Source organism: Rathayibacter sp. VKM Ac-2803, assembly GCF_009807175.1.
Classification (GTDB): domain Bacteria; phylum Actinomycetota; class Actinomycetes; order Actinomycetales; family Microbacteriaceae; genus Rathayibacter.
This window is the reverse complement of the sequence record NZ_WUCD01000001.1, coordinates 2,487,592-2,542,764: the sequence shown is the minus strand read 5'-3', so window position 1 is coordinate 2,542,764 and position 55,173 is coordinate 2,487,592. Positions and strand designations below refer to the sequence as shown.

The following is a 55,173-nucleotide window of genomic DNA, read 5'->3' as shown; positions in this document are numbered from 1 at the left end:
GCGCCTCGGTGTACCGCGCCGCGGCCGGTCCGTCGTCGAGCGAGCCGAAGTTGCCGTGACCGTCGACGAGAGGCACCCGGAGGGTGAACGGCTGCGCCAGGCGCACCAGGGAGTCGTAGATCGAGGCGTCGCCGTGCGGGTGCAGCTTGCCCATCACCTCGCCGACGACGCGGGCCGACTTGACGTGCCCGTGATCGGGACGCAGGCCCATCTCGCTCATCATGTAGAGGATCCGGCGCTGCACGGGCTTGAGTCCGTCGCGGGCGTCAGGCAGGGCGCGGGAGTAGATGACGGAGTAGGCGTACTCGAGGAACGAGCCCTCCATCTCGGAGGAGACGTCGACGTCCTCGATGCGCTCGGTCAGGGAGGACCCGGAGGAGGGGGCTGCTGCGTTCATGACTCACTTCGGTGGCGGGCGCGGGGCGACGGAGTCTCAGGACGCGCGGTGCCGCGGGGCTCGGGACGGGCTGCGCCGTAGCGGAGGACGGACCGCGCCACCGACACGGGCTGTCTGCGCGGCGTCGGATCCGGCGTCCGCCTCCGCGAGGCGTGACCCGCGAACGGGGACGCCGTGCGAAACTGGGCGCGATGACCCACATGCTACCGGTCGCCCCCGCCGGGCGGCGGAGCCTCGCCGACGTCCTCCCCGCCGCTCTCGACGCCGTCCTCGGCGGTCCAGGACTCTTCGGGGCCGCCCGCGTCGAGAGGATCGTCGTCGTCCTCGTCGACGGGCTCGGAGCCTCCAGCCTGCGCCAGCGCGCCGGCCACGCCCGCACGCTCGCACCCGCGCTGACGAAGGCGAGCACCCTCGCCTCCGGATTCCCGACGACGACGGCCGCCGCTCTCGCCAGCCTCACGACCGGGCTCCGACCCGGGGAGCACGGGATGGTGGGCTACCGCGTGCTCGACCGCGCCTCCGACCGCCTCGTCAATCAGCTCTCGGGCTGGGACGACCGCATGGTCCCCGAGCAGTGGCAGCCGCAGCCGACGGTGTTCGAGCGAGCCGGCGACGAAGGGGTCCGCGCGACCGTCGTCGGTCCCTCGCGCTACGCGCACTCCGGCCTGACCCGCGCCATCCTCCGCGGCGCCGACTACCGCCCGGCGCAGGGAGTGGCGGAGCGCTTCGCGGCCGCCCGCGACCTGCTCGACGAGGGCGGCCGGCAGCTCGTCTACCTCTACGTTCCCGAGCTCGACATGACGGCGCACGCCCGCGGCTGGGAGTCGCCGGAGTGGACGGCCGCGCTCGAGCAGCTCGACGGCGAGTTCGCCGGATTCGCCCGCCGGCTCTCGGGGCGCGAGGGGGCGCTGGTCACGGCGGACCACGGCGTGCTCGACGTCCCGGCCTCCTCGCACGTGCTGATCCCTCGCGGGCCGCTCCTCGACGGGGTCCGCCACCTCGCGGGGGAGCCCCGCTGCCTGCAGCTGCACCTCGAGCCCGGTGCCGACGTCGACGAGGTCGCCGCCCGCTGGATCGAGGCGGAGGGTTCCCGCGCGTGGATCGCCACCCGGGCCGAGGTCGCCGAGAGCGGCTGGTTCGGAGCCGTGGGAGACGCCGCTGCCGAGCGGATGGGCGACGTCTTCGTCGCCGCCCGCAAGGCCATCGCGTACTACGACGCGGAGGACTCGTCCGGACGCTCGATGATAGGCCAGCACGGCTCGCTCACCCCGGAGGAGATCCAGGTCCCGCTGCTCGGCTTCGGAGCCCTCTCGGGCATCTGAGCGGCGCCGAGCGGCGGAAGCCGAGGGGCATGTCCCCGGTGGGCGACAAGCCGGCCCCGTCCCTCTTTGCTGGTCGAGTAGCCCCGCAGGGGCGTATCGAGACCCACCCGCTTCAGCAGATCAAGCTTCTGCCCCGGTCGTCTGACGAACGCGGATCTCGATACGCCCGCTGCGCGGGCTACTCGATCAGCATGAACGGGTCGTCGGGCAGGGGGTCACTCCTCCTGAAGGATCTACCAGCGGCAGCAGCTCGGCGCTCCGACGCAGGTGGGTCTGCTGCGAAGAGTCCCCGGAAGCCTGCTGATCAGCGAGAGGCGGGACCGCGGAGGGAAGTCGGGTGACTTCTGCTCGGCGGCCACCGCCGGGATCAGTCGTCGCTGCGGGCGCCGAAGACGATCTCGTCCCAGCTCGGCATGGCGGCGCGGCCCTTGCGGAGGGAGGTGCGCATCCCGGCGGCGGGGTGGTCGTTCGAGGGCGCCGCGGGGCGCTCGGGCTCCGGTGCCTTCTCGGCGGTCGGCGCTTCCGGCTCCTCCCGGACCCGGATCGAGGAGGCGTGATCGCGCTCACCGCGTCGGCGGCGGAGCGCATCGAGCAGATCGGCGGTGTCGTTCACGTTGCGCTCGCGCTGCTCGGTGGTGCTCGAGACCGGTCGCGGCAGGGTCGAGACGGGTCGCGGCGTCTCGGAGAGCGCCGGCTGCGGCTCCGTGTCGGACGGGCGCGAGGCGGCAGGGCGCGCGTGCTGGCGGACGGCAGTCGGCCGCGACGGCTGCTCGGCGCGTGCTGATGGCCCGTCGGACGAGGGCTTCGCGAAGGAGTCCGTGTCGAACCGGGTCGCCAGCTCGTCGACCGCGGCGGGGATGACCGCCCGCAGCCTCGGGATCAGGGTGGGCCGGATCTCGCCCTGCTGCGAGAGCGTCGTGGCCTCGGGCGTGATCGGCGAGAGGACGGCCTTCTTCGGGTCGAAGCGCCAGCGGGCGTCGTGATCGATCTCGTCGGAGCGGAAGAGGAGCTTGACGACCCAGCCCTCCTCCTCCTTCCAGCTCGACCACTGCTCGCCGTCGGCGCCGAGCGCGGCGAGGCGCTCGCGGATGACGTCTCCGAAGGGCGTGCCCTCCTCGAGCGGATCGGGGTCGGCGCTCGTGTAGACGCGGACCGACAGGGCCGACGCGACGATGTGCTCGCGCTCTGCGGTGACGGGGCCCTCGAAGCGCTCGACGTAGTCGAGGGAGGCACCCGTCAGCTCGGCGACCTCGTCGGCCGAGAGGCCGGCACGGATGTGCGCCTGGATCTCGCGCGGCGAGACGCGCTTCTCCCGCGGGGGGAGGGAGTGGACGCGAGGCCGGAGCTGGCTCTGCAGCGTCTCGTCGATGCGCACCGAGAATCGTTCGCCGCCGTCGGAGACGAGGACGAGCGATCCGCTCTCGACGCCGATCACCTTCAGTTCCATCATCGTGCGGGACCTCCTTCTGGACGCGATCGCGGCAAGGATGACACGCTCGGCGCCTTCTGCCCGGGAATACCCCGGGCGGGTCGGAAGTTGGGGCGGAAGGACGGCACCGCGGACCCCTTCGGGGCAGGCGCGCCGGACCTCGCCGAGGAGGGTGTCGGGAGGCCTGCGAAGGCGACTCCGAGGTGCCTGTCAAGAGCGGTTCGATGCGGTTTGCGAATCGAAACGTCTTGATGCACACTGACCCCGCCGATTTATTGAACAGCTGAATAAGAAGTGGAATGGGAATGGCTACGGACTACGACGCCCCCCGCAAGACCGATGACGACTCCGAGTCGATCGAGGCCCTGAAGGAGCGAGTCCCCGACAAGATGTCCGGAAGCGTCGACGTCGATGACGCCGACAACCCGGGTGGATTCGAACTGCCCGGCGCCGATCTCTCCGACCTCGACCTGGACGTCGTCGTGCTCCCGCCTCAGGCGGACGAGTTCACGTGCGTGAGCTGCTTCCTGGTGAAGCACCGCTCGCAGATCGACCACGAGGAGAAGCTCGGGCCCATCTGCCTGGAGTGCGCCGCCTAGGCGTCTCCTCGCTCGTCGGAACGACCGCTCCGTCGCCGTGATCCCTGGATCGCGGCGACGACGTCGTTGGGGCGTCGACTCGACAGCAGCCAGTACGGAGTCGGATCCGCCGGATCCTCGATCGGCACCCGCACCACGTCCTTGACCCAGCCTCGGATGACGAGGAACGCCCGCGCGTCGAGCTTCGGGCCTCGCTGGGCGAACGCGCGATCGCCGGTGTGGGCCGATGGCTCGCCGACCAGCTCGAGCGGGATGTGCGCTCGCCCCGCCCGCAGCTCGCCGTCGACGACCTCGATGGTCGGCGACAGAGTCAGCAGCGACACCACGCATCCGCCGTACAGGACGACCGCCACGAGCACTCCGACGACGAAGTCGATCGGCGCGAACACCAGGATGCTGGCGGGGATGACGAGGGCTGTGGAGACGAAGAGCCAGGGCGCGGGCCACAGCCTCTCCCGGTACGGCGATTGCATGTCCCTATTGCATCAGACAACTGGTCTACCCTCGTCACGTGAATCAATCCGTCGACGTCCCGATCCGCGCGGACCAGCTCCCGTCGTACGCGCATCCGGGTGACGCCGGCGCCGATCTGCGCTCGACGGACGACGTCGTCCTCGCTCCCGGCGAGCGCGCGAGCGTCGGCACCGGAGTCGCCATCGCCCTGCCCGACGGACACGTCGGCTTCGTCGTCCCGCGCAGCGGCCTCGCCTTCAAGCACGGCCTCACCATCGTCAACGCGCCCGGCACGATCGACGCCGGCTACCGCGGCGAGATCCGAGTCGCCCTGCTGAACACCGATGCCCGCGAGAGCTACAGCATCGCGGCGGGCGACCGGATCGCCCAGCTCGTGGTCGTCCCCGTCGTCCGCGCCCGCTTCGTCCCCGTCGACGAGCTCCCCGACTCCGTGCGGGGCACCGGCGGGTTCGGCTCGACCGGGTACGCCGTCGATCCCGAGACGGCCCGAACCTCCAAGGAGAACGCATGAGCGACATCCAGCCCGTCGACGCGGCGGCCGAGCTCGTCGAGCAGGACTTCGAGAAGTCCGCGCCCGCGGACCGCGCCGAGGCCGGCCCCCTCGACGAGCGCGAGGCGAACCCGGTCCGCCCCTACATCGACCTCGGCGGAGTGAAGGTGCTCCCGCGCGAGGGCATGCACATCCGCCTCGAGGTCGAGGAGGGGACCAAGCGCGTCATCGCCGTCGGCCTCGACTACGCCGGGTCCACCCTCCAGGTGCAGCCCTTCGCCGCGCCGCGCTCCTCGGGTCTCTGGCACGAGATCCGCGGCCAGATCGCCGACCAGATCGCCAAGCAGGGCGGCACCACCACCGAGCGCGACGGCACCTTCGGCCCGGAGCTCGTGGCGGAGCTGCCGATCGCCGGCGGCCAGACCCGCGTGGCGCGCTTCGTCGGCGTCGACGGGCCGCGCTGGTTCCTCCGCGGAGTGATCGCCGGAGCGGGAGCCGTCGACGAGCAGGCCGCCGCCTCGGTCGAGGAGCTCTTCCGCAGCGTCGTGGTCGTCCGCGGCACGGGGCCGATGCCCCCACGCGATCTCATCCCGCTCAAGGTCCCGACCGGCGGCCAGACCCAGCAGAGCGCGAGCTGACCGGCATGGAGCCGCCCCGTCCCGAGGAATCGCGCCCCGAGGAGTCGGACCCGGCGCGCCCGGAGGTGTCGGACGCGATCGCCCAGGCCGCGAAGCGCTCCGGTCTCGGGGTTCTCGCCGACGGAGAGCCCTTCGACGGTCGCGCACTGCTGCGCACGATGGGCGGCGTCCGCGGGATCCTCGAGGCCGTGGTGCCCGGGGTCGCCTTCGTCCTGCTCTTCACGATCACGGGGGAGCTGGTGCTCTCGCTCGTCGCCTCCGTTGGACTGGCCGTGCTCTTCACCGTCGCGCGGATCCTCGGGCGCACCCCGGTCGTCCAGGCGGTCGGTGGCCTGCTCGGCGTCGTGGTCTCGGCCGTGCTGGCGCTGGTGACGGGCCGCGCGGTCGACAACTTCGTGCCGGGGCTCATCACCAACCTCGCCTACGGAGTCGTGTTCCTCGTCTCGGTTCTCGTGCGCTGGCCTCTCATCGGCGTGGCAGCGGGCTACCTGATGGGCGACGGGACCGGGTGGCGCACAGACCGTCGCAAGCGCCGTCTCTTCTCGGCGCTCACCCTCGCCTGGGCGGGTCTCTTCCTGCTCCGCCTCGCGGTGCAGTACCCGCTGTTCCTCGCGGAGGACACCACGGCGCTCGGCACCTGGAAGCTCGTGCTCGGCCTTCCCCTCTACGCGCCGCTCCTGGTGCTCACCGTGCTGGCCGTCCGCGCCGAGTACCGGACCGCCGCAGAGGGTCCGGATGCCGGAGTCGACGCCGAACGTGCGTAGAATTGTCTCGACGTCGAGATAAATAGCGTTCGTCCGCTCCGGCTGTGCAGGCGCGGATCCGCCGGTGCGACGACGTCCCGAGTGTTAGGTCCTCCTTGGTGGCAGGCCGCCGTGCGCGGTCGCCAAGATGGACACGGATAGGTGGCTCCGCCCGTGGGCGGGACCACGTCAGCGAAGGAGAGGGCGACGTGTCCGCGGTAGACAGCTTTGGATCCAAGGACACCTTGACGGTCGGTTCGACCGAGTACGAGGTGTTCCGCATCGACCGGGTCCCCGGTCACGAGAAGCTCCCGTTCAGCCTCAAGGTGCTGCTCGAGAATCTCCTCCGCACGGAGGACGGCGCGAACATCACCGCCGATCACATCCGCGCCCTCGGCGAGTGGGTCCCCGAGTCGGAGCCCGACACCGAGATCCAGTTCACGCCCGCGCGCGTCGTGATGCAGGACTTCACCGGTGTCCCCTGCATCGTCGACCTCGCCACCATGCGCGAGGCCGTGGCGGCCCTCGGCGGCGATGCGAACAGGATCAACCCGCTCGCTCCGGCCGAGATGGTCATCGACCACTCCGTCATCGCCGACCTGTTCGGCACCGCGGACGCCCTCGAGCGCAACGTCGAGCTCGAGTACGAGCGCAACGGCGAGCGCTACCAGTTCCTCCGCTGGGGCCAGACGGCGTTCGACGACTTCAAGGTCGTGCCGCCCGGAACGGGCATCGTCCACCAGGTCAACATCGAGTACCTCGCCCGCGTCACGATGACGCGCGAGGTCGGCGGCGCCCTGCGCGCCTACCCCGACACCTGCGTCGGCACCGACTCGCACACCACGATGGTCAACGGCCTCGGCGTGCTGGGCTGGGGCGTCGGCGGCATCGAGGCCGAGGCGGCCATGCTCGGCCAGCCCGTGTCGATGCTCATCCCGAAGGTCGTCGGCTTCAAGCTCTCCGGAGCGATCCCGACCGGCGTCACCGCGACCGACGTCGTCCTGACCATCACCGAGATGCTGCGCAAGCACGGAGTCGTCGGCAAGTTCGTCGAGTTCTACGGAGCCGGCGTCGCCGAGGTCCCGCTCGCGAACCGCGCCACCATCGGCAACATGAGCCCCGAGTTCGGCTCCACCGCGGCGATGTTCCCCATCGACGACGTCACGCTCGACTACCTGCGCCTCACCGGTCGCAGCGACGAGCAGATCGCGCTCGTCGAGCAGTACTCCAAGCTGCAGAAGCTCTGGCACGACGCCGACGTCGAGCCGGTCTTCAGCGAGTACCTCGAGCTCGACCTCAGCACCGTCGTCCCGTCGATCGCCGGCCCGAAGCGTCCCCAGGACCGTATCGAGCTGACCTCCGCCAAGACGCAGTTCGAGGCCGACCTCAACAACTACGCCGACGTCTCGCACGACATCGTCGACCTGACGATCTCGGAGTCGTTCCCTGCCTCCGACCCGGGCGAGCTCCAGCCGCAGGACGCGCACAGCTCGCACGAGCACATCCACCGCTCGCACGCCCCCTCGACGGTCTCGAAGCCGACGACGGTCGAGCTCGGCGAGAAGGGCGAGACCTTCACGATCGACCACGGAGCCGTCGCCATCGCGGCGATCACCTCGTGCACGAACACATCGAACCCGTCCGTCATGCTGGCGGCCGGTCTGCTCGCCCGCAACGCGGCGCAGAAGGGCCTCAAGGCCAAGCCGTGGGTCAAGACCACCCTCGCGCCCGGCTCGAAGGTCGTCACCGACTACTACGAGAAGGCGGGACTCACCGAGTCGCTCGAGGCGCTCGGCTTCTACACGGTCGGCTACGGCTGCACGACCTGCATCGGCAACTCCGGCCCGCTGCTCGACGAGATCTCGGCCGCGGTGCAGGACAACGACCTCGCCGTCACCGCCGTGCTCTCGGGCAACCGCAACTTCGAGGGTCGCATCAACCCCGACGTGAAGATGAACTACCTGGCGAGCCCGCCGCTGGTCATCGCCTACGCGCTCGCCGGCTCGATGAACTTCGACTTCGAGGTCGACGCGCTCGGGACCGACGGCGACGGTAACGACGTGTTCCTCAAGGACATCTGGCCCGACGCCGCCGAGGTGCAGGCCACGATCGACTCGTCGATCGACAAGTCGATGTTCGACACCCAGTACGCCGGCGTGTTCGACGGCGACGAGCGCTGGCGCGCACTGCAGACCCCCGAGGGCTCGATCTTCGAGTGGGACCCGAAGTCGACGTACGTGCGCAAGCCCCCGTACTTCGACGGTATGACGATGGAGACGACTCCGGTCACCGACATCTCGGACGCCCGGGTGCTCGCCAAGCTGGGCGACTCGGTCACGACCGACCACATCAGCCCCGCGGGCTCGATCAAGGGCGACAGCCCGGCCGGCCAGTACCTCGCCGAGCACGGCGTCGACCGCAAGGACTACAACTCCTACGGCTCGCGTCGCGGCAATCACGAGGTGATGATCCGCGGCACGTTCGCGAACATCCGCCTGAAGAACCAGCTGCTCGACGGAGTGGAGGGCGGCTACACCCGCGACTTCACGCAGGCCGACGCCCCGCAGTCGTTCATCTACGACGCGTCGCAGAACTACCAGGCCTCGGGCACTCCGCTCGTCATCCTCGGCGGAAAGGAGTACGGCTCCGGCTCGTCGCGCGACTGGGCGGCCAAGGGCACGAGCCTCCTCGGCGTCAAGGCCGTCATCGTCGAGAGCTTCGAGCGGATCCACCGCTCGAACCTCATCGGCATGGGTGTCGTCCCGCTGCAGTTCCCCGCCGGCGAGACCTGGACGTCGCTCGGACTCGACGGTACCGAGTCGATCAGCATCTCGGGCATCGAGGCGCTGAACGAGGGAGTCACGCCGAAGACGGTCCACGTCGTCGCCGTGCCGACCGAGCACTCGGCCGAGGGCCGGCAGCCGATCGAGTTCGACGCCGTGGTGCGCATCGACACGCCCGGTGAGGCCGACTACTACCGCAACGGCGGCATCCTGCAGTACGTCCTCCGCTCGCTCGTCTGATCGAGACCGAGCAAGGTGTGCGCCTTCCCGCAAGGGGGAGGCGCACACCTGTTCCCGGGGGCCTCCGTGCGTAGACTCGCAAGACCTCCACTCCCCATCACTCGACCCGGAAGGCGGCGCGAATGGCTGTTCTCGAGACCATCGGCGGACCGCGCGACCTCGATCGCCTGACCACGGCCGAGCTCGAGACGCTGGCGCAGGAGATCCGCGACTTCCTCGTGCGCGAGGTCTCGAAGACCGGCGGTCACCTCGGACCGAATCTCGGCGTCGTCGAGACGACGATCGCCATCCACCGCGTCTTCGACTCGCCGCGCGACTCGATCATCTTCGACACCGGTCATCAGTCGTACGTGCACAAGCTGCTGACCGGTCGGCAGGACTTCTCGAAGCTGCGCCAGCGCGGCGGCCTCGCCGGCTACCCGCAGCGCTCCGAGTCGCCCCACGACATCGTCGAGAGCTCGCACGCGTCCAGCTCGCTCTCGTGGGCCGACGGCATCTCGCGGGCCTTCACGATGACCGGTCAGACCGATCGGCACGTGGTGGCGATGGTGGGCGACGGCGCCCTCACCGGCGGGATGACCTGGGAGGCGCTGAACAACATCAGCGACGACAACTCCCGCCGCCTGATCATCGTCGTGAACGACAACGGGCGCTCCTACGCCCCTACGATCGGCGGGATGGCGCGATTCCTCAACGGAGTGCGCACCCGCCGCTCGTACCGCACGCTGCACCGCGGCTCCCGCGCCGTCTCGGAGCGACTCGGCGGGCCCGCCGCGGCCGTCTACCGCGGTGTCCGCGGCGGGATGCACGGATTCCTCAGCCGCTTCATCAACAACGAAGCGCTGTACTCCAACCTCGACATCAAGTACCTGGGTCCGATCGACGGGCACGACCTCACGGCGATGGAGGAGACGCTCCAGCAGGCCAAGGACTACGGCTCGCCGGTGATCGTCCACGCGATCACCCAGAAGGGGAAGGGCTTCGGTCCGGCCGTCCAGGACCTCGCCGACCAGTTCCACGCGGTCGGGCAGATCGACCCCGAGACGGGCGAGCCGCTGAGCGCGAGCGGTGCGAGCTCGTGGACCTCGGTCTTCTCGGAGGAGATCGTCACGCTCGCTGACGAGGATCCGACGATCGTCGGCATCACCGCCGCGATGCTCCGCCCGGTCGGGCTCGACCGCCTCGCGGAGAAGTACCCCGATCGCGTCTTCGACGTCGGCATCGCCGAGCAGCACGCCGTGACCTCCGCCGCGGGCCTCGCCTTCGGTGGCCTGCACCCGGTCGTCGCGCTGTACGCGACCTTCGTCAACCGCGCCTTCGACCAGATCCTGATGGACGTGGCGCTGCACCGCGCCGGCGTCACCTTCGTCCTCGACCGGGCCGGTGTCACGGGACCGGACGGGCCGAGTCACCACGGCATGTGGGATCTCGCGATCCTGCAGGTGGTGCCGAACATCCGCCTCGCAGCGCCGCGCGACTCCGTGCGCCTGCGCGAGGAGCTGCGCGAGGCCGTCGGTGTCACCGACGCCCCCACCGTCGTGCGCTTCTCGAAGGGCGACGTCGGAGACGAGATCGATGCGATCGAGCGCCTCGACGACGGGGTCGACGTGCTGTCGCGCGCCGAGCGCCAGGACGTGCTGATCGTCACGGTCGGACCGATGGCGACCATGGGTCTCGACGTCGCCCGGCGCCTCGCGGCGCAGGGGATCGGCGCGACCGTCGTCGATCCCCGCTGGGTCGTGCCGGTGCCGAAGAGCATCATCGAGCTCGCCCGCGATCACCGGATCCTCGTGTCGATCGAGGACGGCGTGCGCGTCGGCGGCATCGGGACGCGGATCCGTCAGGATCTGCGCGAGGCCGGTGTCGACACCGCGGTGACCGAGCTCGGCCTGCCCGACCAGTTCCTCGACCACGCGAAGCGCGAGGAGATCCTCGAGGACGTCGGGCTGACTCCGCAGCACATCGCCCGCGACGTCGTCGCACAGGTGCTCGGCAGCAAGATCCCCGTCGCCCGCCCGCTGCCCGAAGAGGTCGAGGCCCACGACGACGCACGGAGCGACTGAGCCCGCTCAGAAGCGGTAGACCAGCTCGACCGCACCACCGGCGAACGGTTTCGTGCCGGTGAGCTCGAGCGGAATCGTGCGGCGGAACGGGAGGAGCGGTCGACCGCTCCCGAGGAGCACCGGCATCACGGTGACGCGGAGCTCGTCGAGGACCGAAGCCTCGGCGAACTGCGCCGCGACGACGCCGCCGCCGACCACCCAGACGTCGCCGGTGCCGGCGCTCTCGCGGATCGCCGGCAGGAGCTCGGTCACTCCTCCGTCGGCGAAGCGGACATCGGCGCCGGGTGAGGACTCGCGCGGCGCCGACGTCAGCACCCAGGCGGGGATCGAGTACGGCCACGGCTCCTCGCGCCGAACGGACTCGTAGGTCGTGGAGCCCATGACGACGGCTCCTACTCCGGCGAGGAAGCGGTCGTAGTGCTCCTGGAAGGCGTCGAAGCCGAACTGGAGGAGCCAGTCGAGGCCGTCGTCGTCATCGGCGATGAAGCCGTCGAGGGAGGAGGCGACGTAGTACACGGTGCGAGTCATGACCGCAGGGTAGGACCCACCACCGACGCGGTCGGTACCGCTGGATCGGGTGCGGTCTGCAGGACAGGGTGCGACCTGCAGGACAGGGTGCGACCTGCAGGAGTTCTGAGCGCGAGAGCGCTTCCCTCCGTGTGGATCGGGCGATGCGAGGCGGATGCCCTGCGAGCCGCACCGGCGCCTGCAGATCGCACCGGCGCCTGCAGACCGGACGGCTGCCTCCAGATCGCACCGCGGCACGCAGACGGCCCGGCCACCGCGACTCGCGCAGGCGCCGGGCCGGGTGCCGTCAGGCGACGCCGCGGATCACCGGGTGGTGGAACGTGTCGCCGAACGCGCGCTCGCTCGCCCCGACACGGTCGAGGTAGGGCGTGAGGCCACCCATCTGGAACGGGTAGCCGGCGCCGAGGATGAGGCACAGGTCGATGTCCTCCGCGGCGTGCACCACGTCGTCGTCGAGCATCCGCTTCACCTCGTCGGCGAGACCCGTCTCGACGCGGAGCCGGAGCTCCTCGGCCGTCATCGGCTCGGTGCCGCCCGCGACGATCGCGACCGCCCGCTTGTCGACGCCCTTCACCCGCCCCTTCGTGTCGCGCTCGAAGACGTGCCCGAGCTCGGCGAGGCGGTGCAGGTTCGCACTGTCGAAGAAGCGGTCGGGGAATGCGGCGTGGTGGGTGTCGAGCACGTGCGCGCCGACCTTGAGGCCGACCAGTTCGAGCAGCTCGAACGGGGTCATCGGGAGTCCGAAGGGCGCCAGCGACTGCTCGACGGTCTCGAAGGGCGTGCCCGTGTCGACGGCGTGCATCGCCTCGCCGAGGACCTTGGCCAGGAGCCGGTTGACGACGAAGCCGGGGGTGTCGCGGGTGATCACGGCGTTCTTCTTCAGCTTCGCCGCCGTCACCATCGCGGTCGAGAGGGTCTTGTCGTCGGTGTGCGGGGTGCGCACGACCTCGATCAGCGGCATGACCGCGACCGGGTTGAAGAAGTGGAACCCGACGAGGCGCTCCGGGTGCGCGAGCCGCTCGCCGATCCGCTCGACGGAGAGCGACGACGTGTTCGTCGCCAGCACCGCGGTGGGGGAGACGTAGCGCTCGATGTCGGCGAAGACCTCCTGCTTGACCGACAGCTCCTCGAAGACGGCCTCGATGACCCAGTCGGCATCGGCGAAGTCGGCGCGGTCGGTGGTGCCGGTGATCAGACCGCGGAGGCGGTTCGACTCGTCGGGGGAGATCCTGCCCTTCGACAGCAGCGTGTCGATCTCGCGGACGATGGTGGCGACGCCCTTGTCGACGCGCTCCTGATCGAGATCGGTGATGACCACGGGCACCTGCAGTCGGCGCAGGAAGAGGAGGGCGAACTGGGTGGCCATGAGGCCCGCTCCGACGACTCCGACCTTCGAGACCGGCTTCGCCAGGGACTTGTCCGGCGCCCCGGCCGGGCGCTTGGCGCGCTTCTGCACGAGGTCGAACGCATAGATGCTCGCGCGGAACTGATCGCCCGAGACGAGGTCGGCCAGCGCCTCGTCCTCGGCGGCGAAGCCCTCCTCCTTGGTCGTGTTCTTCGCGGCCTTCAGGAGATCCAGAGCGCGGTACGGCGAGGCCGCCACCGTGCCGATCTTCGACTCGAGCTGCTTGCGCGCGATCGAGATCGCGACGTCCCACTTCACGAGGCGCTCGAGCCTCCCGGGGGCGTTCGGCCGGTCGACCTTCACCGTGCCGCCGAGCACTCCGTCGGCCCAGCGGAGGGAGTCCTCGAGGAACGCCGAGGGCGGGAAGATCGCGTCCGCGATACCGAGGTCGAAGACCTCCTGGCCCTTGAGAGTCCGGTTGTTCTTGAGCGGGTTCTCGACCACGACCTTGAGGGCGTTCTCGATGCCGATGAGGTTCGGCAGCAGCCACGCGCCGCCCCAGCCGGGGATGATGCCGAGGAAGACCTCGGGCAGGCCGAGGGCGGCGATGGACGAGTCGACCGTGCGGTAGTCGGCGTTCAGGGCGATCTCGGTGCCGCCGCCGAGCGCGAGCCCGTTGATGAAAGTGAACGAGGGGACGCCGAGGTCGCTGAGCATCCCTAGGGTGCGGTGGCCGAGACGGGCGAGCTGGCGCCCGAGCTCGCGGCTCGGGATGCTGCCGACCTTGCTCAGGTCGGCGCCCGCGGCGAGGATGAACGGCTTCCCGGTGACGGCGACGCCCTGGATCTCAGCTGCCGCGGCCCTCGCCTTCTGCGCGATCAGCACGTCGGCCAGCTCGAACAGGCCCGCGGGCCCGAAGGTGCTCGGACGGGTGTGGTCGCGGTCGTTGTCGAGCGTGATGAGCGCGATGACCCGTCCGCTGGCGAGGGGGACGTCGCGCACGTAGGAGTGCGTGACGACCTCGCCCTCGGCGACGTCGACGAGATCCTCGAATCCTTCGAGCATGGGTCAGCGTCCCTTCCGCTTGGCGCGCTTGCCGTCGAAGTGCGGGTTCTCCCAGACGACGGTGCCGCCCTGGCCGAGCCCCACGCACATGGCCGTCAGTCCGTACTGCACCTCGGGGTGCGCCTCGAACTGGCGGGCGAGCTGGATCATCAGGCGGACCCCCGAGGAGGCGAGCGGGTGGCCGACCGCGATCGCGCCTCCGTACTCGTTGACCCGCTCGTCGTCGTCGTCGATGCCGAAGTGGTCGAGGAACGAGAGGACCTGCACGGCGAACGCCTCGTTGAGCTCGAACAGACCGATGTCCTCGATGCCGAGTCCGGCCTTCTTCAGAGCCTTCTCGGTGGAGGGGACCGGGCCGATGCCCATGATCTCGGGCTCGACTCCGGCGAACGCGAAGCTCACCAGCCGCATCTTCGTCGGCAGCCCGAGCTCCTTCGCGGCGTCGGCGCTCGCGAGCAGTGAGACGGCGGCGCCGTCGTTGAGTCCGGAGGAGTTGCCCGCCGTCACGCGTCCGTGCGGACGGAACGGGGTGCGAAGACCCGCGAGACCCTCGAGCGTCGTCTCGGGCCGCGGCGCCTCGTCGGCGGTGGCGAGGCCCCAGCCGGAGGCGCTGCGCGTAGCGACGGGCACCAGGTCGGGCTGCACGTGGCCTGCGGCGTAGGCGGCCGCGAGCTTCTGCTGGCTCCGCAGCGCGTAGCGGTCGGAGCGCTCCTTGGTGAGCTGGGGGAAGCGGTCGTGGATGCGCTCCGCCGTCTTGCCCATGTTCAGAGCGTCCTCGCTGACGAGCCGCTCGGAGAGGAAGCGCGGATTCGGATCGGCGTTGAAGCCCATCGGGTGGCGGCCCATGTGCTCGACACCGCCGGCGATGACGACGTCGTACGCGCCGAACGCGATGCCGCCCGCCGTCGTCGTGACGGAGGTCATCGCTCCGGCGCACATCCGGTCGATCGCGTAGCCGGGGACGGAGCGGGGCAGCCCCGCGAGGAGAGCGCTCGTGCGCCCCAGGGTCAGGCCCTGGTCGCCCTGCTGCGTGGTCGCGGCGATGGCGACCTCGTCGACCCTCTCCTTCGGGAGCGAGGCGTTGCGCTCCAGCAGACCGATCATCGCCTTGACGACGAGGTCGTCGGCACGGGTCTGCCAGTACATGCCCTTCTCACCGGCTCGCCCGAACGGAGTACGGACTCCATCGACGAAAACGACTTCGGATCTCTCGGCCACAATGCCTCCCAGGAACTCACGGTCGTCGTCGATCGTAGGAAGGGCGCGAACCGCGCCGGAATCCTTTGCCGCTTCCTACGAAGCGTTTTCCGTGCTCTCCGGCGGGGCTTGGGCCGCTTCGACAAACGCTGTGGCGAGGGACGCCGCTGTGGCGTCGATCTGCCAGGGCCGGGCGCCGGCGCGCTCGAGCTCGGCGGCGATGGACGCCGTGTCGAGCGGCTCCGGCGGGCTCCAGGCGAGCCGGCGGAGCAGGTCGGGAGTGAGCAGATTCTCGACCGGGAGGGACAGCAGCTCCGCGATCTCGATGACCACGGCGCGTCCGGCCTTCAGGCGCGCGTCGGCGGCGGGATTGCGATCGCCCCAGGCGCGAGGCGGCGGCAGGGTGTCGGCCGCCGGGCGGACCGCGCTCGGCAGGTCCTCCGTGGTGGTGCCGCGCTCGATCGCCGACCACCAGCGCTCGACCTCGCCGCGGCTCGCGCGACCGGTGAAGTCCCGCCGGCCCGAGAGCTGGCTGACGCTGGTGGGGATGTTGCGAGCGACGGCGATGATCGAGGCGTCGGGGATCAGGCGCCCCGGCGCGATGTCGCGCTCGCGGGCGAAGGCGTCGCGGGCCAGCCAGAGCTCGCGGGCCACGGCGAGGGGACGGAGCCCGCGGAGGGAGTGCACACCGGAGAGACGGCGCCACGGGTCGGGCGGCGCGACCTTCGGCTGCCGGCGGAGGGTCGCCTCGAACTCCTCGCGGGCGATGCGCGTCTTGCGCGCCTCGATGAGCATCTCCTCCATCCGGTCGCGCAGATCGACGAGGAGCTCGACGTCCTTCGCCGCGTAGACCAGCCAGCTCTGCGGGAGCGGCCGGGTCGACCAGTCGGCGGCCGAGTGCTCCTTGGCGAGATGGATGCCGAGGAGGTCCTCGACGACGGCGCCGAGCCCCACCCTGGGCAACCCGAGGAGCCGGGCGGCGAGCTCGGTGTCGAAGATCCGCGTCGGATCGAGGCCGACCTCGCGCAGGCACGCGAGATCCTGGCTCGCCGCGTGCAGCACCCACTCCTCGTCGCCGATGACAGCCTGCAGGGCGTCCATGCGGCCGATGGCGGGCGGGTCGAAGAGGAACGCGCCGGCGCCCCTCCGGTACACCTGGATCAGGTACGCGCGCTGCGAGTAGGTGAAGCCGGAGGCCCGCTCGGCGTCGACGGCGACGGGTCCGTGACCCGCCGCGAGGGCGTCGACCGCGGCGCGGAATTCGTCGGGGGTGGAGAGGACGCGGTAGTCAGTCACGATTGTTCCGTCGGAAGGCGAGTGAGGTCACGCCGTCGCCCGAGACCGGTGGGAGGCCCGCCAGCATGCACAACAGCTCGCCCCAGCCTTCCACGTGCGCGGCGAGCTGTGCATCATCGGGGCTCCACGAGGCGCGGATCTCGATCTGCGCACCGTCGCCCTGGGCGGCGAGCTCGCCGAATCCGGTCGAGAGGACCTTCGTCGCCGTGCCGGACGCGGCGGTGTAGGTCGCACCGCGGACGTCGAGCGCGTCGATCAGCCACGACCAGGCGACCTCGGCGAGGAACGGATCCGTGCCGATCTCGATCTCGAGCGGAGCCTGCGCGAAGCAGACGACGCGGAAGGGACCGCCCCACTGCTCGGGCTCGTCGGGGTCGTAGAGCAGGATGAACCGCCCTGTGCCCAGCTCGGAGTCGCGGCCGTGCGCTCTCGGCGAGACGTCACCCGAGAGCGCGAGCGCCCAGGGGGCGAGGCCGGTCGGCGAGGTGATCTCGGAGACGGTCAGTTCGGACCGCGGCGAGACCGCGCGGATCGACTCCGCCGCGACCCGGAACTCGTCCGGGAGCTGAGACGGCGCTGAGAATTCGGGCACCTTCGCAGACTAGAGTTCCCGCATGCCCGAAGCCCGCAGGCACGCCGCGGAGGGCGGGCGTCGAGCCGGCCTCCTGCTCCTCGGGATCCTCGCGATCCCCTCCCTCGTCGCGACGGGCGCGGTCGGCGCCTCGGCGCTCGTCGCCGCCTTCGTCCGCGGGGTCGTCATCCCGCCGTCCCGCCGCTCCCAGGACGCCCGCGTCCTCGCCGTCCGTCCCGACGCGGGTGAGATCGAGCTGGCGGCCGACGCCGACTCGGCGGTGCGCGGCGGGTTCAGCCTCTGGTTCGACCGGGGTCGCGGGCACGCCCGCGTCGGACGGCTCCTCGAGACCCGGAACGGCCGCGTCGTCCGCGAGCTCGAGCGCGTCGACCGGGGGAGCCTCCGGGCGGGAGCCCGCGCCCGGATCAACGGCTGGCTCCTGCTCGGCCCCCGCGAGACGGGACTTCCGTTCACCACGGAGGAGGTGCCGACGCAGTTCGGCGTCGCGCCCGCCTGGCTCTTCCCCGGCCCCGACGGCCTCGGCGACGTGTGGGCCGTGCACGTGCACGGCCGGGCGACCACGCGGGAGGAGACCCTCCGCGGTGTCGACGTCCTCCACCGGTCGGGCCTCACCTCGCTCGTCGTCTCCTACCGCAACGACGGCGACGCTCCGGCGAGTCCTGACCGGCGCTACGGACTGGGCGACACCGAGTGGCGCGACGTCGACGCCGCGATCCGCTTCGCCGAGCAGCGCGGAGCCCGCTCGGTCGTCCTCGTCGGCTGGTCGATGGGCGGCGCCATCGCCCTGCAGACCGTCCTGCGCTCCTCGCGCCGGGCACTCGTCGCCGGCCTCGTGCTTGACTCCCCGGTGATCGACTGGCGGGAGACGCTGCGCGGTCAGGCGCGCCTGCGCGGCATCCCGCCCGTCATCGCAGCGCTCGCCATCACGGTGATGCAGCGGCCGTGGTCGACGGCACTGACCGGTCAGAGCTCCGCGATCCCGCTGGCGGGTCTCGACCTCGTCACGCGGGCCGCCGAGCTGACGACTCCGATCCTCCTGATGCACAGCGTCGACGACGACTTCGTCCCCAGCGGGCCGTCGGAGGCTCTCGCCGCAGTCCGCCCGGACCTGGTCGAGCCGGTGCTCTTCCACGGTGCGCGTCACACGCGGCTGTGGAACGACGATCCGGAGCTGTGGGAGTCGTCGGTCGAGGGCTGGCTGGCACGTCTGGGCCTCAGTCGGCTCGGCCCCAGCGCGCGTAGCTGAAGCCGGAGTCGTCGACCGCCAGCAGCGTCAGGGCGTAGCGATCGTCGACCACGGCGCCCGTCGCGGCGACCGGAAGCCCGGGCAGTACGATGCGCGGGGCAGTGGTCAGGCAGATCTCGTCGACCCGGCCGGACGCGAGGAACTGGCCCGAGAGCGTCGCTCCGCCCTCGCAGACGACCCGGTGCAGTCCGAGGTCGGCGAGCGCGTCGAGCATCGCATCGACGCTGAGACGGCCGCCGTCACCGGGGACCTCGACGACCTCGACTCCGCGGGGGAGATCGTGGACAGGACGGCGCGACTCCGGCACCAGCAGGAGCACGCGCGCGCCCTCCTGCAGCTCGAGGCGGTGACCCGCCAGATCTCCGGACACCGACGCGATCGCCAGCGGCACGCGCTTCGGGACGCGGTAGCCCTCGGCGCGCACGCTCGCCGCACCGACCAGCACGACATCGGCCTGCGCGCGGATGACGCCCAGGATCGTCCGGTCGACGCGGTTCGTCAGCGTCTCGCTGGTGCCGTCGGAGCCGATGCTCGAGCCGTTGACGCTCGCGATCATGTTGAGGCGCACGCGGAGCGCGTCCGGCGGGCGGTACGCCTCCTCGAGGGCCCTGCGCGCCCCCTCCTCGCCGAGACGCACCGGCTCGCCGGCGGGCAGGAGGGGCCGGAGGATCATGCGGCCAGGTGCGCGCGGATCTGCCGCTTGGTGCGGCCGAGCAGGGCGCTCATCCCGCGCAGGCGCAGCGGTGACACCGCCTCCGACAGGCCGATGGTCTGCGGGAAGTCGTCGGGGACGGCGAGCACCTGCTCGGCGGTGAGGCCGTCGAGGCCCTGCGCCAGGATCGACGCGAAGCCGCGGGTGGTCGGCGCCTCGCGCGGAGCGGTCGCGTGCAGGTGGATCAGCTCGCCGTCGAACTCGACGACGATGAAGACCGGGGACTGGCACTCCTCGACGCGCTCGAAGAGATCGGGGTGGTCGCGGTAGCGCTCGGGCAGCTCGGGCAGCTCGTTCGAGAACTCGAGGAGGAGCTGCAGACGCTCCGGCTTCTCGAGGGCGAGGAACTCGTCGCGGATGTCGCGGAGCGCAGAGGGCAGTTCGTAGGTCATCAGGGGTCATTCTCTCAGAGAAGAGGACCCCGACCGTCGAGACGGGCGGGGTCCTCGGGCGGATCGTCAGCGGGGCGCGGGGGCCTCGCCGGGCTCGGAGCCCTTGACGATCGGGACGCGCACGGCGCTGCCCCACTCGGTCCACGAGCCGTCGTAGTTCTTGACGCCCTCGAAGCCGAGGAGGTGGGTCAGCACGAACCAGGTGTGCGAGGAGCGCTCGCCGATGCGGCAGTAGGCGATGACGGTGTCGCCCTCCTCGAGGCCGGCGCCGTCGCGGTAGATCCCGTTCAGCTCGTCGAGGCCGCGGAAGGTCCCGTCCTCGGCCGCGGCCTTGCCCCACGGCACGTTCTGCGCGCTGGGGATGTGGCCGGCGCGGAGGGTGCCCTCCTCCGGATAGGCGGGAGCGGTCGTGCGCTCGCCCGAGAACTCCTCGGCGGAGCGCACGTCGATCAGCGGGTTGCCGAAGTGGGCGAGCACGTCCTCCTTGAAGGCGCGGATGTCGGCGTCGCGGCGCTCGACGACGGGGTACTCGACCGCCTCGGGGGTCGAGGCCTCGGTCGTGATCGGGCGGCCGTCGGCGATCCACTTGTCGCGGCCGCCGTCGAGGAGGCGGACGTCCTCGTGGCCGAAGAGGGTGAAGACCCAGAGGGCGTAGGCGGCCCACCAGTTGTTCTTGTCGCCGTAGATCACGACGGTGCTGTCGCGCGAGATGCCCTTGCCGCCGGCGAGAGCGGCGAAGGCCGCGCCGTCGATGTAGTCGCGCTCGACCGGGTCGTTGAGGTCGGTGTGCCAGTCGATCTTGACGGAGCCGGGGATGTGGCCGGTCTCGTAGAGCAGGACGTCCTCGTCGGACTCGACGACCACCAGACCGGGTGTGCCGAGCCGTTGCTCGAGCCACTCACCGCTGACGAGTCGTTCGGGGTGCGCGTAGGCGGCGAACTTCGGCGACGGATCGAGTTCAACGGACAAGGAGGACCTCCAGGGTGGTGCGCGGAGCGCGGGCGTGATTCCGGGATCGGGCTACGCTGGAGCCCGCCCTTCAGCGACAGTACGCGCCCCGCGGTGCGGGTGCACGGAAGGCGCCGTAAGAGTTCGACACAGTACTCCGACACCCTGTCGGACCCCCGCGGCCGGCCCCTCCGGACGCATGATGCGAGGTGCGCGTGACCCACGACGACGTCCGATCCACGAGCAGTCTCACCGCTCGATCGCCTCAGATCAGCGGGCACGAGATCGCGTCGACCCTCGTCCCGCCCCGGCAGTTCGAGGGCGCGACGTTCGAGAGCTACCGTCCGGACCCCGAGCACCCCTCGCAGGCCGAGGCCGTCGAGGCCCTGCGCGCCTTCGCAGCGAGCGGCGGTTCCCGCGGCGGCGGGGGCGGGTTCTTCGGCTTCGGCCGCAAGAAGGCGCCGGAGGTGAAGCCCGGCGTCTACCTCGACGGCGGCTTCGGAGTCGGCAAGACGCACCTGCTCGCGGCGATCTGGCACGCGGTCCCCGGTCGCACCTACTTCGGCACCTTCATCGAGTACACCGCCCTCGTCGGCGCCCTCGGCTACGCGGCGACGGTGTCGCTGCTCAAGGGCTCGGCGCTGCTCTGCATCGACGAGTTCGAGCTGGACGACCCGGGCGACACGATGCTGATGACCCGCCTGCTGGGCGAGCTGGTCGCCTCCGGTACCCGGATCGCCGCGACCTCGAACACCCCGCCGAACGCACTGGGGGAGGGGCGGTTCGCCGCCGCGGACTTCCTGCGCGAGATCTCGGCGATGGCCGAGCACTTCCGCACCATGCGGATCGACGGCACCGACTACCGCCGCCGCGAGATCGAGGGCCACGCCCTCACGCGCAACGACTCCGAGATCGAGGCGCTCCTCGCCCGGGCGCCGGAGGGGGCGGTCGTCACGGACGACACCTTCAGGGCGGCGGTCGACCACCTCGGGTCGGTTCACCCCTCGCGCTACATCAAGGTGATCGAGGGAGTCGACGCCATCGTGCTCCGCGACGTCACCGCTCTCACCGACCAGACCGACGCCCTGCGGCTCGTCGCCTTCATCGACCGGGTCTACGACGCGCAGATCCCGGTGCTGGCCTCGGGAGTCGCCCTCGACGAGGTGTTCGGCGGCGACATGCTCAGCGGCGGCTACCGCAAGAAGTACCTGCGCTCGATGTCGCGCTTGATCGCGCTCACCTCGATGGATCCGTTCGGGCCCCGGACGTCGTAGGCCGCGGACCTCGCGATCCGCGGACCTCGTAGGATCCGCGGTTCCCTCAAGGGATTCTCCGCTCGCGGACGGGGCTCTGGCAGCACCGTGTAACGCGTTGTTTACCGAGACGGCCCGCCTGTAACACGTTCGAAACGTGGCACCCCTCGGCACGAAACCTCACCCCGCCAGACTGACGGGCGTACTCAAGCGACCCGACTCCGCTGACGCCCTGGCGTTCACCGGGCCGCTCCTGCGCACCCGAGGAAAGGTTTCAGAATGGATCAAGGCAATACTGCCTTCCTTCTCATCGCGGCGGCACTCGTGCTGCTGATGACGCCAGGACTGGCGTTCTTCTACGGCGGCCTGGTCCGCGCCAAGAGCGTCATCAGCATGATGATGCTCAGCTTCGGTGCCATGGGGCTCATCGGGGTGCTGTGGGTGCTGTACGGCTACGCGATCGCCTTCGGCAACGGCCCCGCGGGCCCCGCCGGCACCGACTCCTTCGTCGGCATCGACGGCTTCCTCGGGATCGACGTCGCGCAGATCGGCCTCCAGGGCGTCTACGACGACGCACTCGGCGAGCAGACCGGCGCCTACCCGGTCCTCGCCTTCGCCGCCTTCCAGGCGACCTTCGCGATCATCACCGTCGCGCTCATCTCGGGTGCCATCGCCGACCGCGCCAAGTTCGGCGCCTGGATGGTCTTCGCCGGAGTCTGGGCGACCGTCGTCTACTTCCCCGTCGCCTCCTGGGTCTTCAACTTCACCCTCGGTGACGAGGGCGTCGTCGACGGCGGTTGGATCGCGTACAACATCGGAGCGATCGACTTCGCGGGCGGCACCGCCGTCCACATCAACGCCGGTGCGGCGGCCCTCGCCCTCGCGATCGTCCTCGGCAAGCGCGTGAACTTCACCAAGGGTGCGCACCAGCCGCACAACCCGCCCTTCGTGCTGCTGGGCGCCGGACTCCTCTGGTTCGGCTGGTTCGGCTTCAACGCCGGCTCCGAGCTCGCGGCCGACGGCTTCGCGGCCATCGCGTTCCTCAACACCATCGCCGCCCCCGCCGCGGCGATCCTCGGCTGGCTCGTCATCGAGAAGATCAAGGACGGGAAGCCGACCTCGGTCGGCGCCGCCTCGGGTGCCGTCGCCGGCCTCGTCGCGATCACCCCGGCCTGCGCCAGCCTCTCGCCGTTCTGGGCGATCGTCCTCGGCGTCATCACCGGTGCGGTCTGCGCCCTGGCGATCGACCTCAAGTACAAGCTCGGCTACGACGACTCGCTCGACGTGGTCGGCGTCCACCTCGTCGGCGGTCTGATCGGAACGCTCTACATCGGCTTCTTCGGCACCGATGTCGGACTGTTCCTCGGCGGCGGATTCGACCAGCTCGGCAAGCAGGCCCTCGCGGCCTTCACCGTCCTGGCCTACTCGTTCCTGATGACCCTCCTGATCGGCTGGGTCATCCAGAAGACGATCGGATTCCGCGTCAAGAACGAGGACGAGGTCGCGGGCATCGACACCGCGATCCACGGCGAGAACGGCTACGTCCTGGCGGACTAGCACTCGCACCACCGCGCGCACCACCCGGAGGGGGTGCCGGCTCCTCGGAGTCGGCACCCCCTCCTCGTCGTGCACGCCGTCCGACGCCGGGTCGCCGATCCGGGCTAGGGTTCCGGGGTGCCCTCCTCACGCTCGGTCGCATCGTTCCTCCTCCGGCTGCTGGGGCGGGTGAGCGCCTCCCGACCCGACACGGCCCCGACGGCGCAGCGGCCCTTCCTCACCGCGCGGGACGCCGCTCCGGGAGCGACGGGAGTCGGGCGGACCACCGAGGTCGATCCGACCCGCGTCCGCGGCGTCCACCTCGGCTACGCGCCGACCGCCGACGGGGATCCCGACCCGGGGGAGATCGTCTGGACCTGGGTGCCCTACGAGGAGGACGACGGTCGCGGCAAGGACCGCCCCGTGCTGGTGCTCGCCGTCGAGAAGGCGGGGACGGTGCTCGCGGTCCGCCTGAGCTCGAAGCAGCACGACGACTACCTCCCGATCGGGACGGGAGCGTGGGACCCGGAGGGGCGCCCGAGCTACGTCGATCCGGAGCGGGTGTTCCGGGTGCACCCCGCCGGCATGCGGCGCGAGGGCGCGGCGCTCGACCGCTCGCACTTCGACTCCGTCGCGAAGTCGGTCTCGGCGCGCTACGGCTGGCGCTGAGGTCAGGCGGTCGGGGCGATGGTGACGAACTCGGGGTACTTCGCCGAGCGTCCGTCGCCCGACGACGTCCCCGCCAGTCGGCGGCGCACCCAGGGCGCGACGTGCTGCCGGTAGTACTGCGCCGATCCGCCCGGCGCTGAGGCGGGCTGCTCGGGCAGAGCCTGCCACGAGGCCGGCGGGGTGAGTCCGAGCGAGGACAGCACGCGCGAGGCGACCCGGTGGTGCCCGCGCGGACCCATGTGCAGGCGGTCCTCGGACCACAGCTCGGTGCGCCGGAACTCCGGGTCGTTCCAGTTGTCGGCCACAACGACGTCGGTACGGCCGTCGAGCCGGCGGAGGACCGCGTCCGTCAGCGCGTCTCCGCGGCGCTTGATCATCCGGCCGAGGGGCAGCCGTGCCGAGGGGTCGGCGCCGGCGAGCGCGATCAGGGTGACCCCCTCCTCGTCGCAGCGCTCGAGGACGCGGAGGTAGGAGTCGGCGATGCTGCCGATGTCCGCTCGCGGGCGCAGCATGTCGTTGCCGCCTCCGTTGAAGGAGAGGTGCGTCGGCTTCAGGGCGAGGGCGGGCTCGAGCTGCTCGGCGACGATCGGGGCGATCAGGCGCCCGCGGATCGCGAGGTTCGCGTACTGGATGCTCTCGCCCGTCGCATCCGCCCAGCCCTGCGCGGCGAGATCGGCCCAGCCGCGCGCCGTGCCGTCGGGCAGCTCGTCGCCGACGCCCTCGGTGAAGGAGTCGCCGATGGCGACGAGACGGACGGCGGTCATCGGGTTCCTCGGCGGGGCATCGTCGCACTGTACTCCGGCGGCGGGCGCTCGGCGTGCGGCGCTCTGTCGTCCCGGATCCCGCTCAGAGCGGCACGGCCGCCGCCTCCCTCTCGGCCGCCGCGACCGCCCCGCGCCGCCGGTGGCGCCGCTCGATCGCCTGACCCGCGTAGCTCGCCGAGACGATCAGCGCGGCGCCGCAGACGCCGACGGGGCCGATCGCCTCGCCCGCGACCACGACTCCGACCAGCAGCGCCCACACGGGCTCCGTGCCCATCAGGATGCTCGCGCGCGACGCCGACGTGCGTCGCACCGCCCACAGCTGCACGACGAACGCGAACAGGGAGCAGAGGAGCCCGAGGAAGAGGACGTCGGCCCAGGCGTGTGCGTCCAGGCGCGCGACGGCGACGGGCAGGTCGCCACCGGCCAGCAGCGAGAACGCGCTCGCGCAGACCAGCATCTGGACGAGAACGACTCCGAGGGATCCCTCGGTGCGGCCACGGGTGAGGTGCGCACTCGCCGTGACGTGGATCGCCCGAACGATCGCGGCCGCCACCACCAGGCCGTCACCCCAGGTCGGGGTGCGCAGTCCGCCCTCGGACACGAGGAGCGCGACACCGACCACCGCGGCGACCGCGGCGACGAAGTACGAGCGGGGGAGCCAGGCGCGCGAGGCGGCGCCCTCGAGGACCGGCGTCATCACCAGCGCCAAGCTGATCAGCAGGCCCGCGTTGGTCGCCGACGTGAGGTGGACGCCCCAGGTCTCGAGACCGATGATCACCGCCTGGGAGCAGCCGAGGACCGCGGCGATCAGCAGCCCCCGGCCGCGGGGGAGGCGCTCCCTCCGGGCGACGCAGACCAGGGCGGTCGCGATCGCCGCGACGAGGAAGCGGAGTGCCACGGCGGACGGGACCCCTGTCTCGGCGGCGAGATCCTTCGCGGCGAGGAAGCTCGCACCCCAGACCGCGGCGACGCCGATCAGGAGGAGGTCGACGACGGGTTCGGAGCGAGTGCGCGGGGCCATGCGACCACTGTCGCGGGCGGGAACGCGGAAGAACAACGGGTATCTCCTGCATCGTTGCATTAGGAAGGACTCATGGATCCGACTCGACTCCGCCTCCTCCGCGAACTCGGCGACCGCGGGAGCGTCGCGGCCGTCGCGACCGCGATGCACGTCAGCCCCTCGGCCGTCTCTCAGCAGCTCGCGGCGCTGCAGGCCGCGATCCCGGTGCCGCTGACGGTCAAGGACGGCCGCAGGCTCGTGCTCACCGAGGCGGGGGAGGCCCTCGCCGTCGCGTCGACGCGGGTGGAGGAGGCTCTCGCCCAGGCGCGGGACGCGGTCGAGTCGTTCCTCGAGCAGGAGGAGCGGCCGGTCGGCCTCTCGGCCTTCCACAGCGCGGGACTCGCCCTGTTCGGCCCGCTGCTGCGGGAGCTCGACGGCCGCCCGCGCGTCTCGCTCGCCGACGCAGACGTCGCCCAGGACGCGTTCGCGGGCCTCACCGCCGACCACGACCTTGTAATCGCCCACCGCCTGGCCCACGACCCGCCGTGGCCCCTCGCCCGCCTCGTCGTGACTCCGCTCGTCGTCGAGCCCCTCGACATCGCCCTGCCCGCCGATCACCCGCTCGCCGCCCAGGCCGGCATCCGGCCCGAGCAGCTGCGCACCGAGCGCTGGATCTCGACGCACGAGGGCTTCCCGCTCACCGGGGTCCTCGAGCACCTCGGCGCCCTGATCGGCGAGTCGCCCCGGATCGAGCACCGGATCAACGAGTTCTCGGTCGCGGCGCACGTCGTCCGCGCCGGCGCCGCCCTCGCCGTGATGCCGCGGATCACGGCGGCCGCGCTCGCCGTCGACGGGATGGTGCTGCGGCCGGTCGTCGGCGCCTCGCTCGTCCGCCACGTCGACGTGCTGGCCCGCCACGACGCACTCGCCCGGACGCCGGTGCGCACGGTGCTCGCGGCGCTGCGGAGGGTGGCCGCGGCCGTGGAGCGCGGCGCCGCCTGAGACCCCCTCGCCGAGTGTCGTGGGCCGGACGGTCAGGTGGGTCCGGAACACTGCAGAAGTCGGATACCACCGACGCGCCCGGAATCGCAGACCGGTGCGGGCGGTGGTGCGGCGCGACGTCACGATCCCACGAAGGAGACACGATGACCGATCAGGCCGGAATCCCCGAGGCCACCACGCTCGAGGGGACGCAGCGCACCATCGCGATCCTCGGAGCGGGCGGCGATCTCACTGAGCGGCTGCTCATCCCGGGCCTCGGCCGGGTGGCGGAGCTCGCCCGCGCCTCCGAGCTCACGCTGATCGGCGCCGCGCGGACGCCGCAGAGCGACGACGAGTGGAAGGCGCTCGTCCGGCGCAGCCTCGAGACCGCCGGGACGTCAGCGCACACCGTCGAGTCGCTGGTCTCGCGCGCCTTCTTCGTCGCGACCGACGCCTCCGACCCGGAGCAGCTGAAGGCCCTGCTCGACGCGTGCCCGTCGGCTCCGGTGCTCTACGTCGCCCTCCCGCCCGCCATGGGCCACGCCGTCGCCGACTCGCTCGCCGCGATCGAGCTCCCCGACGACCTCGTCGTCGCCATCGAGAAGCCGTTCGGCGAGGACCTCGACGACGCGGTCGCCCTGAACACCGCGCTCGCTGCCGTCCTCCCCGAGGGCCGCCTCTGGCGCATCGACCACTTCCTCGGCAACGCCACCGTGATGGGGATGCTCGGACTGCGCTTCGGCAACCGGCTGCTCGAGTCGAGCTGGAACGCCGAGAACATCGAGAAGATCGAGATCGTCTACGACGAGACGCTGGGGATCGAGGGGCGCGCCGCGTTCTACGACGGCACCGGTGCGCTGCGGGACATGCTGCAGAGCCACCTCCTGATGGTGCTCGCCCTCACCACGATGGAGCGACCCGACGAGATCGTCGCGCGCGACGTCCACGAGCGGATGGCCGAGGTGCTCGGAGCCGTCCGGCTGTGGCGGGACGATCCCTCCTCCGCTCGCCGCGCCCGCTACACCGAGGGTCGCGTGGACGGCCGCTTCTTCCCCTCGTACGTAGACGAGCCCGACGTCGACCCCTCCGCCGGCACCGAGACGCTCGCCCAGGTGCTGCTGCAGATCGACTCGCCCCGCTGGGCCGGGGTCCCGTTCCTGCTGCGCTCCGGCAAGGGGATCGGCGACCCGCGCTCCGAGGTCGCGGTGCACTTCCGTCCCGCGACGCCTCCCCGGGGCCTGCGCGGTGCGGCTGAGGAGGCCGGGACGGTCCTGCGCATGTCGCTGAAGGGCGGCGACGTGCACCTCGACCTCTTCGTGAACTCGGCCGACGATCTCACCGACCTCGAGCGGGTGACGCTCGAGGCGCAGCCCGGGACGGCCACGCTCGACCCCTACGCGCAGGTCCTGGCCGGGATCCTCCAGGGCGACACGCTGCTGTCGGTGCCGGGCGACGTGGCGGAGCAGTGCTGGCGCATCGTCACTCCGGTGCTCACCGAGTGGGCGCGCGGCGAGGCTCCCCTCGAGGAGTACCCCGCGGGGAGCGCTGGGCCCGCCGACTGGTGAGCATGTGCGCGCTCCTCACGCGCGTGGGAGCACCGTGCCCTGATGGAAGCGGAGGAGCGGTTCTTCGAGCTGCCAGAGAGACGTAGGGGCTGCGGAGCGGCCGCCCGTCATGGAGGTCGGTATCGGTGAGAGACCGTCACGCCCCCGAAACGCCGCCGCCACACCCCGTCCGTAGCGTGAGCCGGAGCGACCCGCGACCCGACGGGCCGCTGAGGGCCGGGCAGAGGAGCAGCAATGAGTGGGAACACGGTTCGTCGCGATGCGATCAAGGACGTCGAGGCGTACGTGCCCCCGGCCGTCAGCTTCACCGACGCGGAGGCGCCCGGGCAGATCTTCGGCGAGAACGTCTTCAGCACCATCGTGATGCGCCAGCGACTGCCGAAGTCGGTCTTCAAGTCGGTCATGGCCACGATCGAGCACGGAGCGAAGCTCGACCCGCTGGTCGCCGACGCCGTCGCCTCGGCCATGAAGGACTGGGCGCTCGAGAAGGGCGCGACGCACTACGCGCACGTGTTCTATCCGCTCACGGGCCTGACCGCCGAGAAGCACGACTCGTTCTTCGAGCCCGTCGGCGACGGCTCCGCCCTCGCGGAGTTCGCCGGCAAGACGCTGGTCCAGGGCGAGCCGGACGCCTCGAGCTTCCCCAACGGCGGCCTGCGCAACACCTTCGAGGCCCGCGGCTACACCGGGTGGGACGTCACGAGCCCGGCGTACGTCCTCGAGAACCCGAACGGCAACACCCTCTGCATCCCCACCGTGTTCGTCTCGATGACGGGGGAGGCGCTCGACCACAAGACGCCGCTGCTGCGCTCGCAGCAGGCGATGGGCGAGCACGCCGCGCGGATCCTCACGCTCTTCGGGCACGCGGATCCGGCGAAGATCGTGTCCTTCTGCGGACCCGAGCAGGAGTACTTCCTGATCGACCGGCACTTCTTCCTCGCGCGGCCCGACCTGCTGAACGCCGGGCGCACCCTCTTCGGCACCACGCCGCCCAAGGGCCAGGAGTTCGACGACCACTACTTCGGCGCGATCCCGGAGCGTGTGCTCGGCTTCATGATGGACACGGAGCGGGAGCTGTTCAAGCTCGGCATCCCCGCGAAGACCCGGCACAACGAGGTGGCGCCCGGCCAGTTCGAGATCGCGCCGATGTTCGAGCGCGGCAACATCGCGGCCGACCACCAGCAGCTGCTGATGACCACGTTCAAGACGATCGCCAAGAAGCACGGGATGGAGTGCCTCTTCCACGAGAAGCCGTTCCAGGGCGTCAACGGCTCGGGCAAGCACGTCAACTTCTCGCTCGGCAACAGCGAGCTCGGCTCCCTCCTCGTCCCGGGCGACACCCCGCACGAGAACGCGCAGTTCCTCGTCTTCTGCGCCGCGGTCATCCGCGCGGTGCACCTCTACGGCGGGCTGCTGCGCGCCTCGGTCGCATCGGCCTCGAACGACCACCGCCTGGGCGCCAACGAGGCGCCGCCGGCGATCATCTCGATCTTCCTCGGCGACCAGCTCGGCGACGTCTTCGAGCAGCTCGCGAAGGGCCCGGCGACCTCGTCGAAGGGCAAAGGCACGATGCAGATCGGAGTCGACACCCTCCCCGTCCTGCCGACGGACCCGGGTGACCGCAACCGCACCAGCCCGTTCGCCTTCACGGGCAACCGCTTCGAGTTCCGCGCACCGGGATCGATGCAGTCGGTGAGCGGCCCGATGGTCACGATCAACACGATCATGGCCGACTCGCTCGACTACGCGGCGACCGAGCTCGAGAACGCGGTCGCCGACGGCGCCGACTTCGACACGGCCGTGCAGGAGCTGCTGACCCGCATCATCACCGAGCACGGCGCTGTCGTCTTCAACGGCGACGGCTACGCGGACGCCTGGCCCGTCGAGGCGGAGCGACGCGGTCTGGCGAACCTGCGCACCACGCTGGACGCCCTGCCCGAGCTGATCACGGACGAGGCCCTGGCGCTGTTCGAGAAGTACCGGGTGTTCAATGACCGCGAGATGCACAGCCGGTACGAGATCGGCCTCGAGCAGTACAGCCTCAGCATCGGCGTCGAGGCGCGGCTCACGCTCGAGATGGGCAGGACCTCCATCCTGCCCGCGGCCGTACGGCACCAGACGGAGCTCGCGGTGAACGTGGGAGCACTGAAGGCCGCCGGGGTCGAGGCCGACCTCGCGCCGCTCACCGAGGTCGGCGACTCCGTCACCGCCCTGCGGGCCGCCCTCGCGACGCTCACCTCGGCGCTCGCCGAGGAGGTCGCGCACGACGCCCTCGCGGAGGCGCAGCACGCGAAGGACACGCTGCTGCCGGCGATGAACGCGGTCCGCACGGCCGCGGACACCATCGAGAGCATCATCGCCGACGACCTGTGGCCGCTGCCGACCTACCAGGAGATGCTCTTCATCCTCTGACGCCCCGCCCGGGACCGCTCGACAGCGGCGGTCCCGGACCGGCGTCCGGGTACTCTGGGGACCCACATGACTCCCGACAGCGAACCGCCCGTCACCCTGACCGACTCCCTCGAAGACCGGCTGCGCGCCCAGGTCGCCCGCGAGGGGGAGCGGACCGTCGCCCTGCGCGCTGCCGCCCTGCTCACCGGCGGCTACGAGGGCGAGTCCTTCCTGCTGACGGTCGGCGGCGAGCACGCCGACGGGATCCTGAAGGGTGCACCGTCGCTCTACTGGCCCGAGCTGTGGGGCGCCCGCGCCCTGCTGTACGTCTGGGACGACGCCGCGGCCGAGGCCGTGACCGCCGGTCTCGCGAACGCCTCCTGGCGCGTCCGCGAGATGTGCGCGCGGGTCTGCGCCGAGCGCCTCCTGGGCGGTCAGAAGAAGCTGGCGCGCCTCACGACCGACGAGCACCCCCGCGTCCGCGCCGCCGGAGCCCGCGCGCTGGCGGCCGTCGCCGTCGCCGGCACCACCTCGGGTCGCGACGAGAAGGGCGAGTTCGCGGCCAGCGTCGAGCAGACGCTGACCGCGATGTTGCGGGACCCCGACCGCGATGTCCGCCGCGTGGCCCAGCAGTCGGCAGACGCGCTCCGGGACGCGCGCGCCTGACGACCTTCTGCCCAGGCCTTCCGGCGGTGGCGGATCTACTGGGACGAGACCATGCGCGCCCGCTGGTCGAGTAGCCGCCCCAGGCGGCGGAGCGGCGGCGCGTCTCCGTGCTGAGGGAGAAGGCGGTGCCCGTCGCCACCCATGCTGGTCGAGCCCGCAGCCCCGCAGGGGCGTACCGAGACCCACCGACGTCAGCAGATCGGCCTCATGGCCAGGCCTTCTGACGGACGTGGCTCTCGATACGCCCGCTGCGCGGGCTACTCGATCAGCGAGGACGGGGCGACACCGGTGAGGTGACCTCTCCTAGGAGACCCGGGCTTCTGACGGCCGTGGATCTCGATACGCCCGCGGCGAGGGCCGAGGGCTCGATCGGCGAGGTCGCGTCAGAGCGGGCGGGGCCGGTAGGCCTCGATCAGCGAGTCGAAGAGCGTGTTCATCCGCGCGTCGACGACCCGGCGCGACGGATCGGCGTCGTACCACTCGACGATCTCGCGCGCGCCGTCGCTGAAGCGGACGGTCGGCGAGAAGGCGGGCACGAGGCTCCGGATCTTGGCGTTGTCGAAGACCATCGAGTGGGCCTTGTCGCCCAGGAGCCCGGCGCCGAGAGCGGGGTCGGCCGCCGCGATCGCGTCCGAGGTCACGTGCACGAGGCGGGCCTCGACTCCTGCGGCCGCGGCGAGCGCGTGGTGGATCTGGTCCCAGGTCGGCGTCTCGTCGCCGGTGATGTGGAAGGCCTCGCCGATCGCTCCGGTCGCGCCGAACAGCCCGACGAGACCGACCGCGACGTCGTCGGTGTGGGTGAGCGTCCACAGCGACGTGCCGTCGCCCAGGACGACCACCTCGAGGCCGCGGCGCATCCGGTCGACGACCGTCCAGCCGCCGTCGACCGGCAGAGCCGTCCGATCGTAGGTGTGCGAGGGCCGCACGATCGTGATCGGGAAGCCGCTGCGGCGGTACTCGGCCACCAGCAGGTCCTCGCAGGCGATCTTGTCCCGCGAGTACTCCCAGAACGGATTGCGCAGCGGAGTCGACTCGGTGACCGGCAGCCGGCTCGGCGGGGTCTGGTAGGCGGACGCGGAGCTGATGAAGACGTACTGACCGGTGCGCCCGGTGAACAGGTCGATGTCCTGCTGCACGTGCTCGGGAGTGAAGGCGGCGAACTCGACGACGACGTCGAAGCTCTCGTCGCCGAGCGCGGCGCGGACGGACTCGGCGTCGCGGATGTCGCCGCGGAGCTCGCGGACCCCGTCCGGGAGGGGGCGGATCGCGGTCGTGCCGCGGTTCAGCACCGTGACGTCGAAACCCAGCAGGAGGGAGCGGACGACGCAGGCCGAGCTGATGATGCCCGTTCCTCCGATGAACAGAACACTGAGCGTCATGGTCGACCTGGCTTTCTGTGAGGCGGCGGGGGAGTGCGATGCCCTCGGCTCGAGGGGCGCGCCGCAGTCGATTCCCTCACGGCGCAGCCGCTTCGGGAGGAACCTCGACGTCGCCACGCCGAGGGACGCTGCGAATCGTCGCGGGAGAGCACCGAGCGACAGCGCGGAGAGGAGAGTGCGGATCAGTCCGTCATCGCGCGGTGCAGCGTCTGGACCATCAGTGCCAGAGTCGCATCCACTTCGCGGCGATCGGCGCCTCTGAGGATCGGATGCCCCTGCTCGAGAGAGCGGCGGACCGCCTGGATCGAGTCGGTGGGCGCATCCCTGCCCGAGATCAGTATCGCCGGACGGATCACCAGCGATGCTCTTCGCCCGGGAGCCCCACCGATGACGCCCTCGACAGAGAGACGTCTCTGGACAGAAGGCGACCTCGGCCGTGACGGCGAACCTGGCTTCCCGTCACGGCCGAGCGGGCCTGCGCCCAGGAGGATCGATCGGATGCCGGAGCCAACCCGAATGGCTCCGACCGGCGATCCTCCGACGGTCCTTCCGGATTCTGATCCGGCAGGTCCGACCGCTCTAGGGATAACACCCGCAAGGTGCGCTGGCAAATCCCCTCTTCGCGCCGTCCCTTCTCGGAATCGGGTGTTCACGCCGTCGAATCGTCCCGGACAGAGCCGACAGCGATGAATCATCGAGAGAGGATCGTCACCTCTTCTGCGCATTCCTGCCGCACTGTCGCCGAACGGGAGAGAGGGCGGCGAGACGGACTCGGCAAGTGGTCTACTGTCGCGATCAGGCTCTCTGCGCGCGAGGCGCGGAGCACAGGAGTCAGGATCCACACGGTGACGGCAGCGGGAACGACCTCGGGGCACGACGGCGATCCGGGCGGGGATGCCGGGCTGCTGTCCGCGTCCGTCATCGACGCGCTCACGCACTGGTTCGACCGGGACGCACCCGTCGCCCGGTCGATCAGCTACGCGGTCTTCGACCGCCGGGGGATCCTGTTCGAGCACGCGATCGGGGAGGCGGATGCGTCCGGCGCACTCCCGCGTCGCGACACGGTCTACCGGATCGCCTCCCTCTCGAAGAGCTTCCAGGCCGCGGCCGTCCTCCTCCTGCGCGATCGGGGCCTGCTCACCCTCGACGACCGGCTGTCGGCGCACGTCCCGCAGTTCACGGATCCGGTCGACCGGGCCGGTGTCGTCCTGCCGGTCACGGTGCGGATGGTCCTGAGCAACTGCTCCGGACTGCCGGAGGACAACGGCTGGGCCGACCACGAGATGGGTATGGCGCGGGAGGAGTTCCTCGCGCTCGTCGCCCGAGGACTCGCCTTCACCGAACGGCCCGGAGACGGCTACCAGTACTCGAACATCGGCTTCTGGCTGCTCGGGATCCTCGTCGAGAACGTGTCGGGCCGGGAGTTCGCCGACCTCGTCGCCTCCGAGCTGCTCGAACCGCTCGGGCTGACCGGCACCCGCTACCGCGTCACCGACTACGCGGCGGACGGCGTCGGGGGAGGGATCGCCCAGGGCTTCAGCACGGTCGACCGGGGCCGGACCTGGTCCGCGCGACCCGTCGTCGGATCCGGGGTCGGCGCCTGCGCCGCGAGCCTGTTCAGCACGCTCCCGGACATCGCCCGCTGGAGCTCCTGGCTCGGCAGCGCCTTCGACCCGGAGAACGCGGACGACGCGATCCTCAGCCGCGCGTCGCGCCGCGAGATGCAGCGCGGATCGACGACCATCCCCGCAGGACCGCTCCAGCCGGCGAGCCCACACCTCGCCTCCGCCGCCTACGGCCTCGGGCTGGTCGTCGAGCAGGACGAGCGCTTCGGCACGCTCGTGCAGCACTCCGGCGGACTGCCCGGGTGGTCGGCGAACATGCGCTGGCATCCCGCCTCGGGGATCGGAGTGGCCGTGTTCGCGAACACCGACGGCGTGCGAGCCGCGGTCCCCGCTGCGGCGATGCTCCGAGCGGTCCTCGTCGATCTCGACCTCCCCGCCCGGGAGATCGCCCTGCTGCCGTCGACCCTCGCCGCCGCGCGGGCCGTCGAGGACGCGATCGTCCGGTTCGGCGACGTGGCCGCTCCCGGTGCGGCCGCGCTCTTCAGCCCGAACCTGCTCAGCGACGTCCCGGCCGACGTCCGTCGAGAGCGGCTCTCCGCCGCGCTCGCCGAGGTCGGCGGCCTGGACGAGGCTCGCGGTGCCGCCCCGCTGACCGAGCGGATGCTGTGGAGCGCGTCCGCGGCCCAGCTGACGTTCCTCCTCCCGGGACGCACGGGCAATCTCGAGTGCCGGATCGAGCTGACCCCCACCGAGCCGGCCCTCGTGCAGCGCCTCGTGATCGAGGAGCGCGATCCGGCGAGCGCGAACGCCTCGGTGGTCCGGCACTACCGCCCCGTGGACGGCTCACACCCGCGCGACGAGGCTCTGAGCGGCAGCTCACCTGCGGACGAGGCCCGCGGTCCGTTCACGGACGACTCGGCGAGCGGTGTCGACCTAGGCTGATCGGCGTGACTCCCGCAGCGCCGACCCTCGCCGCTGTGGGCGCGATCCGCGTCGCCGTCGGCGTCCTCGCGATCGCGGTGGTCGGGTACGCCTACGGCCTGTCCGTGGCGGCCGGCGAGCCGAACCCGTTCGACTACTTCGGCTACTTCACCAACCAGACGAGCGTCGTCGTGAGCGTCCTGCTCGTCATCGCGGGCGTGCGCTCGCTCGCCCGGCGTGCGACTCCCGCCTGGTTCAGCGTCCTCCGCGGCGCGGCGACTACCTACTCGATCGTGGTGGCCGTGATCTACAACACCCTCGTGCCCGGCACCGGATCCGCGCCGCCGTGGGTGAGCGCGGCGCTGCACGTCGTCCTCCCCGCGATCGTCCTGCTCGACTGGGCCCTCGTACCCGACCGGAGCCTGCTGCCGTGGCGGCGACTGTGGGTGGTCCTGCCGTATCCGCTCGTCTGGCTCGTCGTCGTCCTCGTCCGCGGGGCGACCGACGGCTGGGTTCCGTACGGCTTCCTGCTCCCCGAGAACGGCGCGACCTCCCTGGCGCTCCACGTCGTCGGCCTGAGCGCCGCCGTTCTCGCGGCGGGCGCGCTCGTCTGGGTGCTGAGCAGACGCTCGAGCCGTGTGGTCGCCCAGGGCGGGCCGCGTGCGGTCGGCGGGCGCTGATCCGTCATCGGTGGGACCCTGGAGCCCATGCACACGCGACGATCGGGCCTCGACGGCGGGAGTGCCCCCCCTCCAGCGCACGAGCTGGTTCGACGAGGGCGTCGTCGCCCAGCTGTCGGAGGCCGCCTCGACCCGGTGACGTCGGCGCGGTGAGGTCCGGCGCTCGCCGAACGGTCTGCAGCGCCGCGCTCGCGCGGGAAGCTTGTCAGCTCCGAGAGTCGTTCTGCCCGCGGTCACCAGTGAGCGCGGCTTCGCGGGCGCGGATGTGCTCCTCGGCGCTGATCGTGCCCGCCGCGCGGAGAGCGTCGAGTTCGGCCAGCCGGTCGGTGAGCGAGACGCCCGCCGGTCCGACTCCGTGCCGCAGGTAGCGGGCGGCGATGTCGGTCTGCAGCGTCGTCGGATCGACGCCGAGCTGCCGGGCGCGGCGCACGTTCCGGACGATCAGCACCACGATCAGGACGATCACAGCGAGGATCACGATCGGGACGACCGCGAAGGCGACGGAGTACCACGGCGGCACGACGATCTGCTCCGGCACCGTCGGGGCGAAGAAGTCCGAGCGGAGCGCGACGGGGACGTTCGCGGAGTGAGCGGTGCTGAGCATCATGCGACCTCCTCGATCGTGGGCGTCCCTCGAGTCTGCTCCCGCCCGGCCGTGCCCGCATCGCCCGGCCGGGGGAGGGCCGAGGTGCCGCCCGTGGTCAGCACTTCGGCGGCGGTGCTCAGCGGAAAGGCCGGCTGATGGCGCTGCTCGTCTGGAACAGCACGATCCACACGAGGAACGTCCGGAGTGGACGCAACGGCCATCCGACGAATCGCCGCCACCCTGCCCGCTCGGGCCAGGTGATCGCGATCGTGACCTGCGTGCCGCCCGTCGTGGGCGTCAGGGAGAACTCCGTGAGGATCGCCGTGCTCCGGGGAGCGTCGGGGGAGGCGACTCGCCACGCCACGTGTTCCGGGCGATCCAGCTCGACGAGCTCGATGCGCTTGCGCCGGAGCCGAGGCTTGATCCTCACCGGCTTCCCGTCGGTTCGGCGGAGGCGCGCGTGACCGTGCCAGACCGCACCCGGCATCAGGTCCTGGCCCGAGTCGTCGAGATGGCCGACGCTCAGCTCCCACTCGGGGACGCGGAGGGGATCGGCGACGAGCGCCCACACGTCCTCGATCGGCGCAGGGACGAAGGCCTCCGTCGATCTCGAGGCTCGCCCACTCGCCGCGGGCCAGGGCGTCGTCTCCGGGGAGTCGAGGCGGTCCAGACGGGCGAGCACGTCATCGGGTGTCGTGCCCAGACGGCGGAGGAGGTCGGTGATCTGGCCGCTCGGCTCGGCGACGAGCTCGCGCAGAACCGCCGCGGCGTCGCCTCCCTTGCCGGTGCCCCCGGCACGGGCGAGCAGGTCGGCCGAGCGCCTGCTCCACTCGTATCCGGAGGTCTCGTGGAAGACGATCCGCCCCGACTCGGGGAACGGCGCGTCGATACCGAGCGACGCCAGCTGCTCCGCGTGCTGGGCCTGCACAGCGCGACGGACGGCGGCGAGGTCGACCTGCGGGCTGCGCAGCGCCCGGCCCGCGGACTGGTCGCTGATGACGAGCGCCAGGAGCAGGTGCTCGAGGTCTGCTTCGCGCAGCCCGAGCCGGGAGGCCTCCTCCATCGCGGCGAGAGTGAGGGACTGACTGGTCTGCGCGACGCGAGCGAACTTGCTCATGCTCTTCTCCTGGGGGTCGGGATGGTCGGGTCGATCCGCTTGGAGTGCTTCTTGTGCGCGGCCTGACGGGTCACGCCGAGCGCGTCGGCGATGTCCTGCCAGGTCATCCCCGCCCGCAGCGCGGCCTCGACCTGGCGCAGTTCCATCGTGTCGGCGAGCACGCGCAGCGAGGAGACGGCCCGCAGGCCCGCCTTCGGGTCGCTCAGGTCTGCTGCGACTGCTGCGATCTCCGAGGACTCCATGCTGTCAACCTATGTTGCTCACGACGGGGGTGTCAACCCGAGTTGCTACGAGCGCCGCCTCCTGCTGTGCGGATCGGTTGCTGCCTCAGTCCACCGGTCCAGGTCGGAGACTCGCGGTCACGAGCAGGGCGCGACGGCACTCCGCGGCAGAGACGATGTCGGGCCCGGGCAGGCTGGAGCAGCACTCCTCGAGCAGCACTGCGGTGCCGTCAGCGCTCTCAGGCCGCGCGCACGCCCCCGGCTCCGGCCCGACGTCCCGCGGTGAAGCGGAGGAGGAGGGTCCCCGCGAGCACGATCGCCGCCGCGACGAGCGCCGCGATCCCGGCCGGGACCGAGACGAGCTCGCCGCCGAATCGGCCGACGGCGACCCAGGAGAGGCCCCAGCACAGCGAGAGCATCGGGGCGATGCGGCCGCGGCCCGTGACGGCGAGCAGCAGGCCGACCAGCGCGGCGACGATCAGCACGGCGACGGCCCAGGCGGAGGCGCCCGGCCCGTCGGCACTGCCGATCCCCGCGCCGACGAGACCCGCCGTGACGTTGGCGACCGTCGCGACGCAGACCCAGCCGAGGTAGAGGCCGAACGTGCCGTCGGTGATGATCGCGTCGACCACGCCGCTCGAGCGCGTGGCGCGCAGGAGCACGAAGATCCGGGCGAGGACGGCGAGCAGGAGGGCGATGACCACGACGCTGAGCGCGAGGAGACCGGCCTGCACGACCAGGATCCACGCGGCGTTGAGGATGAGGCTGGCGGCGGCCCAGTAGCCGAGGCGGCGGTGACGGCTCCGGGCCGCCTGCGAGGGCAGGAACTGCCAGATCGCGTAGGCGATGAGCCCGGCGTAGATGACGCTCCAGATCGCGAACGCCGGGCCGTCGGGGGCGACGGGAGTCGAGGACGCGCTCAGGGCGCCTCCCGCCGCGTCCTGGATCTGCGTGCCGCCCGCGGCGCCCGACCCGATGAAGGAGCCGATCAGGGCGAGGACCGCGCTGACCGCGACGACCGCCTGCCGGATCCGGTCGGCACGGGTGGGGGATGCTGTGGCGGTCATGTCGCTCCTCAGTTACTCAGCTGGCTGAGTAACGACCGTAGCGCGCTGACCGCCTCCCTCGGAAGGCGGGGCTTCTCGCCGTGCCGATGGTTGACGGAGGGGTGCTCGAGTGCTCGGTGCTCGCGGCGCACTCGATCAGGTGAGGCGCTCGGTCAGGTGCACGGTGACCGGATCCCCCAGCTCCCGGCCGAGCTCCTTGCGGAGCTTCGCGCTGATCGAGAGCATGTGGCCGCCGGTGCCGGTCGGCATCAGCCCGGCGGTGATCGGCTCGCCATCGACCGTCGCGACGACCCGCACCGCCTTGCCGGTGCCGAGCAGCTCGACCGATCCCGGGACTTCGACGCACGACCAGAGCTCACCCTTCACGGTGACTCCGATCGGCGCGGTGAAGCGGACATCCATCGGACCGGGGCTCGTGCTCACGGGAACTCCTCTCGTCACCTCTCACGTGAGCAGACAGGCGTCGGCGCTTCTGCGGCGAGCCGGCCCACTGACGACCCGAGGGGTCTCGCGGCCTTCTAGGCCTGGTCCGCCTCCGCGTGCGGGAGAGGGACCTGAAGGTCGGAGGCGGTCAGCGGGGTCTCCGCCAGCCTGCGACTCAGCGCGTCGCGCTCGGCCGTGAGGGAGGCGATCGTCGGCCGGTCCAGACGCGGGTCGGCGATGTCGCTGAAGGGGCTCTCGGTGCCGGTGCGCGCCGAGACGGCGGCGGCGTACTTCGTCGCGGCTCGCTTGACGTCGGCGGCGGCACCCTCGATGCGGCCGCGCCGGCTCTTCTTGCCGGAGGCGAGCTCGGCGTGCTTCTCGAGTGCGTCGGCGAGCTTGCGGTGTGCGGATTCGATCTTCTTCGACATGCGTCCATCTTCCCGCAGTCGCGCGCCGATTCCGTCGACCGAGCGGAACCGGGGCGGACGGGACTCCCGAGGGCCGCCCGGCGCGGTCTCGTGGCGCGAGCGGCCCCGGAGGCAGCGGGTCAGCCCTGCACGATGACGACCTTGCCGCTGCCCTTCTCCGCCAGGGTGTGCGCCTCGACGACGTCGGCCAGCGAGAGCTCGTGATCGACGCGGGGCGTGTAGCGCCCGTCGCGGCCCAGCGCGGCCGCGAACCGCAGGAGGGCCGAATCGTTGCGGGCGTCGACCTTCCGCAGGCCGAGGCGAGCAGCGCCCTGGTCGTCGATCACAGTGACGACCCGAGAGGCGTCCCCGACGATGGCCAGCAGTTCGGGCAGGGAGTCGGACGGGGCCGAGTGCAGGGCCGCGTCCACTCCGCCCGGGGCCAGGGCCGCCACGCGCTCGGCGAGCCCGGGGCCGTAGGTGGTGGGGAGGACGCCGAGCGACTCGAGATAGCCGGCGTTGCCGGCGCTCCCGGTGCCGATGACGGTGGCGCCGGCGGCGAGGGCGAAGGCCGCCGCCGCGCTGCCCACGGCGCCGGACGCACCCTCGATGAGGAGGGTGCGTCCGTTCAGATCACCCAGGGCGTCGATGACCGCCGCCGCGGTGGCGGAGGCGAGTCCCGCGGCAGCGGCCTGCGCCGTCGACCAGCGCTCGGGGACGGCGCTCCAGGCGGTGAGGACCGCGAACTCGGCCGTGGTGTCGCTGACCCCGCCCAGTCCGAACACGACGTCGCCGATCTGCGTGTCCGTCACCCCCGGGCCGACCTCGTCGACGACTCCGACCGCGTCGCGGCCCGGGACGGCGGGCAGGGCGAGGGGGAGGAACTGCGCGAGACGCCCCGCGCGGAGCAGGACGTCGATCGGATTCACGCTGGTGGCCTGCACGGCGATCCGCACCGATCCCTCGACGGCGTGGGGCTCCGGCGCGTCCTCGACGACGAGGACGTCGGGGGCACCGTAGGAGTGGAAACGGACTGCGCGCATGCGAGGACTGCTCTCTGATCGGGGCGGTGCAGCAGATCCTTGCTGCGGAAACGAACGCTACGCCCTTTTCCTTTCCGCAGCAAACGACGGTAAGGTGCGTGCATGCCCGCAGCCGATCGCCTCTCGCCGCAGGAGGACCGCACCTGGTCGCTGCTCGTGGGGGTCATGATGTGGCTGCCCGCCGAGCTGGACGCCTACCTCGAGCGCTCCGCCGATCTCAGCCACGCCGAGTACGGAGTACTGCGCTGCCTCTCCGTCAGCGAGGACCGCGAGGTGCACATGGGACGCCTGGCGGCCACCGCGAGCGTGACCCCGTCGCACCTCTCGCGGATCGTCGCCCGGCTCGAGAAGCGGAACCTCCTCGCCCGCAGCACGGATCCGGCGGACGCCCGCAGGACGCTGGCCCGGCTGACCGAGTCGGGAGCGGGCCTCCTCGAGGAGGTCGAGCCCGGCTATGTCGCGGAGGTCCGCGCGCGCGTCTTCGAGCGCCTCGAGGGCCGGCAGCTCGACCAGGTCGAGGACTTCGCGGAGGCCGTCCTCACCCCGCTGCGGAGCGACTGCGTGAGCCTCCTGCCGCCCCGATCGGAGCGCTGAGGCGCCGTCGACTCATCGGCGGCTCGCTCGGCCCCTTGCGTCAGAGCGCGACGGTCAGGTCGTACGGGACCGCTCGCCAACCGCAGCCGGCACCGTTGGGCTCGTCCGTGAGCACCCAATCGATCTCGTGATCCTGCTCCTCCAGGGTGCGACCAGCGGAGTCGAGGAGGGTGAGGTGCACCGCGTCGGGGTGATGGTCACCGAAGTCGTAGATCCACAGATTCGACACGGAGTGGGTCACCCAGTAGGAACGCCCGGTCGGGGGCGCGGCCGCCTGCGACGGGTAGGCGCAGATGTCCTCCGCGCAGAGTCCGATGTCCGCGATGATCTCGACATCGTCGCCGCGCACCGTGACGCGGAGCTCGTTCGTGTAGCCGATCTCGTGGCAGTGCACGCCGCAGCCCGAGAGAGCCAGGGCGACTGCGCCGCCGAGAGCGACTGCCGGCCCCGCGGCACGGAGACGGGCGGAAGACACGCCTAGGTCGTGGCGTCGCGCTTGAGGCGCTGCTTCGCCGCCCGCTCGGTGAGGACGGAGAGGTAGTCCTGCACGGGGCGATCGAGGAGCTTGGTCAGCTCGTCCCGCACGATCGCCTCGACAACGCCTTCGGCACGATCGGGGTACTTCTTGCGCACCGCGGCGGTCGCATCGCGGACGACCTGGTCGACATCGAGATCAGTGGTCATGTCGACAGGATGGGGCACGAAGGTTAACGAACCTCATGAGTCCGCCTCACCTCCGTTCGCGGCAGGCCACCTTCGAGTCTGGAACAGCTGAACGGGCCGACTCACCCGTTCCGCGCGTCGAGCTCGAGCGCGGCCACGACCTCCGCGACCTCCGCCCGGGCGTGCGCATCGAGGCCGCGCACCGGGCGCGGGAGGCAGTTCTCGGGTACGAGGCCGAGGATCTCCGCGACAGCGGCGATGACCCGGTAGCTGCCGCCGTGCCGCGCGAAGAGATCCCACAGCGGCTGCAGCCGGACGGACTCCGCGGTCGCGGTCGCGTGGTCTCCGGCCTGCGCGGCGCGGGTGATCGCCAGTGCGGTCCGGGGGAGGGTCCCGCCGATCACCGAGTACCAGGCGTCGCAGCCGCCGTTCAGCCCGAGGGCGGCGAACGCGTCCCCGGACACCCCGATCGTGACGTCCTCGGGCAGGCGCCTCCGGATCGTGCGCACGCGCTGGGCGGCCGCGGTCGGGTCGGCGGGGACTCCGGGGATCTTGATCGAGGCGACCCGCGGCAGACGCGCGATCGCCGAGTAGAGGTCATCGGTGAAGGTGACATGCGTGGTTCCGGGATTGTCGTAGACCACCAGCGGCACGGAGACGTTCGCCGCGACGTCCTCGAACAGCCCGAGCACGTCGTCGTCGGTCAACGGCTGGTAGGTGACCGGAGCCAGGAGCAGCGCGCTCGCGCCCGCGTCCTGCGCATCCTCCGCGAGAGCGAGGACCTGCGACGTGCGGAGTGCCCCGATCCCGACGACGACCGGGACCGCTCCGGCGTGCGCGACCGCCGACTCGGCCACCCGGCGCCGCTCGTCGCGGTCGAGGTAGAGGTAGGACCCGGTCGAGCCCAGGGCGGTGATCGAGTCCACGCCCGCTCCCGCCAGGCGCTCGATCAGACCGGCGAACGCGGGTTCGTCGACCGCGTCGTCGCGGAGGGGCGTGAGGGGGAAGGCGCTGAGGCCGGCCAGCATGGTGATCCCTTTCGAGAGGAGGAGACGTCGCAAGTCTCCGCGGAAGAGGAGCGCGGCCGCGACGCCAGAAGGACCGTTGAGCGCTGGACCAGCAGATCCCGATTCGACCGGAGGCGCGGGTCAGCTCCGTCTCGTCGGCCGGTAGGTCAGCGCGAGGGTCCGTCCATCGAGCGTGCGGCTGTCGAGGAGGTCGAGGTCGTAGTCGTCCAGCCCGGCGAAAATCGGGCTGACGCCCGTGCGTCCCGTGATGACCGGGAACACCGTCACCTCGATCCGGTCGACGAGCCCGGCCGCCAGAAGCGCGCGATTCAAGGTCAGACTGGCCTGGGATCGGAGCGGGACACCGGACGTCTCCTTGAGTCGGCCGACGATGTCCACCGCGTCCCCGCTCTCGATCGTCGCGTCGGGCCAGCCGAGCGTGTCCCGCAGGGTCGAGGCCACGACGGTGGCCGGCATCGACAGGAGCCGCACGTTCCACTCGTCGAGCGCGTTCGGGTCGACCCCGGCCGCGAAGATCCCGGCCATCTCGCGGAAGGTCGTCGCTCCGTAGACCATGCGCTGCGGCTCGGCGAACAGTTCTGCTCGCCGCTCGAGGAGCTCGGGACCCTGCTTCGACCAGTAGCCTCCCCAGTCGACGCCCTCCGGCCCGGGGTCGTAGGACCCGTAGCCGTCGAGGGTGGAGAAGACGTCCCACGTGTAGGTCGCCGCCATGCTGTGCACTCCTTCGTCTCAGGATGGGGAGGGTCACCCGACAGTGGATCGGGACACCGTCGCCTGCTCGGGTCGCCCCCTGTGAACGCCTCCTCGAGCTCTCGCCGAGGGACGTCAGGGCGGAGACGATGACGCAGCATCGCCGGATGCGGCTCCTCGGTCTAGTCTGCGCGTATCGCACGCGGTGGTGCGACGAGGGGGAGTGGCACGGTGGGACGGATCAGCGCGACGGAGAGCATGAGCCTCGACGGGGTCATGCAGGGCCTCGGACGCCCGGACGAGGACACCCGGGGTGGGTTCCCGCACGGCGGATGGGGAGACGGCTACCAGGACGAGGTGTCCGCGGCGTTCATGTCCGAGGGGATGACCGGCGACGGAGCGATGCTCTTCGGTCGCCGCACCTACGAGGATCTGCTCGGCTACTGGACGACGAAACCGGCTCCGAACCCGTTCACGGACTTCCTCACCCACGTGCCGAAGTACGTCGTGTCCCGCTCCGCGACGACGGCACTGGCGTACCCCGAGTCGATCCTCCTGGCGGGCGACGCGGTCGGCACCGTCGGCTCGCTCCGCGAGTCCTTCGACGGAGTCCTCACCGTCCTGGGCAGCGGCGCCCTCATCCGGGACCTCCATCGCGCAGGGCTCGTCGACGAGTACGTCCTGCAGATCCACCCGATCCTGCTGGGCACCGGGCAGCGGCTGTTCGGCGAGGCCGAGCGGAGGGATCTCGTGCTGGAGCGGAGCGTCACCACCACGACCGGCGTCATCATCGCCCAGTACTCGGTACCGCGCTGAGGGCGCGGCGGCTCCGGAGGGTCGACCGACCTGTGCTGCGGGGAGTGGGCCGCCGTCAGGGTTCGAGGTTCGTGAGCCCTCGACCGGTGGCGGGATCCCAGGGGATCGACTCGTGGTCGTGGATGATCCTCCAGCTGCCGTCGATGCGCTTCCAGACCAGCGTGGCGCGGACCCACATGGACACCTCGTCGCCGGAGTGCAACGTCCCGGTCACGTGATAGAGGAACGCCGTCGAGCCGACGTCGCCGCCGACGTCGATCTGCAGGTCGTGCACCTCGTAGCCGGGACCGCTCGCGTAGCCGTCGAACCACGCGCGCGTCTGCTCCGCCACCTGATCCGAGCCGCGGAGGCGCAGGGGCGGCAGGACGTTGTAGGCCAGGACATCGTCGGCCTGCGCGTCCGCGAGGTACAGGGCGTCGTGCCGTGCGATGGCCTGAACGCGCTCGTCGATCAGGGTGCGGAGTTCGAGTGCTGCGGTGTCATCGGTCACCGGTTCAGGATCGCACCGAGGGCGACCTCTGACCAGAGCCCTCAGTTGTAGTCGACGTCGCGCGGGGCCGCTGCGGGGGCGTTCTCCGGGCGGTACGACAGGGCGACCGTGCTCGAGCCCTCCCGGGTGCGCACTCCGAGCAGGGTGAGGTCGATCTGCGGGAGCCCGGTGAAGGCGCGGGCGTCGCCGGCGACGACCTTCGGCCCGACGAGGAGGTGCAGCTCGTCCACCAGGCCGTGGGCCAGCAGGTCCGTCCAGAGGGTGCGGCTGCCGAAGACGAGGATGTCGCCGGCCTCGGAGTCGCGCAGCCGCCTGAGGTGATCGTGCGCGTCTGCACGGGAGACGATCTCGGTGCGATCGCCCCAGACCGCGACATCGGCGCGGGTGAGAGTGTCCGAGACCACGGTGATGCCCAGGTCGGTCGCGTACCGGGAGGCGATGTAGCGGTCCTCCGGGATGGCGTCGGCGTTGTCGACCTGGTGCGGCCAGTACTGCATCATCCCGACGTAGCTCACCGCTCCGAAGAGCAGACGGCTGGCAGAGCGGACCCGGTCGGCGTTGTGCTCGGCGAAGGCGAGGTCCATCGGCATCTGCGACACGTCGCCGCCGGCCCCCTCGGTGAATCCGTCGACGCTCACCATGCTGCTGACGACGATCCTGCCCATGCGATCCTCCACTGCATCGAGTGGGCTGCGAACTCCGGCCCGCACCCAGCGTCGCGCCTTTCGAGGCGCCGATCAACATCTGCGCGTGGCCGAGGTCACCTGCGAGCCGATACCCGCATGGTCGCGCCGAGAGCGACGACTCCTGTCAGCGATGGGCGAGGAGGGCCCGCGCCGCGTGCGTGACCAGCTCGCGATCCGTGGTGAGGACGAAGTCGTACTCGCCCTCGGCGTGCCTGGCGGCGTCGATCTCGCGTGCCGTGAGGGCCGCCGCGTGGTCGGCGGTGAGCACGATCACGTCCCACTCGGCCGCGAGCCGGTCGTCGCGGTCGACCAGTCGGTTGAGCGCCCCGACGGGGAGACCCGAGGCGCCGCCGACCGTGTACACGGTCAGCAGGCAGCCGCTGTCGGCGAGCCGCTCGTAGCGGCGCCGTGTCGCCGGTGTCACGTTGGAGTCGTGCTGGAAGGTCGCGAGGAGCACGGCGCTGTCGCCGCCCGAGTGCGCGCGCTCCTCGAGGAAGGTGCTCACCTGCAGCAGGAGCGCCCGGTCCGCACGCCGCGCGGGGACGGCTGCGCTGATGATCTCGAACGGCGTCGCCGCGCGAGCGGAGGCCGCCGACGCCGAGCGCGCGATCCGGGCCCGCCACTCGGATCGTTCGGCGGAGCTGGTGACCACCCGCGGGGCCGCCTCCGCCGACCCGGGACGGCCGTAGTGCCAGCCCTGCCCGAGGGTGGCGCCGAGGGCGCGCGCGGTCAGTTCGTGCCGCTCGTTCTCGATGCCCTCGGCGAGCACGACGGTCTCGTTGCGGCCCGCGTAGTCGGCGACCGCTGTCATGATGCGGGCCGCGTGCACATCGGGCCGCTGCCGGATGAGGCCCATGTCGAGCTTGATCACGTCGGGAGCGATCAGCGGCAGGAGCGCGAGAGTCGCGGGCTCCGCGCCGAGGTCGTCGACGGCGATGGCGTGGCCGTGCTCGCGCAGCCGCTCGATGGCGGAGAGCAGCCGGCCCGTGTCCTGCGCGAGCGCCCGCTCCGTGATCTCGATCGTGAGCGGCAGGCCGCTCGTGAGGCCGGCCGGCAGCTGCCCGCGCCAGAGCGTCGGCGGCTCCACATTCACGAACAGCTCGTGCGCGTCCCGGCCGCCGAGCCCGTCCGCGGCCACGACCGCGCGACTGATGCACTGGTCGTCCACGATCTCGACGGCCCCTCGGCGGTAGGCGTCCTCGAAAGCGGAGTCGGGGGAGACCGGGCCGGACGCGTCCGCGAACCGCGAGAGCGCCTCGTGCGCCACGACCCGGCCCGACGCGAGATCGACGATCGGCTGGAAATGCGTGTCGACGACACCGATGCGCCCGACGACCATGGGACAAGTATCGGTGACATCTCCGGTGGCACGAGCCGCGGCGACCTCGTGTCGGGAGAGCACCGGTGGGGTCCGGGCCGAGGGCGGACTCCTCCGCGGAGCAGTTCGAGCACTCGGCGGGACTCCGCGGCCGTAGCATCGCTGCTGTGCACGACGAGCCCCGCCTGATCGAGACCACCGCCCAAGACGCCCGAGCCACGACGCTGTTCGCCCTCCAGGAGGCGGAGCTCCTGCGGCGCTACGGGGGAGAGGACACCGGGGAGCGTCCGCCCTCGGACGCGCCGGCCCTCCTGCTCAGCGTCGGCGACGAGCCGGCCGGCTGCGTCGCCCTGTCGATCCACGGCCGGGTCGCGGAGATCAAGCGGATGTTCGTCGCCGAGTCGGCGCGAGGACGCGGTCTCAGCCGCCTCCTCCTCGCCGGCGTCGAGAACCTGGCTCGGCGCGACGGAGTGGAGGTGCTGCGCCTGGTCACCGGCACCGAGCAGCCCGAGGCGATGGCGCTCTACAGCAGCTCCGGCTACGCCTCGATCCCGGGCTTCGGCTACTGGAGCGACGAGCCCGACGCCCGGTTCTTCGAGAAGCGGCTGCGGCCGGTACCGGCGGTCGACCCGCACCCGGCCTCGTCAGCGGAGCGCTGAGCTCTCCGCCGTGTACAGCGCGCGGACCTGCTCGGCGGTCAGCGCGCTGTCCCACACCCGGATCTTCGCGAAAGCGCCCTTCGCGTAGTTGCCGGGGCCCGACGAGAGCTCCACCGCTCCCACCGTGAAGTCACCGGCGGTGGGGTTCAGGCCGTCGGGGAACAGGTAGGGGTTCTTCGCGTAGGTGTTCCCCTGGTTGTCGACGAAGCGCGGGTAGGCCACGGCGGTCCCGTCGAGGTACGAGACGGCTCGAGTGCCGTCGTAGGTGCCCACGTGCAACTGCCACGTGTCGCGGAGGAAGGTGTCGCCCGAGGAGGAGTAGTCCCGCGAGTAGGGATAGCCCGGGGTGGGTCCGCCGGTGCGGGAGACGTGGAAGTTGGTCCGCTCGTCGCCGCCGTACAGGCCCAGGTCGTAGAACAGCCCGTAGGAGCGGCCGTGGTTCGTCTCGTTCTCGTTCCACGCGCCCGCGACGAAGCCGGTGCTGTTGTCCGTCATGTACACCCAGGTCGCGACCGTCACCGCGTTCCCGGTCGCGCCGACGGTGAGGCGCCCCGCATCCTGCGCTGCGACGCGGAGGAAGCTGGTGCCGGTCATGGTCACCCCGGACCCCCACGGCGTCGTGGTGGTCGTCGCCTGAGTCTTGCCCGCCTGGCTCAGCGGGAGATCGCCGGCCGACGAGTAGTACGGGGCACCGGACTCGGAGAAGTCCCACTCGGTCATCGGGGCGGGCACGTCGGCGGTCGGCGGGGTGGATGTCGGACGAGGAGTGCTCGTCGGGGTCGCCGTCGGAGTGGGGGCGGCCGTCGGAGTGGTCGTCGCTGTCGGCACGGGGGAGGAGGTGGGAACAGGAGTGGGCGATGGCGTGGAGCCCCCGTCGTCGCAGGAGGTGACTCTGCCGGCCGCACGCGACAGCGTGAGCTCGCTCCCGAGGACCTTCACCGAGTCGATGTGGGCGCGTCTGAGCGAGTCCACCGTCGCCGCGGGAACGCAGTCCGGGCGGCTCAGCGAGACCGACACCCCCTGGGCCGCCGCGACCGTCGCTCCGGAGAGCGCGTCGGCGAAGCCCTCGCCCGACGCGAGATACGTGGTGTCCAGGAGCGGCGCCGAGGGCCACGCCTCGTTGATCAGGCGGCTAGTCTCGTACCGGCTCGCACCGCCGATGCGCTGCGTCGCAGGAACGACGCCCGACGAGACGAGCTGCTTCTCGATACCGGAGGAGATCGAGGGCGTCCGGCCGAGCACGACCGCTCGCGACGGGCTGAGACTCGCCACCGCCTCGCGGGTCTCCTCGTCGAGGCCGTCCTCCGCCCCGTCCACGAGGAGGACGGGCTGACCGGTCCGGCCGGCGACCGGGGCGATCGACAGCGCGTCGGGGAAGTTCCCGCCCGTGGCGAGGAACACTTCCGACGTCGTGTCGGACCCGAAGGCGTCGGCGACGAGCCGCCGCGAGGTGTCGTACCGGTCGGTGCCGCCGATCCGGGTGATCTCGCCGACGAGACCGCGGATCTGCTGGTACACGGGACCCGAGACGGTCAGCTCGCTCCCGACGACGATGACCTTCTTCGGCGCGAGCCGCCTGATCTCGGCGGACACCGCGTCCGTGAGCCGGTCCGGATCGGTGAGGAGGAGCGCTCCGCCTCGGACCGCGGCTGCGGGACCCGCACTGAGCGCGTCGGCCCACTTCGCGCCGCTCGCGATGTAGAGGACCGGCACTCCGGGCTCGAACGCCTGCGTGGTCGCGACCGACGTGCCGTAGCGGTCGGTGCCGGCGACCCGGCTGCTCGAGAAGGCGTAGACGGAGGGGGAGAGGTCGATGCCCGACGCGGAGCCGCTCCGCAGATCGACCGTCGAGGCACCGGCGACCGAGCCGGAGTCCTTCCAGAACTCGTCCCCCACCGTAGGAACGCGTCCGTCAGCCGGTCGCTCGACGACGCGGACCACGGGGGAGCTGCCGCCGAGATCTCCGGTGAGGGTGTATCCACCGGTGACGCCGCTGCCGAGCGTCACCTCGGTGGACGCGAGCAGGACCGCCGTCCGCGGCCCGCCCTGGCCGAGACTCCACGCCTCGACGGCGTAGCGATGCGAGCCTGGCGCGCCCGCGGGCGTCCGGATCGTCCCGCTGATGGACTGCTCGTCGGCACTCGCCTGGACCGCCGGCCCGGCGACGAGCGCGACCACGGCCAGCGCGCCGATCGCCAGGGAGGACACGGGGCGAGCACGACGGCGGCGGAAGATCACGAGCACCATTTCGGCAGGTCTGCGGCACGCCGCGGAGAACACGATGTCTCGACTGTAGCGGCCCCGCGCGGCTAAAGGAGCGGTCGTCTCCGCGAACTGACAAACTCTCGATTACTGGAAACGAAGCTCAGCGTTCCCGCAGGGTCCAGTGGTGCCGGGACGGGGAACTTCTTCGATGCCGCGCGTGGACTCAGCGGGTAGCCGTCGACGAATCGCCGTGGAGCGGGTGCGCACCGTCTGGCCGGAGCCCGTTGAAAATCACGTCGAGGTAGCGCCGCCACAGATCCGGCGGTGCTGCGGGCAGCGGGGCGACTGCGTGCGAGGGTGCACACATGGGTCTCAGCGCAGAGGCAACCGGGCAGCGCGACGCGCCATCACCGCTCCCGCCGCGAAGCTCCCGCAACGCTGAGCACCCTCTCGCGCCGGCTCAGCCCAACTGATGCACGTGGATGTCGCTGCTCGACGTCACGCCGTTGAACTCGAGATACAGCTGCCCCTCGACGACCGACACGGTCAGCGTGTTGCGGCGCTCGAGTACCGCGACCGCGGCATCCAGAAACCCGTGGTCGAAGCTCTGCACGGTGATCTGCTCGAGCTGGTGGACGCGCTTGCCGGACCACGCCGCGATCACCTTCTCCGGGTTGCGATGCGTGTAGACCGTCGTGCGGTCGGCCAGCTTGCTCCCGAAGTGCAGTCGCTCGGCATCCGGCGCGCCCACCTCGATCCACGTGGTCAGCCTGCCGGTGAGATCGCGGACCAGCACCGCCGGCTCGGTCGCCGTCGACGAGATCCCCTCGCTGAAGGTGATCCCCTCCACGTATTCGAGGCAGTAGGCGAGCACGCGCGTCATCATGTACGCGTCGGTCTCGGACGGGTGCCGAGCGGCCCGCAGTGTGATGTCTTCGTAGACGCCGCGGTCCACATCAGCTAGCTGTATCGCGAAGTTGTGCATCACTGCGCCGGCTGCCATGTGGGCGAGCTTATGTCCTCTCGCTCATCGAGCAGCGCGAAGCTTCTACGGCGCCGGTGGGGGCATCAGGTTCGCGCGCCTCCACGCAAGAACGGCCCGGCAGGAGGCATTCACTCCGTCGACAGCGTTTCACTCGCCGACTCGTAGGAGGGGATCCCATTCGTGCATCTTCCGCAGAGCAAACTGACATAATGTGCATTATCGGATCAAGGCACGAGTGCCGACAAGCGCTCCTGCACCCGAAGCACGTGCCCGCCGTCATCGGCGCGCATCGGCCCCCACGCTGGTCGAGTAGCCCCGCAGGGGCGTATCGAGACCGACGAGCTTCAGGTCAGGCCGTCGACACGGCCATCCGACACTGGTGGATCTCGATTCGAGCGCTGAGCGGGCCACCCGGCCGATGGCCTACTTCGCGACGAAGTCCGACGTGTCGCCCACGAGCCGCGTGTTGTCCGCCGGGATCTGCTCGACAGCCGCGAGTGCGACCTCCGCCGCGAACTCCCCCACGTTGTAGAGCTTCCCGGCCGACTCGCGCCGCGAGCTGATGGCGCCGGGATTCGAGCGCTCGAGGAGCGTCGCCGTGATGGTGCCCTCGATCATGTCGCCCGAGACGACGACGAACTCGACGCCCCGCTCCGACAGCTCGGCGATCCGCTCGCGCAGCGCGTCCTCGCCCGCCCGCTTCGACAGCGCGACCGGCTCGTACTCGGGCATCGTCGGGGTCGTGCGGATGAAGTGCGCCTGGTGGCTCGTCACGAAGACGACGCGCGACCCGGCGCCGAGCAGCGGGAGCGCCGCCTCGAGCGTGGCGACCTGCGAGTCGCGGTTGAGGACCATCGCGTAGTCCTCCCCCATGTTGCTCTCCATGCCCCCGGAGGCGTTCAGCACGAGGACGTCGAGACCACCGAGCTCCTCCTCGATGCGCGCGAAGAGCGCCGAGCGCGACTCCGCGTCGGTGAGGTCGGAGCCGACCGCGAAGGCCGAGCCGCCGGCGGCGACGATCTGGTCGACGAGCTTCGTCGCGCGGGGCGCCTTCGAGCGGTAGTTGACGACGACGCGGGCGCCGGCCTCGGCGAAGTAGCGGATCGTGTCGGCGCCGATCCCGCGGGACGAGCCGGTCACGAGGATCCGCTTGCCGTCGAGAGAACCGGGAGCGAGGGGGTTGGACACGAGGAGATCCTTCAGGACGCCGGCGACGAACCGGATCGGGCACGATGACGGGCCCCAGGGCCCGCCGAGGAGCCTACCAATCCCCCTCCCAGCCCGTTGACGGGGGGCCTTGGTACCGTGGAAGGGCTCATCGTGGGGAAGGAGCAACGGCAATGGATGCTGTCACCCAGTTCGCGTGGATCCTCTGGCTCGCGCTCATTCTGATCTTCGTGATCGTCGAGATGATCACACTCGAGTTCACCTTCCTGATGCTCGCCGTGGGCAGTGTCGGCGGCCTGCTGACCGGCCTCGTCGGCGCTCCCTTCTGGGTGCAGGTCCCCGTCGCGGCGGTGATCGCAGCCCTGCTGCTGTTCACCGTGCGGCCACCGCTGCTGAGACTCCTCAAGCGGGGAGGCGACCCGACGCCCACCGGCTCCGATGCCCTCCTCGGTCTCGCCGGCAGCGTCGTCATCGCCGGCTCGGGCCCGGGTCAGGTCAAGCTCGCCAACGGCGAGACGTGGACGGCGCGCCTGTCCCCCCTCGTCGAGAACCGCCCGCTCGGAGTCGGCGAGCGTGTCGTCGTCACCGCCATCGAAGGCGCGACGGCCGTGGTCGTCCCCGCCGAAAGGAGCTCCTCGTGAACACCTCCGCCATCGTGACGACGGTCGTCGTCGTCGCCATCGTCCTCTTCGTCCTGACCATCCTTTTCCGGTCGATCCGGATCATTCCCCAGGCCACCGCGGGAGTCGTCGAGCGTCTCGGCAAATACCACAAGACCCTCCTCCCCGGCCTGAACCTCGTCGTGCCGTTCATCGACCGCGTCCGCCCGCTGATCGATCTCCGCGAGCAGGTCGTCTCCTTCCCGCCGCAGCCCGTGATCACCGAGGACAACCTCGTGGTGTCGATCGACACGGTCGTCTACTTCCAGGTGACGGACGCGCGCGCGGCGACGTACGAGATCGCGAACTACCTCGGTGCCGTCGAGCAGCTCACCACGACCACTCTCCGCAACGTGGTCGGCGGGCTGAACCTCGAGGAGGCGCTGACCTCGCGGGACAACATCAACGGACAGCTGCGCATCGTCCTCGACGAGGCCACCGGCAAGTGGGGCATCCGCGTCGGACGCGTCGAGCTGAAGGCGATCGACCCGCCCCTGTCCATCCAGGACTCGATGGAGAAGCAGATGCGCGCCGAGCGCGACCGTCGGGCCGTCATCCTCACTGCGGAGGGGACGAAGCAGTCCCAGATCCTCAACGCGGAGGGACAGCGTCAGGCCGCCATCCTCGCGGCGGAGGGTCAGGCCAAGGCCGCCGTCCTCCGCGCGGAGGGTGAGGCGAAGGCCATCACCACGGTCTTCCAGGCGATCCACGACGGCCGCCCCGACGCCGAGCTGCTCGCCTACCAGTACCTGCAGACGCTCCCGAAGATCGCCGAGGGCAGCGCCAACAAGCTCTGGGTCATCCCGAGTGAGCTCACGGAGGCGCTCAAGGGCGTCGGTCACGCGTTCGGGCAGAACGCCGCGAGAGCCGATCGTCCGAGCGACGCGTCCGGCACTCCCCCGACCCCGTCCTTCTGACCCGCACCGCGCCGGTGAGCGACCGGGACCGCGTTCCCTTCCTCGAGGGTCCGCGGCCCCGCGTCCTCGCGCACCGCGGCTTCGGCTCCCGCGGCCCCGGCAACACGATCGGCGCCTTCCAGCGGGCCCTCGATGCAGGGGCCGACCTGCTCGAGACCGACGTGCGCGCCTCGCTCGACGGAGTGGCGTTCCTCCAGCACGACGACGAGGTCGTCGACGAGACGGGCCATCGGCACCGCGTCGACCGCCTCCGCGCCGAGGAGCTCGAGCGGCTCGTGCTCGATGGCGGCGAGCACCCGGTCTCCCTCGCGGAGGCGCTCCATCGCTTCCCCGAGGCGCGCTTCAACATCGACGTGAAGGCGCGTGAGGCGGTGGACGCGACCATCGCGGCGGTGCGGGGCGCTCACGCCGAGTCGCGGGTCCTCATCACCTCCTTCTCGGAGTCGCGCCGCCGGCGCACCCTCCGAGGGCTTCCCGGGGCGGCGACCTCCGCCTCCGCTCCCCTGTTCCTGCTCGCACTCGTGGCCGCACACGCGAACGCCACTGCGGTCGTGCGCGTGGCCCTCCGGGGCGTCGACGCCCTTCAGGTGCCCGAGAGCGCGCTCGGGTTGCGGGTCACGACTCCACGGATCCTGGCGCGCCTGCGCTCCTCCGGCTGCGAGATCCACCTCTGGACCGTGAACGACCGACAGCGGATGACGGAGCTGCTCGAGCTGGGCGTCGACGGGCTCGTGACCGACCGCACCGACCTCGCTCGGGCGGCCGTCGACGCGTTCCTCCGGGGCGCCGGGCCGCAGCGCTGAGCAGGCGCGGAAATCCGCTCCGACCTGATTGTTCTCTGGCAAAGGATGGTCCGCCGGGACCACCTCCAGGTAGGCGGTCGACACTGGTCGGAGCACAGCGAGAGGAGACCACACAATGGCAGATCGAAGCTTGCGCGGCATGAGGCTCGGATCCCAGAGCCTGCAGAGCGAAGAAGGCGTCGTCTTCTCACCGCGTTCGACGTACGAGTACCACTGCTCGAATTGCGGCTACGACACCGACATGGTGTTCTCGGCCGACGCCGAAGCGCCGGAGACCTGGGAGTGCCGCTCATGCGGCCACGAAGCCATCCTGATGGTGGATTCCAAGCCCGTCGTCATCGACCGGGGTGAGCAGAAAGCCGTCCGCACCCACTGGGACATGCTGCTCGAACGCCGCACGCGCGCGGAGCTGGAGGAGCTGCTCGAAGAGCGACTCGCCTTCCTCCGTGCCCGACGCGGGGAGCACAAGATCGGCGCATAGCGCCGGTCGCGGCGGGTATCGGATCGGCGTCTAGCGCCGGACCCGAGCCCGTCGTCGCGGCTCGCACGTCCGCAGGACGAACGAGACCAGGGCGATCAGACCGGCGGCCAGGAAGTACCAGCCGAGGTCGCGGGCCCACACCAGAGCCGGGGTCGTGGTGGAGGCGAGGGGGACCTCGTCCACCATGGCACCCGGCTCGAACCATGTCAGGGAGTCGATCGTCGCGCCGTCCGGGCCGATGATCGCGCTGGTCCCGACGGTCGAGATGTTGACGACGCT

At 71.1% G+C, this 55,173-nt stretch carries 57 protein-coding genes (2 of these 57 cut by a window edge); 24 read left to right on the top strand and 33 right to left on the bottom strand.

Translation table 11 applies throughout. The features are described from left to right. Window positions 1–397 carry the beginning of a DNA gyrase/topoisomerase IV subunit A gene (locus GRS96_RS11815; protein WP_159853707.1) on the bottom strand. Its footprint begins 2,075 nt before the window's first position, so the window shows 397 of its 2,472 coding nt (coding positions 1–397); it begins with the start codon at window positions 395–397; its stop codon lies beyond the left edge, outside the window. A gap of 191 nt (window positions 398–588) precedes the next feature. Between GRS96_RS11815 and GRS96_RS11810 the strand changes: the two genes are divergently transcribed. Then, the gene (locus GRS96_RS11810) at window positions 589–1,719 is read left to right on the top strand and encodes an alkaline phosphatase family protein (RefSeq protein WP_235021816.1); all 1,131 of its coding nucleotides are present in this window, start codon (window positions 589–591) and stop codon (window positions 1,717–1,719) included. Between the two features lie 367 nt (window positions 1,720–2,086). Here the strand turns inward: GRS96_RS11810 and sepH are convergent, their stop codons facing one another. Beyond that, complete coding sequence (gene sepH / locus GRS96_RS11805; RefSeq protein WP_159988539.1) at window positions 2,087–3,169, bottom strand: septation protein SepH; 1,083 nt, start codon at window positions 3,167–3,169, stop codon at window positions 2,087–2,089. Window positions 3,170–3,453: 284 nt separating this feature from the next. Here sepH and GRS96_RS11800 point away from each other — a divergent pair, with 284 nt between their 5' ends. Continuing rightward, window positions 3,454–3,747 carry a DUF4193 domain-containing protein gene (locus GRS96_RS11800; protein ID WP_056043739.1) on the top strand — a complete coding sequence of 98 codons (294 nt, stop codon included), beginning with the start codon at window positions 3,454–3,456 and terminating at the stop codon, window positions 3,745–3,747. Here the strand turns inward: GRS96_RS11800 and GRS96_RS11795 are convergent. Beyond that, the gene (locus GRS96_RS11795; RefSeq protein ID WP_159853703.1) at window positions 3,744–4,220 is read right to left on the bottom strand and encodes a DUF3093 domain-containing protein; all 477 of its coding nucleotides are present in this window, start codon (window positions 4,218–4,220) and stop codon (window positions 3,744–3,746) included. The genes GRS96_RS11800 and GRS96_RS11795 overlap by 4 nt on opposite strands. Before the next feature lie 38 nt (window positions 4,221–4,258). Here GRS96_RS11795 and dut point away from each other — a divergent pair, with 38 nt between their 5' ends. The 5 genes from dut (at window position 4,259) to dxs (ending at window position 11,178) form a co-directional block, all read left to right on the top strand. Then, window positions 4,259–4,732 carry a dUTP diphosphatase gene (dut, locus tag GRS96_RS11790; RefSeq protein WP_159988538.1) on the top strand — a complete coding sequence of 158 codons (474 nt, stop codon included), beginning with the start codon at window positions 4,259–4,261 and terminating at the stop codon, window positions 4,730–4,732. Continuing rightward, on the top strand, window positions 4,729–5,349 hold the full coding sequence (locus tag GRS96_RS11785) for a DUF3710 domain-containing protein (protein ID WP_159853699.1): 621 nt from the start codon (window positions 4,729–4,731) through the stop codon (window positions 5,347–5,349). The genes dut and GRS96_RS11785 overlap by 4 nt, the downstream gene beginning before the upstream one ends. Window positions 5,350–5,354: 5 nt before the next feature. Then, the gene (locus tag GRS96_RS11780; protein ID WP_159853697.1) at window positions 5,355–6,113 is read left to right on the top strand and encodes a DUF3159 domain-containing protein; all 759 of its coding nucleotides are present in this window, start codon (window positions 5,355–5,357) and stop codon (window positions 6,111–6,113) included. Window positions 6,114–6,301: 188 nt separating this feature from the next. Then, on the top strand, window positions 6,302–9,115 hold the full coding sequence (gene acnA / locus GRS96_RS11775; protein WP_159988537.1) for an aconitate hydratase AcnA: 2,814 nt from the start codon (window positions 6,302–6,304) through the stop codon (window positions 9,113–9,115). Between the two features lie 122 nt (window positions 9,116–9,237). Beyond that, window positions 9,238–11,178: a 1-deoxy-D-xylulose-5-phosphate synthase gene (gene dxs, locus GRS96_RS11770; RefSeq protein WP_159853693.1), complete on the top strand. Its 1,941-nt coding sequence runs from the start codon at window positions 9,238–9,240 to the stop codon at window positions 11,176–11,178. A gap of 6 nt (window positions 11,179–11,184) precedes the next feature. On the opposite strand, the gene GRS96_RS11765 is transcribed toward dxs, so the two are convergent. The 5 genes from GRS96_RS11765 to GRS96_RS11745 form a co-directional block, all read right to left on the bottom strand. After that, window positions 11,185–11,706: a dihydrofolate reductase family protein gene (locus GRS96_RS11765; protein WP_159988536.1), complete on the bottom strand. Its 522-nt coding sequence runs from the start codon at window positions 11,704–11,706 to the stop codon at window positions 11,185–11,187. A 286-nt stretch (window positions 11,707–11,992) separates the two neighbouring features. Next, entirely contained in the window at window positions 11,993–14,116 is a 2,124-nt protein-coding gene (locus GRS96_RS11760) for a 3-hydroxyacyl-CoA dehydrogenase NAD-binding domain-containing protein (RefSeq protein ID WP_159988535.1), read from the bottom strand. A 3-nt stretch (window positions 14,117–14,119) separates the two neighbouring features. Beyond that, a complete protein-coding gene (locus tag GRS96_RS11755; RefSeq protein ID WP_159853687.1) occupies window positions 14,120–15,334 on the bottom strand; it encodes a thiolase family protein in 1,215 nt (404 codons plus the stop codon). A 75-nt stretch (window positions 15,335–15,409) separates the two neighbouring features. Then, on the bottom strand, window positions 15,410–16,609 hold the full coding sequence (locus GRS96_RS11750) for a ribonuclease D (RefSeq protein WP_159988534.1): 1,200 nt from the start codon (window positions 16,607–16,609) through the stop codon (window positions 15,410–15,412). Beyond that, window positions 16,602–17,201: a DUF3000 domain-containing protein gene (locus tag GRS96_RS11745; protein WP_159853683.1), complete on the bottom strand. Its 600-nt coding sequence runs from the start codon at window positions 17,199–17,201 to the stop codon at window positions 16,602–16,604. The genes GRS96_RS11750 and GRS96_RS11745 overlap by 8 nt, the downstream gene beginning before the upstream one ends. Window positions 17,202–17,223: 22 nt before the next feature. On the opposite strand from GRS96_RS11745, the gene GRS96_RS11740 reads away from it, so the two are divergent. Next, window positions 17,224–18,447: an alpha/beta hydrolase family protein gene (locus GRS96_RS11740; RefSeq protein ID WP_159988533.1), complete on the top strand. Its 1,224-nt coding sequence runs from the start codon at window positions 17,224–17,226 to the stop codon at window positions 18,445–18,447. Here the strand turns inward: GRS96_RS11740 and GRS96_RS11735 are convergent. The 3 genes from GRS96_RS11735 to GRS96_RS11725 form a co-directional block, all read right to left on the bottom strand. Then, window positions 18,416–19,120 carry a dihydrofolate reductase family protein gene (locus tag GRS96_RS11735; RefSeq protein WP_159853679.1) on the bottom strand — a complete coding sequence of 235 codons (705 nt, stop codon included), beginning with the start codon at window positions 19,118–19,120 and terminating at the stop codon, window positions 18,416–18,418. The genes GRS96_RS11740 and GRS96_RS11735 overlap by 32 nt on opposite strands. Continuing rightward, on the bottom strand, window positions 19,117–19,551 hold the full coding sequence (locus GRS96_RS11730) for a SufE family protein (RefSeq protein WP_159853677.1): 435 nt from the start codon (window positions 19,549–19,551) through the stop codon (window positions 19,117–19,119). The genes GRS96_RS11735 and GRS96_RS11730 overlap by 4 nt, the downstream gene beginning before the upstream one ends. Before the next feature lie 66 nt (window positions 19,552–19,617). Next, the gene (locus GRS96_RS11725; protein WP_159988532.1) at window positions 19,618–20,520 is read right to left on the bottom strand and encodes a sulfurtransferase; all 903 of its coding nucleotides are present in this window, start codon (window positions 20,518–20,520) and stop codon (window positions 19,618–19,620) included. A gap of 194 nt (window positions 20,521–20,714) precedes the next feature. On the opposite strand from GRS96_RS11725, the gene zapE reads away from it, so the two are divergent. From zapE to GRS96_RS11710, 3 genes are all read left to right on the top strand, one after another. Continuing rightward, a complete protein-coding gene (gene zapE, locus GRS96_RS11720) occupies window positions 20,715–21,773 on the top strand; it encodes a cell division protein ZapE (RefSeq protein WP_159988531.1) in 1,059 nt (352 codons plus the stop codon). A 258-nt stretch (window positions 21,774–22,031) separates the two neighbouring features. After that, window positions 22,032–23,309: an ammonium transporter gene (locus GRS96_RS11715; RefSeq protein ID WP_159853671.1), complete on the top strand. Its 1,278-nt coding sequence runs from the start codon at window positions 22,032–22,034 to the stop codon at window positions 23,307–23,309. 117 nt (window positions 23,310–23,426) lie between these two features. Then, window positions 23,427–23,957, top strand: a complete 531-nt coding sequence (locus GRS96_RS11710) for a type II toxin-antitoxin system PemK/MazF family toxin (protein WP_159853669.1) — start codon at window positions 23,427–23,429, stop codon at window positions 23,955–23,957. A gap of 2 nt (window positions 23,958–23,959) precedes the next feature. On the opposite strand, the gene GRS96_RS11705 is transcribed toward GRS96_RS11710, so the two are convergent. Both GRS96_RS11705 and GRS96_RS11700 read right to left on the bottom strand, forming a co-directional pair. After that, window positions 23,960–24,721 carry an SGNH/GDSL hydrolase family protein gene (locus tag GRS96_RS11705; RefSeq protein WP_159853667.1) on the bottom strand — a complete coding sequence of 254 codons (762 nt, stop codon included), beginning with the start codon at window positions 24,719–24,721 and terminating at the stop codon, window positions 23,960–23,962. An 82-nt stretch (window positions 24,722–24,803) separates the two neighbouring features. Then, window positions 24,804–25,742, bottom strand: coding sequence for a DMT family transporter (locus GRS96_RS11700; protein WP_159853665.1), 939 nt, complete (start codon window positions 25,740–25,742; stop codon window positions 24,804–24,806). Window positions 25,743–25,814: 72 nt separating this feature from the next. On the opposite strand from GRS96_RS11700, the gene GRS96_RS11695 reads away from it, so the two are divergent. The 4 genes from GRS96_RS11695 to GRS96_RS11680 all read left to right on the top strand — a co-directional run bounded on the left by GRS96_RS11695 (window position 25,815) and on the right by GRS96_RS11680 (window position 31,324). Beyond that, window positions 25,815–26,723: a LysR family transcriptional regulator gene (locus tag GRS96_RS11695; protein WP_159988530.1), complete on the top strand. Its 909-nt coding sequence runs from the start codon at window positions 25,815–25,817 to the stop codon at window positions 26,721–26,723. Window positions 26,724–26,866: 143 nt separating this feature from the next. Next, a complete protein-coding gene (locus GRS96_RS11690; protein ID WP_159988529.1) occupies window positions 26,867–28,267 on the top strand; it encodes a glucose-6-phosphate dehydrogenase in 1,401 nt (466 codons plus the stop codon). A gap of 234 nt (window positions 28,268–28,501) precedes the next feature. Then, window positions 28,502–30,679, top strand: coding sequence for a glutamine synthetase III family protein (locus tag GRS96_RS11685; protein ID WP_159988528.1), 2,178 nt, complete (start codon window positions 28,502–28,504; stop codon window positions 30,677–30,679). A 66-nt stretch (window positions 30,680–30,745) separates the two neighbouring features. Then, the gene (locus GRS96_RS11680) at window positions 30,746–31,324 is read left to right on the top strand and encodes a HEAT repeat domain-containing protein (RefSeq protein ID WP_235021815.1); all 579 of its coding nucleotides are present in this window, start codon (window positions 30,746–30,748) and stop codon (window positions 31,322–31,324) included. 383 nt (window positions 31,325–31,707) lie between these two features. Here GRS96_RS11680 and GRS96_RS11675 read toward each other — a convergent pair whose 3' ends face one another. Next, window positions 31,708–32,703 carry an NAD-dependent epimerase/dehydratase family protein gene (locus GRS96_RS11675; RefSeq protein WP_159988527.1) on the bottom strand — a complete coding sequence of 332 codons (996 nt, stop codon included), beginning with the start codon at window positions 32,701–32,703 and terminating at the stop codon, window positions 31,708–31,710. Between the two features lie 182 nt (window positions 32,704–32,885). Beyond that, entirely contained in the window at window positions 32,886–33,059 is a 174-nt protein-coding gene (locus GRS96_RS11670) for a hypothetical protein (protein WP_159853656.1), read from the bottom strand. A gap of 489 nt (window positions 33,060–33,548) precedes the next feature. Between GRS96_RS11670 and GRS96_RS11665 the strand changes: the two genes are divergently transcribed. Together GRS96_RS11665 and GRS96_RS11660 are read left to right on the top strand one after the other, a co-directional pair. After that, window positions 33,549–35,210, top strand: a complete 1,662-nt coding sequence (locus tag GRS96_RS11665) for a serine hydrolase domain-containing protein (protein WP_159988526.1) — start codon at window positions 33,549–33,551, stop codon at window positions 35,208–35,210. A gap of 5 nt (window positions 35,211–35,215) precedes the next feature. Beyond that, window positions 35,216–35,869 carry a Pr6Pr family membrane protein gene (locus tag GRS96_RS11660; protein WP_235021814.1) on the top strand — a complete coding sequence of 218 codons (654 nt, stop codon included), beginning with the start codon at window positions 35,216–35,218 and terminating at the stop codon, window positions 35,867–35,869. 205 nt (window positions 35,870–36,074) lie between these two features. On the opposite strand, the gene GRS96_RS11655 is transcribed toward GRS96_RS11660, so the two are convergent. The 7 genes from GRS96_RS11655 to GRS96_RS11625 form a co-directional block, all read right to left on the bottom strand. Further along, entirely contained in the window at window positions 36,075–36,476 is a 402-nt protein-coding gene (locus GRS96_RS11655; protein ID WP_159988525.1) for a hypothetical protein, read from the bottom strand. 115 nt (window positions 36,477–36,591) lie between these two features. Then, on the bottom strand, window positions 36,592–37,572 hold the full coding sequence (locus GRS96_RS11650) for an SRPBCC family protein (RefSeq protein WP_159988524.1): 981 nt from the start codon (window positions 37,570–37,572) through the stop codon (window positions 36,592–36,594). Next, window positions 37,569–37,814, bottom strand: a complete 246-nt coding sequence (locus GRS96_RS11645; RefSeq protein ID WP_159988523.1) for a hypothetical protein — start codon at window positions 37,812–37,814, stop codon at window positions 37,569–37,571. Before GRS96_RS11645 ends, GRS96_RS11650 begins: the two co-directional genes overlap by 4 nt. 218 nt (window positions 37,815–38,032) lie before the next feature. Continuing rightward, the gene (locus tag GRS96_RS11640) at window positions 38,033–38,860 is read right to left on the bottom strand and encodes a tryptophan-rich sensory protein (protein WP_159988522.1); all 828 of its coding nucleotides are present in this window, start codon (window positions 38,858–38,860) and stop codon (window positions 38,033–38,035) included. A 135-nt stretch (window positions 38,861–38,995) separates the two neighbouring features. After that, window positions 38,996–39,283, bottom strand: coding sequence for a DUF1905 domain-containing protein (locus GRS96_RS11635; RefSeq protein ID WP_236553622.1), 288 nt, complete (start codon window positions 39,281–39,283; stop codon window positions 38,996–38,998). Between the two features lie 95 nt (window positions 39,284–39,378). Then, entirely contained in the window at window positions 39,379–39,711 is a 333-nt protein-coding gene (locus tag GRS96_RS11630) for a hypothetical protein (RefSeq protein ID WP_159853643.1), read from the bottom strand. Window positions 39,712–39,830: 119 nt separating this feature from the next. Beyond that, entirely contained in the window at window positions 39,831–40,733 is a 903-nt protein-coding gene (locus GRS96_RS11625; RefSeq protein ID WP_159988521.1) for an alcohol dehydrogenase catalytic domain-containing protein, read from the bottom strand. A gap of 102 nt (window positions 40,734–40,835) precedes the next feature. Between GRS96_RS11625 and GRS96_RS11620 the strand changes: the two genes are divergently transcribed. Beyond that, window positions 40,836–41,327, top strand: coding sequence for a MarR family winged helix-turn-helix transcriptional regulator (locus GRS96_RS11620; protein ID WP_159853639.1), 492 nt, complete (start codon window positions 40,836–40,838; stop codon window positions 41,325–41,327). A gap of 40 nt (window positions 41,328–41,367) precedes the next feature. On the opposite strand, the gene GRS96_RS11615 is transcribed toward GRS96_RS11620, so the two are convergent. The 4 genes from GRS96_RS11615 to GRS96_RS11600 all read right to left on the bottom strand — a co-directional run bounded on the left by GRS96_RS11615 (window position 41,368) and on the right by GRS96_RS11600 (window position 43,729). Further along, window positions 41,368–41,802, bottom strand: coding sequence for a hypothetical protein (locus tag GRS96_RS11615; RefSeq protein ID WP_159988520.1), 435 nt, complete (start codon window positions 41,800–41,802; stop codon window positions 41,368–41,370). 2 nt (window positions 41,803–41,804) lie between these two features. Then, window positions 41,805–42,011 (bottom strand): three-helix bundle dimerization domain-containing protein, encoded by a 207-nt coding sequence (locus GRS96_RS11610; RefSeq protein WP_159853635.1) that lies wholly within the window; start codon window positions 42,009–42,011, stop codon window positions 41,805–41,807. Window positions 42,012–42,112: 101 nt separating this feature from the next. Beyond that, entirely contained in the window at window positions 42,113–43,018 is a 906-nt protein-coding gene (locus GRS96_RS11605; RefSeq protein ID WP_159988519.1) for a dihydrodipicolinate synthase family protein, read from the bottom strand. Window positions 43,019–43,138: 120 nt separating this feature from the next. Next, complete coding sequence (locus tag GRS96_RS11600; RefSeq protein ID WP_159988518.1) at window positions 43,139–43,729, bottom strand: dihydrofolate reductase family protein; 591 nt, start codon at window positions 43,727–43,729, stop codon at window positions 43,139–43,141. A gap of 237 nt (window positions 43,730–43,966) precedes the next feature. Between GRS96_RS11600 and GRS96_RS11595 the strand changes: the two genes are divergently transcribed. Further along, window positions 43,967–44,524: a dihydrofolate reductase family protein gene (locus tag GRS96_RS11595; protein ID WP_236553621.1), complete on the top strand. Its 558-nt coding sequence runs from the start codon at window positions 43,967–43,969 to the stop codon at window positions 44,522–44,524. A gap of 55 nt (window positions 44,525–44,579) precedes the next feature. Here GRS96_RS11595 and GRS96_RS11590 read toward each other — a convergent pair whose 3' ends face one another. From GRS96_RS11590 to GRS96_RS11580, 3 genes are all read right to left on the bottom strand, one after another. Further along, window positions 44,580–45,014 (bottom strand): YybH family protein, encoded by a 435-nt coding sequence (locus GRS96_RS11590; protein ID WP_159853627.1) that lies wholly within the window; start codon window positions 45,012–45,014, stop codon window positions 44,580–44,582. Window positions 45,015–45,055: 41 nt separating this feature from the next. Then, a complete protein-coding gene (locus tag GRS96_RS11585) occupies window positions 45,056–45,679 on the bottom strand; it encodes a dihydrofolate reductase family protein (protein WP_159988516.1) in 624 nt (207 codons plus the stop codon). Between the two features lie 145 nt (window positions 45,680–45,824). Continuing rightward, entirely contained in the window at window positions 45,825–47,039 is a 1,215-nt protein-coding gene (locus GRS96_RS11580; protein WP_159988515.1) for a sensor domain-containing phosphodiesterase, read from the bottom strand. A gap of 146 nt (window positions 47,040–47,185) precedes the next feature. Here GRS96_RS11580 and GRS96_RS11575 point away from each other — a divergent pair, with 146 nt between their 5' ends. After that, complete coding sequence (locus GRS96_RS11575; protein WP_204162078.1) at window positions 47,186–47,677, top strand: GNAT family N-acetyltransferase; 492 nt, start codon at window positions 47,186–47,188, stop codon at window positions 47,675–47,677. Here GRS96_RS11575 and GRS96_RS11570 read toward each other — a convergent pair. The 3 genes from GRS96_RS11570 to GRS96_RS11560 form a co-directional block, all read right to left on the bottom strand. After that, the gene (locus GRS96_RS11570; protein ID WP_159988514.1) at window positions 47,663–49,924 is read right to left on the bottom strand and encodes a cell wall-binding repeat-containing protein; all 2,262 of its coding nucleotides are present in this window, start codon (window positions 49,922–49,924) and stop codon (window positions 47,663–47,665) included. The genes GRS96_RS11575 and GRS96_RS11570 overlap by 15 nt on opposite strands. A 418-nt stretch (window positions 49,925–50,342) precedes the next feature. Next, complete coding sequence (locus GRS96_RS11565) at window positions 50,343–50,885, bottom strand: YaeQ family protein (protein WP_159988513.1); 543 nt, start codon at window positions 50,883–50,885, stop codon at window positions 50,343–50,345. 405 nt (window positions 50,886–51,290) lie between these two features. After that, window positions 51,291–52,055 (bottom strand): SDR family oxidoreductase, encoded by a 765-nt coding sequence (locus GRS96_RS11560; protein WP_159853617.1) that lies wholly within the window; start codon window positions 52,053–52,055, stop codon window positions 51,291–51,293. Window positions 52,056–52,207: 152 nt separating this feature from the next. Here GRS96_RS11560 and GRS96_RS11555 point away from each other — a divergent pair, with 152 nt between their 5' ends. The 4 genes from GRS96_RS11555 to GRS96_RS11540 all read left to right on the top strand — a co-directional run bounded on the left by GRS96_RS11555 (window position 52,208) and on the right by GRS96_RS11540 (window position 54,894). Next, window positions 52,208–52,675 carry an NfeD family protein gene (locus GRS96_RS11555; RefSeq protein ID WP_159853615.1) on the top strand — a complete coding sequence of 156 codons (468 nt, stop codon included), beginning with the start codon at window positions 52,208–52,210 and terminating at the stop codon, window positions 52,673–52,675. Beyond that, complete coding sequence (locus tag GRS96_RS11550; protein WP_159853613.1) at window positions 52,672–53,610, top strand: SPFH domain-containing protein; 939 nt, start codon at window positions 52,672–52,674, stop codon at window positions 53,608–53,610. The genes GRS96_RS11555 and GRS96_RS11550 overlap by 4 nt, the downstream gene beginning before the upstream one ends. Before the next feature lie 14 nt (window positions 53,611–53,624). Further along, window positions 53,625–54,413, top strand: coding sequence for a glycerophosphodiester phosphodiesterase family protein (locus GRS96_RS11545; RefSeq protein WP_159988512.1), 789 nt, complete (start codon window positions 53,625–53,627; stop codon window positions 54,411–54,413). 115 nt (window positions 54,414–54,528) lie between these two features. Beyond that, window positions 54,529–54,894: an RNA polymerase-binding protein RbpA gene (locus tag GRS96_RS11540; protein WP_159853609.1), complete on the top strand. Its 366-nt coding sequence runs from the start codon at window positions 54,529–54,531 to the stop codon at window positions 54,892–54,894. A 30-nt stretch (window positions 54,895–54,924) separates the two neighbouring features. Here GRS96_RS11540 and lnt read toward each other — a convergent pair whose 3' ends face one another. Then, window positions 54,925–55,173 carry the final stretch of an apolipoprotein N-acyltransferase gene (lnt, locus tag GRS96_RS11535; RefSeq protein ID WP_159988511.1) on the bottom strand. 1,293 nt of this gene lie beyond the right edge of the window, so only the last 249 of its 1,542 coding nucleotides appear in the window; its start codon lies off the right edge, out of view — the gene reads right to left on this strand; the stop codon is at window positions 54,925–54,927.

Excerpts from the sequence above, each read along its gene's own strand:
- GRS96_RS11810 (WP_235021816.1), top strand. The coding sequence starts at position 589 with ATGACCCACATGCTACCGGTCGCCCCCGCCGGGCGGCGGAGCCTCGCC.
- sepH (WP_159988539.1), bottom strand. The coding sequence starts at position 3,169 with ATGATGGAACTGAAGGTGATCGGCGTCGAGAGCGGATCGCTCGTCCTC.
- GRS96_RS11800 (WP_056043739.1), top strand. The coding sequence starts at position 3,454 with ATGGCTACGGACTACGACGCCCCCCGCAAGACCGATGACGACTCCGAG.
- GRS96_RS11795 (WP_159853703.1), bottom strand. The coding sequence starts at position 4,220 with ATGCAATCGCCGTACCGGGAGAGGCTGTGGCCCGCGCCCTGGCTCTTC.
- GRS96_RS11785 (WP_159853699.1), top strand. The coding sequence starts at position 4,729 with ATGAGCGACATCCAGCCCGTCGACGCGGCGGCCGAGCTCGTCGAGCAG.
- GRS96_RS11780 (WP_159853697.1), top strand. The coding sequence starts at position 5,355 with ATGGAGCCGCCCCGTCCCGAGGAATCGCGCCCCGAGGAGTCGGACCCG.
- dxs (WP_159853693.1), top strand. The coding sequence starts at position 9,238 with ATGGCTGTTCTCGAGACCATCGGCGGACCGCGCGACCTCGATCGCCTG.
- GRS96_RS11765 (WP_159988536.1), bottom strand. The coding sequence starts at position 11,706 with ATGACTCGCACCGTGTACTACGTCGCCTCCTCCCTCGACGGCTTCATC.
- GRS96_RS11760 (WP_159988535.1), bottom strand. The coding sequence starts at position 14,116 with ATGCTCGAAGGATTCGAGGATCTCGTCGACGTCGCCGAGGGCGAGGTC.
- GRS96_RS11740 (WP_159988533.1), top strand. The coding sequence starts at position 17,224 with ATGCCCGAAGCCCGCAGGCACGCCGCGGAGGGCGGGCGTCGAGCCGGC.
- GRS96_RS11735 (WP_159853679.1), bottom strand. The coding sequence starts at position 19,120 with ATGATCCTCCGGCCCCTCCTGCCCGCCGGCGAGCCGGTGCGTCTCGGC.
- GRS96_RS11730 (WP_159853677.1), bottom strand. The coding sequence starts at position 19,551 with ATGACCTACGAACTGCCCTCTGCGCTCCGCGACATCCGCGACGAGTTC.
- GRS96_RS11715 (WP_159853671.1), top strand. The coding sequence starts at position 22,032 with ATGGATCAAGGCAATACTGCCTTCCTTCTCATCGCGGCGGCACTCGTG.
- GRS96_RS11705 (WP_159853667.1), bottom strand. The coding sequence starts at position 24,721 with ATGACCGCCGTCCGTCTCGTCGCCATCGGCGACTCCTTCACCGAGGGC.
- GRS96_RS11700 (WP_159853665.1), bottom strand. The coding sequence starts at position 25,742 with ATGGCCCCGCGCACTCGCTCCGAACCCGTCGTCGACCTCCTCCTGATC.
- GRS96_RS11695 (WP_159988530.1), top strand. The coding sequence starts at position 25,815 with ATGGATCCGACTCGACTCCGCCTCCTCCGCGAACTCGGCGACCGCGGG.
- GRS96_RS11690 (WP_159988529.1), top strand. The coding sequence starts at position 26,867 with ATGACCGATCAGGCCGGAATCCCCGAGGCCACCACGCTCGAGGGGACG.
- GRS96_RS11685 (WP_159988528.1), top strand. The coding sequence starts at position 28,502 with ATGAGTGGGAACACGGTTCGTCGCGATGCGATCAAGGACGTCGAGGCG.
- GRS96_RS11680 (WP_235021815.1), top strand. The coding sequence starts at position 30,746 with ATGACTCCCGACAGCGAACCGCCCGTCACCCTGACCGACTCCCTCGAA.
- GRS96_RS11675 (WP_159988527.1), bottom strand. The coding sequence starts at position 32,703 with ATGACGCTCAGTGTTCTGTTCATCGGAGGAACGGGCATCATCAGCTCG.
- GRS96_RS11655 (WP_159988525.1), bottom strand. The coding sequence starts at position 36,476 with ATGATGCTCAGCACCGCTCACTCCGCGAACGTCCCCGTCGCGCTCCGC.
- GRS96_RS11650 (WP_159988524.1), bottom strand. The coding sequence starts at position 37,572 with ATGAGCAAGTTCGCTCGCGTCGCGCAGACCAGTCAGTCCCTCACTCTC.
- GRS96_RS11645 (WP_159988523.1), bottom strand. The coding sequence starts at position 37,814 with ATGGAGTCCTCGGAGATCGCAGCAGTCGCAGCAGACCTGAGCGACCCG.
- GRS96_RS11640 (WP_159988522.1), bottom strand. The coding sequence starts at position 38,860 with ATGACCGCCACAGCATCCCCCACCCGTGCCGACCGGATCCGGCAGGCG.
- GRS96_RS11630 (WP_159853643.1), bottom strand. The coding sequence starts at position 39,711 with ATGTCGAAGAAGATCGAATCCGCACACCGCAAGCTCGCCGACGCACTC.
- GRS96_RS11625 (WP_159988521.1), bottom strand. The coding sequence starts at position 40,733 with ATGCGCGCAGTCCGTTTCCACTCCTACGGTGCCCCCGACGTCCTCGTC.
- GRS96_RS11620 (WP_159853639.1), top strand. The coding sequence starts at position 40,836 with ATGCCCGCAGCCGATCGCCTCTCGCCGCAGGAGGACCGCACCTGGTCG.
- GRS96_RS11610 (WP_159853635.1), bottom strand. The coding sequence starts at position 42,011 with ATGACCACTGATCTCGATGTCGACCAGGTCGTCCGCGATGCGACCGCC.
- GRS96_RS11605 (WP_159988519.1), bottom strand. The coding sequence starts at position 43,018 with ATGCTGGCCGGCCTCAGCGCCTTCCCCCTCACGCCCCTCCGCGACGAC.
- GRS96_RS11600 (WP_159988518.1), bottom strand. The coding sequence starts at position 43,729 with ATGGCGGCGACCTACACGTGGGACGTCTTCTCCACCCTCGACGGCTAC.
- GRS96_RS11595 (WP_236553621.1), top strand. The coding sequence starts at position 43,967 with ATGAGCCTCGACGGGGTCATGCAGGGCCTCGGACGCCCGGACGAGGAC.
- GRS96_RS11585 (WP_159988516.1), bottom strand. The coding sequence starts at position 45,679 with ATGGGCAGGATCGTCGTCAGCAGCATGGTGAGCGTCGACGGATTCACC.
- GRS96_RS11580 (WP_159988515.1), bottom strand. The coding sequence starts at position 47,039 with ATGGTCGTCGGGCGCATCGGTGTCGTCGACACGCATTTCCAGCCGATC.
- GRS96_RS11570 (WP_159988514.1), bottom strand. The coding sequence starts at position 49,924 with ATGGTGCTCGTGATCTTCCGCCGCCGTCGTGCTCGCCCCGTGTCCTCC.
- GRS96_RS11565 (WP_159988513.1), bottom strand. The coding sequence starts at position 50,885 with ATGGCAGCCGGCGCAGTGATGCACAACTTCGCGATACAGCTAGCTGAT.
- GRS96_RS11555 (WP_159853615.1), top strand. The coding sequence starts at position 52,208 with ATGGATGCTGTCACCCAGTTCGCGTGGATCCTCTGGCTCGCGCTCATT.
- GRS96_RS11540 (WP_159853609.1), top strand. The coding sequence starts at position 54,529 with ATGGCAGATCGAAGCTTGCGCGGCATGAGGCTCGGATCCCAGAGCCTG.